Annotated in this window: 44 protein-coding genes and 13 pseudogenes; 44 read left to right on the forward strand and 13 right to left on the reverse strand. The window is 51.5% G+C overall.

What is annotated here, in order from left to right; genetic code table 11:
* Positions 1–254 precede the first annotated feature (254 nt).
* Both P378_RS16615 and P378_RS22385 read right to left on the reverse strand, forming a co-directional pair.
* Positions 255–1,268 (reverse strand): nucleoside recognition domain-containing protein, encoded by a 1,014-nt coding sequence (locus P378_RS16615; protein ID WP_238473367.1) that lies wholly within the window; start codon positions 1,266–1,268, stop codon positions 255–257.
* Positions 1,269–1,291: 23 nt separating this feature from the next.
* A complete protein-coding gene (locus P378_RS22385; RefSeq protein ID WP_238473368.1) occupies positions 1,292–1,471 on the reverse strand; it encodes a hypothetical protein in 180 nt (59 codons plus the stop codon).
* A gap of 200 nt (positions 1,472–1,671) precedes the next feature.
* Between P378_RS22385 and P378_RS16620 the strand changes: the two genes are divergently transcribed.
* The 19 genes and pseudogenes from P378_RS16620 to P378_RS16710 all read left to right on the forward strand — a co-directional run bounded on the left by P378_RS16620 (position 1,672) and on the right by P378_RS16710 (position 21,456).
* Complete coding sequence (locus P378_RS16620; RefSeq protein WP_099084005.1) at positions 1,672–2,178, forward strand: YceD family protein; 507 nt, start codon at positions 1,672–1,674, stop codon at positions 2,176–2,178.
* A 30-nt stretch (positions 2,179–2,208) separates the two neighbouring features.
* On the forward strand, positions 2,209–2,394 hold the full coding sequence (rpmF, locus tag P378_RS16625; protein ID WP_099084006.1) for a 50S ribosomal protein L32: 186 nt from the start codon (positions 2,209–2,211) through the stop codon (positions 2,392–2,394).
* Positions 2,395–2,534: 140 nt separating this feature from the next.
* Positions 2,535–3,107, forward strand: coding sequence for a transcription factor FapR (gene fapR / locus P378_RS16630; protein WP_099084007.1), 573 nt, complete (start codon positions 2,535–2,537; stop codon positions 3,105–3,107).
* Entirely contained in the window at positions 3,104–4,111 is a 1,008-nt protein-coding gene (gene plsX / locus P378_RS16635; RefSeq protein ID WP_099084008.1) for a phosphate acyltransferase PlsX, read from the forward strand. Before fapR ends, plsX begins: the two co-directional genes overlap by 4 nt.
* Complete coding sequence (locus P378_RS16640; RefSeq protein ID WP_099084009.1) at positions 4,112–5,122, forward strand: beta-ketoacyl-ACP synthase III; 1,011 nt, start codon at positions 4,112–4,114, stop codon at positions 5,120–5,122.
* Positions 5,122–6,069, forward strand: a complete 948-nt coding sequence (gene fabK / locus P378_RS16645) for an enoyl-[acyl-carrier-protein] reductase FabK (RefSeq protein WP_099084010.1) — start codon at positions 5,122–5,124, stop codon at positions 6,067–6,069. Before P378_RS16640 ends, fabK begins: the two co-directional genes overlap by 1 nt.
* 3 nt (positions 6,070–6,072) lie before the next feature.
* Positions 6,073–7,016: pseudogene (gene fabD / locus P378_RS16650) on the forward strand (ACP S-malonyltransferase).
* Position 7,017: 1 nt separating this feature from the next.
* Positions 7,018–7,761 carry a 3-oxoacyl-[acyl-carrier-protein] reductase gene (gene fabG / locus P378_RS16655; RefSeq protein WP_099084011.1) on the forward strand — a complete coding sequence of 248 codons (744 nt, stop codon included), beginning with the start codon at positions 7,018–7,020 and terminating at the stop codon, positions 7,759–7,761.
* Between the two features lie 85 nt (positions 7,762–7,846).
* A complete protein-coding gene (acpP, locus tag P378_RS16660) occupies positions 7,847–8,077 on the forward strand; it encodes an acyl carrier protein (RefSeq protein ID WP_099084012.1) in 231 nt (76 codons plus the stop codon).
* 122 nt (positions 8,078–8,199) lie between these two features.
* The gene (fabF, locus tag P378_RS16665; protein ID WP_099084013.1) at positions 8,200–9,441 is read left to right on the forward strand and encodes a beta-ketoacyl-ACP synthase II; all 1,242 of its coding nucleotides are present in this window, start codon (positions 8,200–8,202) and stop codon (positions 9,439–9,441) included.
* Positions 9,442–9,457: 16 nt separating this feature from the next.
* A complete protein-coding gene (rnc, locus tag P378_RS16670) occupies positions 9,458–10,198 on the forward strand; it encodes a ribonuclease III (RefSeq protein WP_099084014.1) in 741 nt (246 codons plus the stop codon).
* A 29-nt stretch (positions 10,199–10,227) separates the two neighbouring features.
* On the forward strand, positions 10,228–13,779 hold the full coding sequence (gene smc / locus P378_RS16675) for a chromosome segregation protein SMC (RefSeq protein WP_099084015.1): 3,552 nt from the start codon (positions 10,228–10,230) through the stop codon (positions 13,777–13,779).
* A 102-nt stretch (positions 13,780–13,881) separates the two neighbouring features.
* Positions 13,882–14,813, forward strand: a pseudogene (gene ftsY / locus P378_RS16680) (signal recognition particle-docking protein FtsY).
* 214 nt (positions 14,814–15,027) lie between these two features.
* Positions 15,028–15,818: pseudogene (mtnP, locus tag P378_RS16685) on the forward strand (S-methyl-5'-thioadenosine phosphorylase).
* Between the two features lie 7 nt (positions 15,819–15,825).
* A pseudogene (mtnA, locus tag P378_RS16690) lies at positions 15,826–16,863 on the forward strand (S-methyl-5-thioribose-1-phosphate isomerase).
* Positions 16,864–16,873: 10 nt separating this feature from the next.
* Positions 16,874–18,129 (forward strand): annotated as a pseudogene (locus P378_RS16695) (adenosylhomocysteinase).
* 13 nt (positions 18,130–18,142) lie between these two features.
* A pseudogene (locus P378_RS16700) lies at positions 18,143–18,801 on the forward strand (class II aldolase/adducin family protein).
* Positions 18,802–18,838: 37 nt separating this feature from the next.
* Positions 18,839–20,140, forward strand: a complete 1,302-nt coding sequence (locus P378_RS16705) for an amidohydrolase (protein WP_099084016.1) — start codon at positions 18,839–18,841, stop codon at positions 20,138–20,140.
* Positions 20,141–20,280: 140 nt separating this feature from the next.
* Positions 20,281–21,456: a class I SAM-dependent rRNA methyltransferase gene (locus tag P378_RS16710; protein ID WP_099084017.1), complete on the forward strand. Its 1,176-nt coding sequence runs from the start codon at positions 20,281–20,283 to the stop codon at positions 21,454–21,456.
* 32 nt (positions 21,457–21,488) lie between these two features.
* On the opposite strand, the gene P378_RS16715 is transcribed toward P378_RS16710, so the two are convergent.
* The 4 genes from P378_RS16715 to P378_RS16725 all read right to left on the reverse strand — a co-directional run bounded on the left by P378_RS16715 (position 21,489) and on the right by P378_RS16725 (position 24,909).
* Positions 21,489–21,914 carry a transposase gene (locus P378_RS16715; protein WP_099084018.1) on the reverse strand — a complete coding sequence of 142 codons (426 nt, stop codon included), beginning with the start codon at positions 21,912–21,914 and terminating at the stop codon, positions 21,489–21,491.
* A gap of 307 nt (positions 21,915–22,221) precedes the next feature.
* Positions 22,222–22,569: a hypothetical protein gene (locus tag P378_RS22390; protein WP_238473369.1), complete on the reverse strand. Its 348-nt coding sequence runs from the start codon at positions 22,567–22,569 to the stop codon at positions 22,222–22,224.
* A 32-nt stretch (positions 22,570–22,601) separates the two neighbouring features.
* Entirely contained in the window at positions 22,602–23,393 is a 792-nt protein-coding gene (locus P378_RS16720; RefSeq protein ID WP_238473370.1) for an AlbA family DNA-binding domain-containing protein, read from the reverse strand.
* 97 nt (positions 23,394–23,490) lie between these two features.
* Positions 23,491–24,909: an aspartate aminotransferase family protein gene (locus P378_RS16725; RefSeq protein ID WP_099084019.1), complete on the reverse strand. Its 1,419-nt coding sequence runs from the start codon at positions 24,907–24,909 to the stop codon at positions 23,491–23,493.
* A 182-nt stretch (positions 24,910–25,091) separates the two neighbouring features.
* Here P378_RS16725 and ylxM point away from each other — a divergent pair, with 182 nt between their 5' ends.
* From ylxM to P378_RS16840, 23 genes and pseudogenes are all read left to right on the forward strand, one after another.
* Positions 25,092–25,445: a YlxM family DNA-binding protein gene (ylxM, locus tag P378_RS16730; RefSeq protein WP_099084020.1), complete on the forward strand. Its 354-nt coding sequence runs from the start codon at positions 25,092–25,094 to the stop codon at positions 25,443–25,445.
* 56 nt (positions 25,446–25,501) lie between these two features.
* Positions 25,502–26,842 (forward strand): signal recognition particle protein, encoded by a 1,341-nt coding sequence (ffh, locus tag P378_RS16735; RefSeq protein ID WP_099084021.1) that lies wholly within the window; start codon positions 25,502–25,504, stop codon positions 26,840–26,842.
* A gap of 38 nt (positions 26,843–26,880) precedes the next feature.
* A complete protein-coding gene (rpsP, locus tag P378_RS16740) occupies positions 26,881–27,150 on the forward strand; it encodes a 30S ribosomal protein S16 (protein WP_011878378.1) in 270 nt (89 codons plus the stop codon).
* A gap of 24 nt (positions 27,151–27,174) precedes the next feature.
* Positions 27,175–27,402: a KH domain-containing protein gene (locus P378_RS16745; protein WP_073239573.1), complete on the forward strand. Its 228-nt coding sequence runs from the start codon at positions 27,175–27,177 to the stop codon at positions 27,400–27,402.
* Between the two features lie 72 nt (positions 27,403–27,474).
* Positions 27,475–27,876 carry a YlqD family protein gene (locus P378_RS16750; RefSeq protein ID WP_099084022.1) on the forward strand — a complete coding sequence of 134 codons (402 nt, stop codon included), beginning with the start codon at positions 27,475–27,477 and terminating at the stop codon, positions 27,874–27,876.
* A 15-nt stretch (positions 27,877–27,891) separates the two neighbouring features.
* Positions 27,892–28,401 carry a ribosome maturation factor RimM gene (rimM, locus tag P378_RS16755; RefSeq protein WP_099084023.1) on the forward strand — a complete coding sequence of 170 codons (510 nt, stop codon included), beginning with the start codon at positions 27,892–27,894 and terminating at the stop codon, positions 28,399–28,401.
* Positions 28,402–28,417: 16 nt separating this feature from the next.
* A pseudogene (trmD, locus tag P378_RS16760) lies at positions 28,418–29,172 on the forward strand (tRNA (guanosine(37)-N1)-methyltransferase TrmD).
* Positions 29,173–29,295: 123 nt separating this feature from the next.
* Entirely contained in the window at positions 29,296–29,643 is a 348-nt protein-coding gene (gene rplS, locus P378_RS16765; RefSeq protein ID WP_099084024.1) for a 50S ribosomal protein L19, read from the forward strand.
* Positions 29,644–29,696: 53 nt separating this feature from the next.
* A pseudogene (lepB, locus tag P378_RS16770) lies at positions 29,697–30,253 on the forward strand (signal peptidase I).
* Positions 30,254–30,327: 74 nt separating this feature from the next.
* Positions 30,328–31,187: pseudogene (ylqF, locus tag P378_RS16775) on the forward strand (ribosome biogenesis GTPase YlqF).
* A 107-nt stretch (positions 31,188–31,294) separates the two neighbouring features.
* Entirely contained in the window at positions 31,295–31,945 is a 651-nt protein-coding gene (locus P378_RS16780; RefSeq protein WP_099084026.1) for a ribonuclease HII, read from the forward strand.
* Positions 31,946–32,532: 587 nt separating this feature from the next.
* Positions 32,533–32,856, forward strand: a complete 324-nt coding sequence (locus P378_RS16785; RefSeq protein WP_099084043.1) for an NADH-quinone oxidoreductase subunit A — start codon at positions 32,533–32,535, stop codon at positions 32,854–32,856.
* Positions 32,847–33,428, forward strand: coding sequence for an NADH-quinone oxidoreductase subunit B (locus tag P378_RS16790; protein WP_099084027.1), 582 nt, complete (start codon positions 32,847–32,849; stop codon positions 33,426–33,428). Before P378_RS16785 ends, P378_RS16790 begins: the two co-directional genes overlap by 10 nt.
* Positions 33,425–33,868 carry an NADH-quinone oxidoreductase subunit C gene (locus P378_RS16795; RefSeq protein ID WP_099084028.1) on the forward strand — a complete coding sequence of 148 codons (444 nt, stop codon included), beginning with the start codon at positions 33,425–33,427 and terminating at the stop codon, positions 33,866–33,868. Before P378_RS16790 ends, P378_RS16795 begins: the two co-directional genes overlap by 4 nt.
* 24 nt (positions 33,869–33,892) lie before the next feature.
* A complete protein-coding gene (locus tag P378_RS16800; RefSeq protein WP_099084029.1) occupies positions 33,893–34,993 on the forward strand; it encodes an NADH-quinone oxidoreductase subunit D in 1,101 nt (366 codons plus the stop codon).
* A 20-nt stretch (positions 34,994–35,013) separates the two neighbouring features.
* A complete protein-coding gene (nuoH, locus tag P378_RS16805; RefSeq protein ID WP_099084030.1) occupies positions 35,014–36,063 on the forward strand; it encodes an NADH-quinone oxidoreductase subunit NuoH in 1,050 nt (349 codons plus the stop codon).
* Positions 36,064–36,071: 8 nt separating this feature from the next.
* Complete coding sequence (locus tag P378_RS16810) at positions 36,072–36,566, forward strand: NuoI/complex I 23 kDa subunit family protein (RefSeq protein WP_099084031.1); 495 nt, start codon at positions 36,072–36,074, stop codon at positions 36,564–36,566.
* 1 nt (position 36,567) lies between these two features.
* Positions 36,568–37,086, forward strand: coding sequence for an NADH-quinone oxidoreductase subunit J family protein (locus P378_RS16815; protein WP_099084032.1), 519 nt, complete (start codon positions 36,568–36,570; stop codon positions 37,084–37,086).
* Positions 37,070–37,387 (forward strand): NADH-quinone oxidoreductase subunit NuoK, encoded by a 318-nt coding sequence (nuoK, locus tag P378_RS16820; RefSeq protein WP_099084033.1) that lies wholly within the window; start codon positions 37,070–37,072, stop codon positions 37,385–37,387. Before P378_RS16815 ends, nuoK begins: the two co-directional genes overlap by 17 nt.
* Positions 37,388–37,411: 24 nt before the next feature.
* Positions 37,412–39,344: pseudogene (gene nuoL / locus P378_RS16825) on the forward strand (NADH-quinone oxidoreductase subunit L).
* Positions 39,345–40,858, forward strand: a pseudogene (locus P378_RS16830) (complex I subunit 4 family protein).
* Complete coding sequence (locus P378_RS16835) at positions 40,859–42,289, forward strand: NADH-quinone oxidoreductase subunit N (RefSeq protein WP_099084034.1); 1,431 nt, start codon at positions 40,859–40,861, stop codon at positions 42,287–42,289.
* 184 nt (positions 42,290–42,473) lie between these two features.
* Positions 42,474–42,842, forward strand: coding sequence for a YraN family protein (locus tag P378_RS16840; RefSeq protein ID WP_099084035.1), 369 nt, complete (start codon positions 42,474–42,476; stop codon positions 42,840–42,842).
* A gap of 8 nt (positions 42,843–42,850) precedes the next feature.
* On the opposite strand, the gene P378_RS16845 is transcribed toward P378_RS16840, so the two are convergent.
* The 6 genes and pseudogenes from P378_RS16845 to P378_RS23230 all read right to left on the reverse strand — a co-directional run.
* Complete coding sequence (locus P378_RS16845) at positions 42,851–43,105, reverse strand: hypothetical protein (protein WP_099084036.1); 255 nt, start codon at positions 43,103–43,105, stop codon at positions 42,851–42,853.
* A 302-nt stretch (positions 43,106–43,407) separates the two neighbouring features.
* Positions 43,408–44,295, reverse strand: a complete 888-nt coding sequence (locus P378_RS16850; protein ID WP_099084037.1) for an MBL fold metallo-hydrolase — start codon at positions 44,293–44,295, stop codon at positions 43,408–43,410.
* 61 nt (positions 44,296–44,356) lie between these two features.
* A complete protein-coding gene (locus P378_RS16855) occupies positions 44,357–44,746 on the reverse strand; it encodes an SIR2 family NAD-dependent protein deacylase (RefSeq protein WP_238473371.1) in 390 nt (129 codons plus the stop codon).
* 40 nt (positions 44,747–44,786) lie between these two features.
* A pseudogene (locus P378_RS16860) lies at positions 44,787–45,692 on the reverse strand (IS200/IS605 family accessory protein TnpB-related protein); the annotation flags it as partial.
* A complete protein-coding gene (locus P378_RS16865; protein WP_099084039.1) occupies positions 45,661–46,320 on the reverse strand; it encodes an IS607 family transposase in 660 nt (219 codons plus the stop codon). The pseudogene P378_RS16860 and the gene P378_RS16865, both read right to left, overlap by 32 nt.
* Positions 46,321–46,628: 308 nt before the next feature.
* A pseudogene (locus tag P378_RS23230) lies at positions 46,629–46,742 on the reverse strand (cupin domain-containing protein); the annotation flags it as partial.
* Between the two features lie 127 nt (positions 46,743–46,869).
* On the opposite strand from P378_RS23230, the gene P378_RS16875 reads away from it, so the two are divergent.
* Both P378_RS16875 and P378_RS16880 read left to right on the forward strand, forming a co-directional pair.
* Complete coding sequence (locus tag P378_RS16875; RefSeq protein WP_099084040.1) at positions 46,870–47,157, forward strand: hypothetical protein; 288 nt, start codon at positions 46,870–46,872, stop codon at positions 47,155–47,157.
* Positions 47,158–47,214: 57 nt separating this feature from the next.
* Positions 47,215–47,490 carry a hypothetical protein gene (locus P378_RS16880; RefSeq protein ID WP_099084041.1) on the forward strand — a complete coding sequence of 92 codons (276 nt, stop codon included), beginning with the start codon at positions 47,215–47,217 and terminating at the stop codon, positions 47,488–47,490.
* Positions 47,491–47,653: 163 nt separating this feature from the next.
* Here the strand turns inward: P378_RS16880 and P378_RS16885 are convergent, their stop codons facing one another.
* On the reverse strand, positions 47,654–47,980 hold the full coding sequence (locus P378_RS16885; protein WP_099084042.1) for a stalk domain-containing protein: 327 nt from the start codon (positions 47,978–47,980) through the stop codon (positions 47,654–47,656).
* Between the last annotated feature and the right edge of the window lie 197 nt (positions 47,981–48,177).

Below are 48,177 nucleotides of genomic sequence, written 5' to 3' on the forward strand. Positions count from 1 at the left end.
AGAGCCATTACCTGCGATTATAGGATAAGTGCGCCCAATTGCATGACAAATACTGGAAAATGGGAGGTAATATACTCAAAAATATTAGTTTTCGTCTTAAAATCTAAAAAAAGTGGGTCACTACTGTTAATTAATGTAAATTTTATTTTTTGAAAGAAGTAAAATTAGGGTTTTAAAGGGGTTTTTTCAACACCCTCCTAGTTTCTTCCACAGGAAAGCCCCTAATACCTTTTTTGTCAGGGAAAATTAATAAACTAACGGTAAAATATTTTGCCAATCCGCCAGGCAAAATGCAGGGTGAAGCCAAGCAGGACGAACAAAAGTAAAGAGATGGCCATGGTGATGAAGGAAAGGGTTATGACCGAGACGGGAGAGTAGGAAAAAAGATTAAGCACCGGTGCCAGTACCGGCAGTAGCGTTGGGTCCGACCCGTCAGGTCTGTAAAATACAAGGGTAAAAAAGGTGGCCAGGGCTGCATGGGCGATGCGGGTGGCCACAAATAACCCCATGCGGATATCGGTCCTGGCTATCATGCTGGCCACCTGGGCGTGGATAGAAAGCCCGCTCCAACCCAGGATCATGGCCACCGCCATCAGTCGCTGTGCTTCCGGAGCGGCGGCTTCGGATGCCAGTTTGGTGCCGATGGTCATTTCAAAGAACCCGCTGGCCAGGGCCGTTAAAATTTCCGGTGACAAACCCAAAGGGAGTAACACCAGGCCCAGCAAGGAAGCCAGCAAATCAATGACCCCGGCATGCTTGAGCAGCCTGATAATCACCGCAAATAAAATGATAAAGCCACCGATATTCAGCAGCTTGGTCACCGAGGACGCCACCGCCTCGCCCAGCAGCTGGCCCAGGGGCTGCCTTTCCTGAGGATTTTGCTGCAGCAATGCCCTGAAAGCCTGCCGCAGGGACCAGGCCGTAGGAGAGGGGTTGTTTGATTGGGGCTCATGGCGGCCGTAAAAGCGCAGTAAAAAACCCAGCAGGAGATTGGCCAGGTAATGGGAGCCGGCGATCACCACACCCAGGTCGGGCCGTCCGAACATGCCCACGGCCACAGCGGTCAGCATGAACAGCGGGCTGGAATTGTTGGTGAAACTCATTAAACGCTCGGCCTCCAGCCGGGTACAGAGACCCTGCTGCCTGAGTTTGGCGGTCACCATGCTGCCGATGGGAAAGCCGCTGGTAAAACCAATGACCATGACAAAGGCCCCGGCCCCCGGCACATTAAAAAGCGGTCGCATGACGGGTTCCAGCAGTAGGCCCATAAAACGCACCAGACCAAGTTTCATCAATATTTCAGAAGCAATAAAAAAGGCAGCAGGGAGGGAAAGACAATATTCCACCAGGCCTTCAGCCCATTGACGGAACCGTCGTACACAATCTTCGGCTGCACCGCCATTCCCAGCACAAAACACACCGCCAGGGCGATCCAGACAAGAGAAAAAGCCTCTTGTTTGCGCAGTCCCATGGTAAGCCGGATTTTTTCGGCAGCAAAGCAATCACCCCGTGCATAAGATTAGACAAGGCCCCTAACACTATATATAAATGGAAAACCTTTACTTTAGACCAGGTCAGAGGAGTTTACCCCATATACAGGATTTTTCCTTGACAAATAAGAACCCGCTTTATATAATGAATTTTGTTAAATATTGAGGTGACTGTGAACCCGTGAAAATTAATATTCTCCGCATCAGGAACGCACCCGGTGAAAAGCTTTCTTTCAATCTTAGCAAGAAACTGGAAGCCGTCGAAGTAAACGGCCAGGTTTTTACCTTTGTTACGCCCGTAGAAGCCGCCGGAGAGGTGGTGAACCGGAATCATCTCTTTCAGGTCAAGGGGATGACCCGGGCAACCGTTTCCACCATCTGCGCCAACTGCCTGGAGCCCTTCGAGTTGAAACTGCAGGGTTCCCTGGAAGAGGTTTATACCAGGGTGGAGGATGATTTCACCAACCATCCTGATTCTGATTTGATCGGATTCGGCGGGGATACCCTTGATATTGAATCAGAAGTCATTAAATCACTTTTGATTGAAATCCCCATGCGTTTGGTTTGTTCACCGGACTGCCGGGGCCTGTGCCAGCAGTGCGGCGCTAACTTGAATGTTCAACCGTGTAATTGCCAAATGGATGACAGTGACCCAAGGTTGGCAGTACTTAAAAAATTTCAACCATAAGTTTTCACTTTTTGAAGGGGGTGTAAGAAAATGGGTGTACCGAAGAGGAAACTTGCGAAGCACCGGGGAAGACAGCGCCGGGCTATGAATATGAAGTTGGAAGCCCCCAGCCTGGTAGCCTGCCCGCAGTGCCGTGCCTTGATCCAACCGCATCATCTGTGCCCTGAGTGTGGTTATTACAAAAACCGCAAAGTTGTTGCGGCAGCCGATAAGTAGTGATAAATATGAACCCTTTCTCAATTGACGAGAAAGGGTTTTTACTTTTTTGGAAGAATAATAGAAAAAAGTTTGCATTACAAGCAGTATTTGGGTTATAATTAGTACCAGGTACTAAATTATTCATGGTGGTAACATAAATGGCCAGAGGTGGAAAAGCCAAAAACCTGAGACAAAGTGAGCTCGCCCGATACCTTGCCAATAACCCCCTGCTGACAGATGAGGAACTGGCAGGTATGTTCGGGGTCAGCATTCAGACCATTCGTTTGGACCGTTCCGAACTGCAGATCCCGGAACTTCGAGAGCGCATGAAAACAGCCCTGCAGGCCAGTCGCCCGGTGCGTTCCCTGGGCAGTGATGAACTGGTGGGGGAACTGCTGGATATCCAGGTGGGTCATTATGGCGTTTCTATGTTAAAGATTGGTCCGGAAATGAGCTTTCGCAAAAATTTAGTCGCCAGGGGCCACCACCTGTTTGCCCAGGCAAATTCCTTGGCCGTGGCCGTCATTGACGCTGAAGTTGCCTTGACGGGTGCAGCAAGGGTGCTGTTTAAGCTCCCGGTCAGGGCCGGCGACCAGGTGATGGCCAGGGCAGAGGTAAGCAGCCAAAGGGGCAATAAAACCATGGTTAAGGTGATTTCCAGGGTACAGGAAGCGATTGTGTTTGAAGGAATCTTCACGGTATTTGCCTTGCATGAGGAGGGTAACCAATGACCAGAATTGCTTTAGATGCGATGGGGGGCGATCACGCGCCAATGGAAATTGTCCGTGGCGCCAGGGATGCCGCCCATGAATTAGGTGTTCATATAATTTTAGTCGGTGATCAGGAAAAGATACAACGGGAATTGGACGGGGATGCTGCCGGGGGCCTGATATCCATTGTGCACGCCCCGGAAGTGGTGGAAATGGATGAACATCCGGTCAACGCCATCCGTAAGAAGAAGAATTCTTCCATTGTTGTGGCCACTCAATTGGTCAAGGAAGGGACTGCGGACGCGGTGGTTTCTGCAGGAAGTACCGGAGCGCAGATGGCTTCTTCCTTGTTCATTTTAGGTCGCATTGCAGGTGTTGACCGACCGGCCATCAGTACCCTGCTGCCCACAGCCAGGGGGGTGGTGGCCCTGTTGGACGTAGGAGCCAATGTGGACTGCCGGCCCCAGCACCTGAAACAGTTTGCGGTAATGGGATCCCTGTACGCCGAAAAGGTGCTGGGACTTCCCAATCCCAGAGTGGGGCTGCTGAACATCGGCGCTGAGGAAACCAAGGGCAACGAATTGACCCTGGCGGCCTATCAGTTGCTGAAGGAAGCGGAGATTAACTTTGTCGGCAATGTGGAAGGAAGAGATCTTTTCCTGGGCACCAGCGATGTTGCCATCTGTGATGGATTTGTGGGAAACGTGGTTTTAAAGTCGGCGGAAGGCCTCGCCATGTCCATTCTGGGGATGTTTCAGCAGGAATTGGGAAGACTGGAAGATATCCTTGGCCGGGAAAGAATTATGCACATTATGAGTGGTTTTAAACGCCGTATGGACTATGCTGAATATGGCGGGGCGCCGCTTTTGGGGGTAGACGGGGTATCCGTCATCAGCCATGGCAGTTCCCGGGCTAGGGCCATCAAAAATGCCGTCCGGGTAGCCAAGGAGACGGTTGAACAAAGGCTGGTGCCGGCCATTAAAGCAAGCTTAGAGAAAGAGATTGGCAAGGGGGTAGACAATTAAATGCCCAACCACCTGATTCAGGCGGGCATCCTGGGTGTGGGGAGTTATGTGCCTGAACGGATACTCACCAATAAAGAGATAGAAAAAATGGTAGATACCAGCGACGAGTGGATTAGAACGCGGACCGGCATCCGGGAGCGGAGAATCGCCGACCCGGCCCTGTCCACAGCGGACCTGGCTGCCCGGGCGTCCCGCAATGCGCTGGAAGACGCCGGCGTAAAGCCGGAAGAACTGGACCTAATCATTCTCACCACTTGTTCCAAAGATATGATTATTCCCGCCGGCGCCTGTCTGGTGCAAATGGAACTGGGGGCGTCCAACGCAGGGGCCTTTGATTTGGAAGCAGGCTGCAGCGGGTTTGTTTACGGGCTCACCGTTGCCTCCCAGTTTATTGCCACCGGGGCCATGAAACGAATTCTGGTCATTGGGTCGGAAGCTTTATCAAAAATCATTAACTGGGAAGACCGCAACACCTGTGTCTTGTTTGGCGACGGGGCCGGCGCTGTGGTTGTTGGCCCGGTGGCTCCCGGGGAAGGCATCCTGGCCAGCAAATTAAGCGCCGAGGGATCCGGTTGGGAACACCTTTATATTCCTGCCGGCGGCTCAAAAATACCCGCCGACCCGGTGACCGTCGAGCAAAAACTTCATTACGTTCATATGAACGGCAAAGAAGTGTTCCGTTATGCCACCAGGGTCATGGAGGAAGAGTCCATCAACCTGATCAAAGCTGCCAACCTTGAACTGTCGGATATCGACCTGCTCATACCGCACCAGGCCAATATACGCATCATCGAACACGCGGCCAAGAAGCTGAAGCTTCCCATGGAAAAAGTAATGGTCAATTTAGACCGCTACGGGAACACTTCCTCGGCTTCCATTCCATTGGCCCTGGATGAGGCAGTTAAGTCCGGGCGGGTGAAGGCCGGAGATAACATCGTCATGGTGGCTTTTGGAGCGGGATTGACCTCCGGTGGCGTTGTTCTAAAGTGGAGTAAAGGGGAGGGAGAGTAATGAAACTGAGAACCAGATTGTGCGATTTACTGGGAATCGAATACCCGATTTTACAAGGCGGTATGGCCTGGGTTTCCACCGCAGAGCTAGCCGCGGCAGTCTCCGAGGCCGGTGGTTTGGGCATTATTGGTTCGGGGCATGCTCCCACGGAATGGTTGGAGGAACAAATTAAAAAAGCCAAAGGCCTTACCAACAAACCCTTTGGGGTAAACGTCATGCTGATGTCTCCCTTTGTAGAACAAAACATGCAGTTAATCATTCGTGAAAGAGTACCGGTGGTGACCACCGGCGCCGGCAATCCCGGGAAATTCATTCCCGGGCTGAAGGAAGTCGGCAGCAAGGTCATTCCCGTCATCCCCTCTGTGGCGCTGGCCCAACGGATGGCCAAGGCCGGTGTGGATGCGGTGATTGCCGAAGGCGGCGAGTCCGGCGGACACATTGGTGAACTAAGCACCATGCCCCTGGTACCCCAGGTGGTGGATGCGGTGGATATCCCGGTCATTGCCGCAGGCGGTTTCTTTGACGGCAGGGGTCTGGTGGCAGCTCTGGCCCTGGGGGCCCAGGGCATCCAGATGGGAACCCGCTTTATGTGCGCCACAGAATGTGTCATTCATGATAATGTTAAACAGCTGCTGGTTAAGGCCAAGGACCGTGAGACCGTGGTAACCGGCCGCACCACCGGGCATCCTGTACGCATTATTCGTAATAAATTAGCCAAACAGTTTGAAGAAAAAGAACGTCAGGGAGCTTCGGTGGAAGAACTGGAAAAAATGGGCGTTGGCCGCCTGCGTATGGCCATGGTGGAAGGCGACGTTCAGGAAGGCTCCGTGATGGCCGGGCAAATCTGCGGCATGATTAAACGGATCGAACCGGCAGCGGAGATCATTAAAGACATTGTAACCGGCGCTGAACAGGTCATCGGCCGGCTGAGCAAAGGGGAGTTTTAGACATTGTCAAAAATCGCTTTCATTTTCCCGGGCCAGGGTTCCCAGTATGTGGGAATGGGCCGGGAACTGTACAGCAATTTTAAGGTCTGTCGCGATACCCTGGAAGAGGCGGATGACTTTTTAGGGTTTGGGCTGACCAAATTATGTTTTGAGGGTCCGGCGGAGGAACTGAACAGTACCGTCAATACCCAACCGGCCATCCTGGCTGTCAGTATTGCAGTCCACAGGGTGCTGCAGCAGGAGTGCGGGTTAAAGGCGGCAGTGGTGGCGGGGCACAGCCTGGGGGAATATGCCGCCCTGGTGGCGGCAGGCGCTCTCAAGTTCCCGGATGCCGTCAAGGCGGTTCGCCAGAGGGGTAAGTTTATGCAGGAGCTGCGCCTGTCGGGTCGGGCGGTATGGCAGCCATCCTGGGCCTGGACCGGCAGAAGGTGATTGCCTGCTGCCAGGAGGCAGCCAGCCGCAGTGTGGTTGAACCGGTAAACTTTAACTGTCCGGGCCAGGTGGTGATTGCCGGCCAATTGGATGCGCTGCAGCAAGCCATGGAGCTCTGCCGCCAGGCAGGGGCAAAAAGAGCCATCGAACTGGCGGTCAGCGGTCCCTTCCATTCCAGCCTGATGCGCCCGGCCGGCGAAAGGCTGGCGGAGGTCCTGGCACAGATCGAAATTCAAGACCCGCACATCCCGGTGGTGGCCAACATCAGCGCCGCCTACATACGGAAAGCTCCCGAAATACGAGATGCCCTGGTAAAGCAGGTCTCCGGGGCGGTGCTTTGGGAAGACAGCATCCAGAGAATGGCGGAAGAGGGCATCACCACCATGGTGGAATTAGGGCCGGGAAAGGTTTTATGCGGCCTGGTGAAGAAAATAAACAAGGAAATAAACACCTTTAACGTAGAAGATTTGGCAAGCTTGGAAAAAGTCCTTGCACAGTTCAAGGAGGTTGGCTAAAATGTTTCTGAACGGCAAAGTCGCCCTTGTCACCGGCGCCTCCCGGGGCATCGGCAAAGCCATTGCTCTGGCCATGGCCGGGGCACAGGCCGATATTGTTGTAAACTATGCCGGCAGAGCCGGTGCGGCGGAAGAAACCGCCGGGGCCATTCGCCAGCTGGGTCGCCGGGCGCTGGTCTATAAAGCCGACGTTTCTGATACCCTGCAGGTTCAACAGATGGTGGATGCCGCCATTGCAGAATTCGGCAAAGTGGATATTTTGGTGAATAATGCCGGGATTACCCGGGACAATTTAATCCTGAGAATGAAAGAGGAAGACTGGGATACGGTCATGGCTGTAAACCTTAAATCCGCCTTCAATACCATTAAAGCGGTGGCCCGCCCCATGGTGAAGGCCCGTTACGGCCGGATCATCAACGTTTCTTCGGTAGTTGGCCTCTATGGCAACCCGGGGCAGGCCAACTATGCCGCTGCCAAAGCCGGTCTCATCGGACTTACCAAGACCATGGCCAAGGAACTGGGGCCCAGAAATATTACCGTCAATGCAGTGGCCCCGGGTTTCATTATGACCGATATGACCGAACACCTGAGTGCCGAGGCCAAGGAGAAACTCACTTCCTCCATTGCCTTGAACCGCCTGGGAACTCCGGAAGACGTGGCCAGCCTGGTAGCCTTTCTGGCCAGTGATTTCTGCGGTTACATCACCGGGCAGGTCATTGGTGTAGACGGCGGAATTGTCATGTAAGGTTCGGGGTACCAAACTTGCTTTGACTCCGAAATGAACCATTGCATTCATAGAATTGATGATATCCCGAAAGGGGGTGAATGATATGGCAACCTTTGATAAGATTAAAGCAATTATTGTAGATCAACTGGGCGTTGATGAAGCCGATGTAACCGCAGATGCTTCCTTTGTGGACGATCTGGGCGCTGATTCTCTTGATATTGTTGAACTGGTAATGGCTTTAGAAGAAGAGTTCGGTCTGGAAATTCCCGATGAAGAGGCTGAAAAAATTCGCACCGTTGGCGATGCCGTTAAATTTATCCAGGACCGCCAGTAATCATGGTAAAAGTCCCGGCATTTATAATCCGGGACTTTTCCACTATTATAAATTTATCAGAAATAAAGTAGTATACGAAAGGTTGAAGCCAGGCCTTTCTAGAATGTAAGGAGGAAACGACTTTGTCAAAACGGGTTGTTATAACCGGTATGGGAGTGATTTCTCCCGTTGGTACCGGGCTGGACAATTTTTGGACTGCCCTCACAACGGGGGTCTCCGGAATTGTCAGAATAACCAGGTTCGACCCGTCCGAATACAGCACGCAAATTGCGGGTGAGGTTAAGGATTTCAACTTTTCCGGTTATATTGATAAAAAGGAAGGCCGCCGCATGGATAAGTTTTCCCAGTATGCGGTGGTTGCAGCGGCCATGGCCCTTGAGGATGCAGGCATGGACATGGAGTCCCTTGATAAGGAGCGCACCGGTGTCATTGTCGGTTCGGGGATCGGCGGCATGGAAACCTTTGAGGAACAGTGCCGTGTGCTGGTAAACCGTGGACCCAACCGGATCAGTCCCTTCTTGATTCCCATGATGATTGCGAACATGGCTGCGGGCCAGATCGCCATCAAATTTGGACTCCGCGGCCCCAACATCACCACCGTCACTGCTTGCTCTTCCAGCGGCAATGCCATTGGTGATGCCTTTAAATTAATCCAGCGGGGCAATGCCGAAGTGGCGATCACCGGAGGTACCGAGGCACCCATTACACCGCTGGCGGTTGCCGGTTTTTGTGCAGCAAAGGCCATGACCACAAACAATGATGAACCGGAGCGTGCCAGCAGGCCCTTTGATGCCAACCGGGACGGTTTTGTTATGGGTGAAGGCGCTGCCATGATGATTCTTGAAACATTGGAACATGCCCGGAAACGAGGAGCCCGGATTTATGCTGAAATCGTAGGTTATGGAAGCACCTGCGATGCCTACCACATTACTGCTCCTCACCCGGAAGGCCACGGCGCTGCCTCCGCCATGAATATGGCCCTGGCAGACGCAGGACTGAAGCCTGAGGATGTGCAGTACATTAATGCCCATGGCACTTCCACCCCTGTGGGAGATGTTGCCGAAGTGGGTGCCATTAAAAAAGTGTTTGGCGATCATGCTTACAAACTGGTGGTCAGTTCAACCAAATCCATGACCGGGCACATGCTGGGGGCCGCCGGAGCCGTTGAAGGGATTGCCTCGGTGCTGGCCATTCGAGACGATGTTGTCCCTCCCACCATCAATTTGGAAAACCCCGACCCGGCTTGTGACTTGGATTTTGTACCCAACCAGGCACGTAAAATGACGGTAGATGTGGCCCTTTCCAATTCCTTTGGATTTGGCGGGCATAACGTTACACTGGCATTTAAAAAGTTCAAACCTTAGATCCGGGTGATACGATTTGTCTAAACAAGACGAGCAAATAAATCGCCTTAAAAACAGGCTTGGCATTAAATGGCAGAACTCGTCCTTGCTGCTTCAGGCTTTGACACACAGTTCCTGCGTACATGAAAGCAGGGGACACGGGTTGTGTCACAATCAGAGGTTGGAGTTTCTTGGCGATGCTGTTTTAGAGCTAATCATCAGTGAACATTTGTATAAAATCTTTCCGGACCGCACTGAAGGTGAACTGACAAAAATGCGGGCAGCTTCGGTTTGTGAGCCTTCCCTGGCCAAAGTTGCCCGGGGATTGGACCTGGGCCGTTGCCTGCGCATGGGGCGTGGTGAGGAACGTTCCGGCGGCAGGGAGCGGCCATCCATCCTGGCAGATGCCTTTGAGGCATTGTTGGGCGCTGTTTATTTGGACCAGGGTTTGGAAGTGTCCAGGGATTTTGTATTAAGCTGTCTGAACCCCATCATTGAAGATGTTGTGGCGGGCAGACTGGACAGGGATTACAAAACCGAGCTACAGGAAACCCTGCAGCAGACTTCACCGGAGCCCTTGATCTACAGGATTATGGATGAATCCGGACCCGACCATGACAAAACCTTCACCGCCGGGGTCATCTACCGGGGCTGCGTTATCGGCCGGGGCAGCGGGCATTCCAAGAAAGAAGCCGAACAGCAGGCAGCCAAGGATGCCTTTAAACATCTGGACTGGCTGAAAACATCCGGTCCCAAACCAACCGGGGCCGGCAAATAACCACTGTGGACAACAGGGGGCAGGAAGCATTGTGTCTTAAAAGAATCGATATTCAGGGATTTAAGTCCTTTGGCGACCGCATCAAGTTAGAGCTGCATCCTGGTTTATCTGTCATTGTAGGTCCCAATGGCAGCGGCAAAAGCAACATCTCCGACGCCATCAGCTGGTGCCTGGGAGAACAACGGGCTTCCCTTCTCAGGGGTTCTCGCATGGAGGATGTGATCTTTGTCGGCAGCGACAAGCGAAAGCCGGTTGGTATGGCGGAAGTGACTTTAACGTTGGACAACGGCGCCAAGTTGTTCTCCCTGCCCTATGAGGAAATTTCTATCACCAGGCGTTTTTACCGTTCCGGAGAAAGCGAGTTTTTGATCAACAAGGTGCCCTGCAGGCTGAAGGATATCCAGGCCCTCTTTATGGATACCGGATTAGGCCGCGGGGCTTACTCTCTTATCGGGCAAGGCAAAGTGGATGAGATTTTAAGCAGCAGGCCGGAAGAAAGACGGACGGTCATTGAAGAGGCGGCGGGGATTGTTAAATTCCGCCACAGGAAAGAAGAATCACTGCGGAAACTGTCTGCCGCACAGCAGGATTTAAACAGGATTACCGATATTGTTGACGAGTTGGCCGGACGCATCGAACCGCTGGCCCAGCAGGCCGCAAGGGCCCGGCAATACAAAAAACTGGAAGATGAAGCCTGGCGATTGGAACTGGCATTGTTTAAGCGGGACTGGCAGGACCTGACCGCCAAAGCCAGGGAAATTTCCCGGCAGTTGGAGCAAGTTAAAAGGGAGTTTCAAGACGAGAGACCCGTTATCGAAGAAAAATTGGAGCATGCCAGAGCAAGGCTTCTTACCATAGAAGAAAGCGTCCGTGAGGCCAGGGAACAGGCCTTTGTGATTGATTCAAACATTGAAAGAATCCGGAACAAAATGACGCTGGTTGACGAACAAATTTCCCACCAAAGGAGCGAGGGTCAAAGGGTAGAAAATGAGCTGCAGGAAGCCCGGGATGCGCTGCAAAAACTTGCTTTTGAATTAAATCAGGAAAAAGGCAAATTAGTTAAATTAAAGCAGGATACGGCAAAACAAATATCCTTCGCCAGTGATAAGGTTCTGCAGCGGCTGGAACAGGAGGTTGAGGAAAAACAGGAGCTGTTCCAAAACCTCAACACGGATTTAATTGATCAACTGAACCAGGTGGCCAGCCAGCGGGGTCTCCGCAATCAGGCGGCGGACCGCAAAGAACAGCTGGGTCAGCGTTTGCATCACATGCGCAGGCTCGCCGGGGAAGCCCTGGAGAAGGAGAGAACCCTTGGCACCTCCATTGATGTCGCCGGGGACAGGGTGGAGGAACTGGACCGGCAGAAACAGGCGCTGACCCTTGCCAACCGGCAGGCGGAAGAAGACCTGAAACAGCTGAACCAGGAACTGTCGCAAATCCAATCCCAGCTTTTCTCCATGAAGGAGGAAATGGTGGCCAGGCATTCCCGCTTAAAGGTGCTGGAAGAGAATCTGAGTTCCCACAGTGGTTTTATGAAGCCGGTGAGGGAACTGTTAAAGGCTTCCCGGGCAGGTCCCTCAGGGATTTGCGGTGCGGTGGCAGACCTGATCAGGGTGCCCAAAGGATTTGAGACAGCCATCGAAGCGGCTCTGGGCGGCGCCCTGCAAAATCTGGTCACTGAAACCTCCTCCCAGGCCAAAGCAGCCATCGAATTTTTAAAGAAACAAAACATGGGCCGGGCCACCTTTCTTCCCTTGGATTTACTGCGGCCAACCCCTGCCGGCGAATGGGAGAAAAAATCCCTCGGCTTCACCGGCGTCATCGGCCTGGCGGCCCACCTGATCGAGACAGAAGCCAAATACCGTCCGGTTGTGGAACTGCTATTGGGCCGCCTGGTGGTGGTGGACAGCCTGGACAATGCCATTCAAGTGGCCAGGCAGATGCAGCAGCGGTTGAGGATTGTTACCCTCACCGGCGAGCTGTTCCATCCCGGCGGTTCGCTGTCCGGCGGCGGCCCTGTGCGCAATGCCGGCGGCATGCTGCACACCCGCCGGGAGCGGGACGAGTTGGCCCGGAACGTGCAGGAGCTTCACTTGCAGGTCCATGAACTGACAGCAAAATTAACAGAGAGACAGCTGCGGCAGCGGGAACTGACCGGTCGGCTTCAGGCTTACCAGCAGGAACTGGTTGCCCTGGGATTGGAACTTCAAGCGGCTGAAATGGAGTTAAGCAAGGCCAACGATGAATTCAGCAGGGCCAGCCGGCGCAGCCAGGAGAGTCAGTGGGAGATTGCCAATATCGAGCAGGAAATAAAACACTGGGCGAAAATCGAAACAGAGGCAGCGGAGAAGCTGGCGGTCCTGGAACAGGAATTGGAACAATTACAAGTTAAGCTGGCGGTTACCCAGGAAGAGCTGGCAGCCGCCAGGGACAAAAAGGCCCAATTGGAAGGCACGGTACACCAGGAAAAAGTGCGGCAGGCGGAACTGCGCCAGGAGCTGTTAGGGCTGCAAAAGATTACCGACCGGCTGGAGAAGGAATACGAGGACAAAAAGATGTCCGTTGCTTCAGCCGAATCATTGCTGCTGCACCTGAACAACAGGACCCGGGAGTTGGCAGAACAGCGGTCTCAATTAGAACTGGATTTACAAAGGTTGGAGCAGGAGCAAACACTGGCCCAGTCAAACCTGAAAGCAAAGCAAACCCAACATGAGGCTGAGGCGGCGGCATTAAAGCAGTTGGAGAACCGCTGGCAAAGGCTCCAGGAGCAGTGGCAGAGGACCCGGGAGCAAATTCATTCCCTGGAACTGCAGCAGGCCCGCAACCAAACAGAACTGGAACTGTTAATCAACAGGTTGGCGGAATACGGCATTGATGACCCGATGCAAATTCATGTAGAACCCGCTGCCAGCAAGCGGCAGGCCAAAGCGGATTTGCAGGAGATGAAGGGCCAAATGGCAACCCTGGGGCCGGTAAATGCCGGTGCCGAGGCGGAATATCAAGAAGTGATGGAACGGTACCGGTTTCTTTTGGGTCAAAAACAGGACCTGGAAGAAAGCAGGATGTCACTGGAACAGCTGATTGAGGAATTAAACCGTTTGATGTCCGGTCAATTTGAAAATGCCTTTACCGTTATTAACCGGAACTTCAATACGGTGTTTCAACAGCTGTTTGGCGGCGGCGGCGCCTCCATGTCCCTCACCGGCGGAGATGCCCTCACCTGTGGCATTGAGATCACCGCCCGGCCCCCGGGCAAGAAGAATCAAAGTCTGTCTCTACTCTCCGGGGGAGAAAGGGCGTTAACGGCCATTGCCCTGTTGTTTGCCATTTTAAAATATAAGCCCAGCCCCTTTTGTGTACTGGATGAAATCGAAGCTTCGTTGGATGAAGCCAATGTAAAACGGTTTGCCGACTATTTGTCCCGTACTTCCGCTGAAGTACAGTTTATTGTCGTCAGCCACCGCAAGGGCACCATGGAACGGGCGGATGCCCTTTACGGCGTGACCATGGACGAAGCGGGGGTTACCCGGCTGCTGTCCATGTCTCTGGAGGATTTGAAGGGAAACAAACGGTTAGCGTAATCTATACCATCCCATTGCCATGATTGACAGGGCCTTTTATTTGGCATTATAGTATGGACAGGCTCTGCCAAATACAAGTATTTGTACTGGAGGTATTATAACGTGGGCTTTTTCAGCCGTCTGAAAGAGAGCTTGACCAAAACCCGCCAGACCTTTATCGAGAAAATCGACGAAGTGGTGACCGGGCGGAAGGGGATTGATGAAGATTTATACGAGGAACTGGAAGAAGTGTTAATCCAGGCCGATGTGGGTGTAAGCACCGCCATGCAACTGGTGGAAAGGGTGCGCAAAGCGTTAAGGCCAGAAATGTGCAGGAGGCTGCCAGGCTGAAAGACATCTTCCAGGAAGAATTGGAATACCTGATGGGTGAGAAAGTGGTGCCCATTACCATGAACCCCGAAGGACCCACGGTGATTATGGTGGTGGGCGTCAACGGGGTCGGGAAGACCACCACCATCGGAAAGATGGCCCATAATTATAAGGAACAGGGCAAAAAGGTCCTGCTGGCAGCCGGGGATACCTTCCGGGCCGCCGCCATTGACCAGCTGGAAATTTGGGCTGAACGGGTGGGAGTGGAGCTCATTAAACACCAGGAAGGCTCCGATCCGGGCGCCGTGGCCTTTGATGCCGTTCATGCCGCCCGCTCCCGCAGGGCCGATGTGCTGCTGATCGATACCGCGGGCCGGCTGCACAACAAAAGCAACTTAATGGACGAGCTGAGAAAGGTGCACAAAATTATCGCCCGGGAAATGCCCGGCGCTCCCCACGAGGTGCTGCTGGTCCTGGATGCCACCACTGGTCAAAACGCCCTCAGCCAGGCAAAGATTTTCAGTGAAGCTGTCAACGTTACCGGCATTGCGCTGACCAAATTGGACGGTACCGCCAAGGGCGGCGTGGTGACGGCCATTGTCACCGAAATGGCCATCCCGGTGAAGTTAATCGGCATTGGGGAAAGAACGGACGACCTGAGGCAGTTCAACCCCAAGGACTTTATTGATGCCCTGTATGGCAAAAGAAAAGACGAAGAAGAATGAAATGAATAACCAAGAAGAACTCCCTGGCACCACCCGAGGGTTCTTCTTTTTTTATAGGTATCAACATTAATAACTTAGGTACCTGATACCTAAGTTATTATCCTGATGTAAAAATTCATTTATTTTAGAGGAAATCAAACCCAGCGAGGAGAATATTTCAGGTTTGTATAACCCATGCTATCTTTAGAATTTTGTGGGAAGAAGGAGAATCGTTATGACGGTACGCATCGCCATTATTGGGGGGACCGGCGTCTATGACCCCAATATATTAACCAATATTCGGGACGAAAAAGTAAACACCCCCTATGGAGAAGTGGGCTTGAAAATCGGTGACTATCAAGGGAAATCCGTAGCCTTTTTAAACCGCCACGGCGCCGGGCATTCGGTGCCGCCCCACCTGGTGAATTACCGGGCCAATATCGCTGCCCTGAAGGAACTGGGAGTTAAGAGCATCTTTGCCACAGCCGCCGTGGGTTCATTGAACATGAACATGGCGCCCGGGCATTTTGTCTTTGCGGATCAATTTCTGGATTTTACCAAAGTTCGCAAGCATACTTTCTATGAGGGCGGTGATCAGGGAGTGGTCCATATCGACATGACCGACCCCTATTGTCCCGAACTGCGCCAGGTGTTAGCCGGCGCTGCGGCAGAACTGGGTTTAACCTATCACAGGTACGGCACCTATGTAACCACCGAAGGACCTCGCTTTGAAACACCGGCGGAAATTAAAATGTACAAACTGCTGGGTGGCGATCTGGTGGGCATGACCAGTGTGCCGGAGGTTGTGCTGGCCCGGGAGAAGGAAATGTGCTACACCAATATTTCCATGGTGACCAACTATGCAGCGGGCATTTCCCCCACCAAATTAACCCACCAAGAAGTGCTGGATGTGATGGCTGCCAATGCCGAAAACCTGAGAAAACTGGCCATGAAGCCATCAGCCTGATTGACCCGGAAAGGGGCTGCCTGTGCCAGGACGCCATGGAGAAGCTGAACAAGGAGTGAACCTTTAATGGATGCAATCATCTGGGAAAATGACAGTCTCCGCCTGTTGGATCAGACCAAGCTGCCCCGCAGCATTGAGTATATCGAATGCAATGACTATCGCACGGTGGCGGAGGCCATCAAAAGGCTTTCTGTCCGCGGCGCGCCGGCTATTGGGGCTGCCGCTGCCTACGGTCTGGTGGTGGGAGCCAAACAAATCGACGCTGCCGACCGCAAAACCTTTTTAGAGAAACTGGAGGCCATTGCCGGTGAACTGGGGGCCACCCGGCCCACCGCGGTCAACCTGCGCTGGGCCCTGGAACGTATGATGATGCGAGTTACCACCGCCTTGGAACAAGATGTTGATGAGCTGCGTAAGATAATGCTGGAAGAAGCCCACACCATCTATAGCGAAGACGTGCAGAGCAACCGTAAAATGGGTGAATTTGGCCAGGAACTGCTGCCGGACGGGGCAAGGGTGTTAACCCACTGCAATGCCGGGGCACTGGCCACCGCCGGGTATGGCACCGCCCTTGGCGTTATCCGTGCGGCCCATGAGAAGGGCAAGCAGATCAGTGTTTATGCCGGTGAAACCAGGCCCCTGCTGCAGGCGCCCGGCTGACCTCATGGGAAATGGTGCAGGAAGGCATCACGGTAACATTAATTACCGATAACATGGCGGGTTATCTGATGGCCAAGAAAAAAATTGACTGCGTCATTGTCGGTGCCGACAGGATCACTGCCAACGGGGACGTGGCCAACAAAATCGGCACTTACGGAGTGGCGGTACTGGCCAAACATCACAATCTGCCTTCTACGTGGCGGCTCCCCTGTCTACCATTGATATGTGCCTTTCCTCCGGTGAAGAGATTCCCATTGAAGAGAGAGACCCCCGGGAAGTCACCCATCATGCCGGGCAGCCCATGGCACCGGACGGGGTGCAGGTATGGAACCCGGCCTTTGATGTCACCCCCAACGAATTGGTAACAGCCATCATTACAGAAATGGGAATTGTTTACCCTCCTACATCGAAAACTTGGCGAAAATCTGCGGGAATAAGAAATAGGAGGAGAAAGATGCCTGATTATATCGTTAGGGACATTAACCTGGCTCCCTCAGGCCGGTTGAAAATTGACTGGGTGCGCCAGCACATGCCGGTTTTAAACGTTATTCGGGAGCAGTTTGAAAAGGAACAGCCCTTTAAGGGATACCGGGTGGCGGTATGCATCCACCTGGAAGCGAAAACCGCCTATTTGGCGGAGGTATTAAAGGCCGGCGGCGCGGAGGTATCCATTGCCGGTTCCAACCCTTTGTCCACCCAGGACGATGTGGCCGCCGCCCTGGCTGTGGCAGGCATTAATGTTTACTCCTGGTACAATGCGACCGACGAAGAATACAAAGACCACCTTTTACATTTAATTGATGACCAGGCGGATATCGTCATCGACGACGGCGGTGACGTGGTACAACTGCTGCATACCGAAAGAACTGAAATTGCGGCCAGGGTTCTGGGAGGCTGTGAAGAGACCACCACCGGAGTCTTGCGCCTGCGTTCCCTGGAAAAGCAGGGAGCCTTGAAGTTCCCTATGATCGCCGTTAACGATGCCTACTGCAAGTATCTGTTTGACAACCGTTATGGCACCGGGGAGTCGGTGTGGTCCGGCATCATGCGCACCACCAACCTGATTACCGCCGGTAAAACCGTTGTGGTGGCCGGCTACGGCTGGTGCGGCAAAGGAATCGCCATGCGGGCCAAGGGGCTGGGAGCCAAGGTCATTGTCACCGAGGTGGATCCTGTGAAGGCCATCGAAGCTACATGGACGGTTTCCATCCCATGAACAGCCTGGAAGCTGCTAAACTGGGGGATGTTTTTATCACCGTCACCGGCTGTAAGGATGTCTTTGCAGCTCAGCACTACCAGGTTATGAAGGACGGGGCCATTCTCTGCAACGCAGGTCATTTTGATGTAGAGGTCAATAAGCCGGATTTGGCCGCCATGGCTGCTTCCCGGAGAATTGTTCGCAAGGATATCGAAGAATTTACGCTGATGGACGGTCGTAAACTCTATCTGCTGGCAGAAGGACGCCTGGTGAACCTGGCTGCCGGGGACGGTCATCCCGCTGAAATCATGGATATGTCCTTTGCCCTGCAGGCCTTAAGCGCCCGCTATGTGCTGGAGAATGCGAAGGGTCTAGAAAATAAGGTTTATGTAGTTCCCAAAGAAATAGATGACAGGGTGGCCAACCTGAAACTGCAGTCTCTGGGAATTCATATCGACCGGCTGACTCCTGAGCAGGAAGCCTATATCAATGAGTGGAACCATGCCACCTAGGTGGGAGCCGCAGATGAGCGCAGCGGTTGAGATAGCAAAGGAAAAGGTGGCTGAACTAGGGAAAAAGATGCTGACTTCCGGACTGGTGGCAGGGACCTGGGGCAACATCTCTGCCATAGTCCGGGAAGCAGGGGTGGTGGTGATTACTCCCAGCGGCATGGATTACACCTATCTCAAGTCATCGGACATGGTGGTGCTGGACTTATCCGGTCGGATTATCGATGGAAATCGCAGACCGTCCAGCGAAGCGCCACTGCATTTGGCCATTTATCGTGCCAGGGAAGACGTTGCGGGCGTGGTTCATACCCACAGTGAAGTGGCCTCGGCCTTTGCGGTGGTCCGGCAGCCCATCCAACCGGTGGTGGAAGATGCGGCCATGCTGGTGGGGGGACCGGTGGAAGTGGCTCAATATGCCTGCCGGGTACGGAGGAACTGGCCCACAACGTCGTTGCCGCCCTCGGACAGCGGTTTGCCGTATTAATGGCCAATCACGGCTTGGTGGGTGTAGGACGCAGCGTTGATGAGGCTTTTACGGTTTGCCAGGTGGTTGAAAAGTGCGCCAGAATTTATGCCTGGTCCAAAACAATAGGACAACCGGTGGTGATACCGGAACAGGATGTGCTGCATCTAGGCAGGGCCTATCGCAGCACGTACGGACAGTCTTCAAAATAGAGAGTACCCTTTCGGGGGAGTGTAGGAGAGATGAATTTTGAATAAGCTACTGATCCGCGGGGCGACAATTTTAACCATGGAAGGCCCGGACGCCATTATCGACATCGGTGAAATTTTAATAGAAGATGGGTGGATTACCCACGTGGGGCTTCCAGGTTCGGCATCCGGATCCTTTGATATGGACGAGGTTATTGAGGCTGACGGGCAGGTGGCCATGCCGGGCTTTATCAACTGTCACACCCATGCGGCTATGACCTTGCTCCGGGGTTATGCAGATGATTTGCCTTTAATGGAATGGCTGTCGGAAAAAATTTGGCCCTTTGAGGGGAAAATGACCGGTGAGGACATTTACTGGGGTACTATGCTGGCCTGTTTGGAAATGATCAAGTCCGGCACCACCTGTTTTGGCGATATGTATGATCACATGCACCATGTGGCCCGGGCGGCTGAAAAAGCAGGTATGCGGGCGATACTATCCCGGGGCATGATCGGTGTGCTTCCTACTGGCGAGAAGGCCCTGGCTGACGCTGAAGAACTGGCAAAGGACTGGAACGGCAAAGCCGACGGGCGCATCACCGTGATGCTGGGTCCCCATGCCCCCTATACCTGCCCGCCGGAATATCTGGAAAAAGTGATGAATTTGGCGGCCAAGCTGAAGTTGGGCATTAACATCCATGTGGCGGAAACCCTGGCAGAAGTAGAGGAGATTAAAAAGCAATACGGCAAAACGCCGGTACAGCACCTGGACAGTGTAGGATTATTTAAATTCCCCGTTTTGGCTGCCCATTGTGTCCACCTGGATGAGCTGGACATGGAAATTCTGGCTCAAAAGGCCATGGGCATTGCCTACAACCCCCAGAGCAACATGAAGCTGGCCAGCGGGATCGCGCCGGTGGCACGGTTACTGGAACTGGGGGCCACGGTAGGGATCGGCACAGACGGCACAGCCAGCAACAACAACCTGGACATGCTGGAAGAATTGAGAACCGGCTCCTATTTGCAGAAGGTCAGCACCATGAATCCGGAAGTGATTCCGGCCTACAGGGCACTGCAGATGGCCACCATTGACGGAGCCTTGTGCATGGGCCTGGGAGATAGGGTTGGTTTAATTAAAGAAGGCATGCGGGCGGACATTATTTTAATTGATACCACCGAACCCCGCATGTGCCCCCAGCACAACCTGGTGGCTAACATTGCCTACGCAGCCAATTCTTCGGATGTCCGCACCGTCATCATTGACGGTAAAGTGGTGATGTTGGACCGGGTGGTCTTAACCATTGACGAAGAAAGGGTTATGTACGAAGTTCGGGAACGGGCTGAACGACTGGCAGGCAAGTGAGATGTGAGAAGTTGGAAGTGAGAATTTAGAAGTAAGAAGTTGGAAGTGAGAAGTCGGTTACTCTCACTTCTTGTTTTATGTTACTGTACTTTCTCTTATGGTGATACTATAAGTGACTTAGATAAATCGGGGGTTTTTATATGGCAAAAGTAATCTTGCACCAGGGGAAGCAAAAACGCATCGCCGGCGGGCATCCCTGGGTTTACCGGACCGAGATCAAAGAAATCACCGGGGATTTTACGCCGGGGGACATTGTCGATGTGTATGACTTTCGCGACAGGTTTGTGGGTAGGGGCTACATCAATCCGGCCTCCCAAATTACCATTCGGATTATGACCCGCAATCCCGAAGAAGAAATCAATGAAGAATTCTTCCGCCGCAAGATCCAGGCCGCCTGGGAATACCGCCAGAAAGTGGTGCGGGACAGCAATGCTTGCCGGGTGATTTTTGGCGAGGCAGACTTTCTGCCTGCCCTGATCGTCGATAAATTCGGTGATTACCTGTCCGTGCAAACCCTGGCCCTCGGCATCGATGTCCATAAAGAAACCATCTTTAAATTGTTGAAAGAAATCATCCAACCCAAGGGGATGTACGAAAGAAATGATGTGTCCGTCCGCAAATTGGAGGGACTGCCTCTCATCACAGGCTTTGTCGGGGAACCCTTTGACCCTAAAGTGGTGATTCAGGAAAACGGCATCCGATTTGTAGTGGATTTAGAAGGGGGACAGAAGACCGGCTATTTCCTTGACCAACGGGAAAACCGCATGGCTCTGCAAGGGCTGGTGAAGGGAGGCCGGGTGTTGGACTGCTTCTGCCACACCGGCACCTTCTCCATGTACGCCGCTAAATACGGGGCCAAAGAGGTGGTGGGCCTGGACATTGCCGCCCCAGCCCTTGAAGTGGCCCGGGTCAATGCCCGGTTAAACGGTTACGGGGACATTTGCTCCTTTAAGGAAACCAACAGTTTTGATGAACTAAGGGCCATGGAAAAGGCCGGAGACAAATTTGACGTAGTCATCCTAGACCCGCCTGCCTTTACCAAGTCCCGCCAGGCCATAGAAGGAGCCGTCCGCGGCTATAAAGAAATCAACCTCCGGGGCATGAAACTGCTGCCGCCAGGAGGTTACTTAATCACCTGCTCCTGTTCCTACCACATGCACGAAGACAAGTTCCTGGAAGTAATCCTTGATGCTGGAAGGGACGCCGGCCGCCAACTAAAGCTGGTAGAACTCCGCCGCCAGGCGAAAGACCACCCGATGCTGCTGGCCTATCCCGAGAGTCATTATCTAAAGTGTGTGGTGCTGCAGGTGTGGTAGAATTTAGCTTTCAGCCGTCAGCTATCATGTAGCTAATCACCTAATTTGACGGCGCATGGGATCCAGTGAGCGGACCAGGTGACGTACCAGGGTGGATTTTCCACTGCCCACTCTCCGGTTAAGACGCCAAAATAGATGAACCCAGAAAGAATGGCAAAGAAGGGGTCAGAGCGCAATGTATCAATCCAGGCAGGGATGCTGGTCACTCCCTTAAAAGCCATCAAAAGGAGAGAGTGTAGCATAGCAACCGCATCTTTGGGAGGTGCCCCTTGAGTGGAAGAAGAGTAGTAATTCCGGATAAGGGGGACGATGGCAGTAAGGTCAGCATGCCAGAGCTTAGCGATATAAGGGAAGTTGGTAAATAAGGTAATCTGTTGATGGGTGTCAAGATAGAACTTTGACAATAAAGAATGTACAAAGTTCTGATATTGAGTATGAGAGTATTTAAGAGACAGCAAAAAGATATCACCCCTTTGTTTGTAATAAGTAGGTAAAACCACTCATCGCGATTTTGGGGGTGATTTTGAAAAGTCAAGTACTTTTTATGACCTTTATGGTTAACTACGTTTATTATACTAACGATATATAGCTATATCTATATATATCGCTTAGTAATAAAGCAAGAAGACTCTTGAGGTGAAATAAAAAAATCGCCATTGCTGGCGATATTGAAAAATGAAGCCCTTTGAGTTTTCGAATACGCTACGAACAAGGCTGGAGGGGATCTCCCTATCCAGCCGTCTTGCTTGTACTCAGTAATCGTACCTACCTCGCCAATTCGGCCCTGGCGATGGAGTGGGTGTCCAGCGCCTCAAAGCCGAAGCAGCGGTAGATATAGCGCAGCAGGATATCCGCTACCTGGCGAGGGTTTTCCATGGTTTTCGCCTCTATGGGACTAAAGCCGTAGGGAAGGATAATGTCGGAGTAGCTGCTCTGGGGCCTGGGGTTATTTTTGTAGAAATCAAAGAATTTGGGGTCATCCAGCCCTTTGCCCTGGATGTTTTCCAGGGCCACCTTGGGTACAAACAGACCCATGTAGCCTGTAAAGCGGTACACTTCCCGGGCCAGTTTAATGGTGCGCAGCAGGGCCACCTGCAGGGCCCGGTAGTCCAAAAATTCCAGTGTAAAGGGTTCACTTTGCCGCTCTATTTTTTCACATAGGTGGGTATGGTGCAGAAGTAACAGACAACCCCGGAACGAAGGATTTCCAACCGGTGGTTTTCCGCATCAAAGGCAAAGCCCTCCGGTTCGAAACGAATATGATGGGGCAGGGTGTCTTTCCAGATGCTGCGGGCCATTTTTTTCAGACGGGAGATGCGTTCGGGCACAAAGAACGGGTCGATTAATTTTAAATTTAAGGGCACCGGGCAGCACATGACCTTGAACATCATTTCGTCCTGGTCGCCTTTTTGCAACTTCCGGTTAATAAAGGCTTTTACCTCGGTTTTATTGTGCTTGCTTTTTTCAAACAGCCGGTCCAGGATGTGCCGGTCTGTTTCGGGAACCGGGTCGGAACCTTCCATATTACGGCGGTAAATGCGGCCGTCATTGGTGATATGGGGCGGGTAGGTGCTTTCGGGAATCTTCACCACCAGCACACCCCGTTTGGTATCCTTTGTTTTTATGATCAGTTTGGAGGAAAATAAAGGCACGGGGGTAATGTTTCCCTGGCAGATATTGCGAAAACGGTCCTTGGGGTCATTGGAAATGTCGATGCCCGGAAAGGATGTGGGCACATTCCTGGGATTGCGTGCATCTGCTCCGATGATGATCCAACCGCCAAAGGTATTGGTGAAGCTGGCTACAATTTTGGCCAAGTGTCTTGGGAAATCTTCCTTGTATTCCACATAAAGTCCTTCCGGGGTTTCTTCCTCAATTAGCTTATGAAGGTCTTCCTCTTCCAACTGCTCGATGGGTTTTCCGAAGGGGTTAATCATATGGTTTCCTCCGCGCAGGCTTTTGTCATTATTCTACCATATTTTACAGAATTCTTATAGAAAAGCCGTCATCCCGGGGTGACGGCTTTTTTTAACATCACTTTCTCATCTTTAGGAGGACATTTTTGGCGCCGGAACCAACCATGCTTAAAAAACCGGTGTGATTGGTCAGCACGTCTTCCAAAGCATTTAATACTCGGTCTATCTGTTCCCTGGTGACAATCAGGGGCGGTTCCAGCCGGATAACATTGGGATTGTTCAGGGTATAAGCCGTGATAATCCGGTGTTTGTTGAACAGTTCCCCGGCCACCAAACTGCCCATGTATTCCTGGGCCAGTTTGTTGACCACGTTCATGGTAAACTTGAAGGAATATTTTTTGCCGCCGGATTCAGGCTGCTGGAATTCCAGGCCAATCATGAGTCCGCGGCCCCGCACATCCTTCAGCAAGGGGTATTTTTCCTTTAATTTTCTTAGTTGAGCCATGAAGTAGTCGCCCTTTTCCTTTGCCTGCCGGCATAAATCATCCTTTAAAATGACTTCGATGGTTTTCAAAGCCGCGGCACAGGCCGCCGTATTTCCGCCGAAGGTTGAGGTGTGGAGGAGGGCTTTCTCCATGGTTCCATAGGCCTTACGCCATATATCATCACCGGTCATGTAAGCTCCTATGGGCATTACACCGCCGCCCAGGGACTTGGCCAAACAGAGAATGTCCGGCACCAGGTCTTCCGCCTCACAGGCAAAAAATGTCCCGGTGCGGCCAAAACCGGTTTGTACTTCGTCGGCGATCAGCAGGGTGCCATACTGGGCACAAAGTTTCTTGGCCCTGGTTAAGTAGCCCGCCGGAGGTTCGAGAATGCCCCCTTCCCCCTGAATGGGCTCCAGGATAAAGGCGGCGGCCTCCCTGGAGGAAAGCTGCTGCTGCAAAGCCGCTAAATCACCGAAGGGAATCCCTACGCATTCATTGACCAGGGGCTTAAAGGGGGCTTGATACTTGTCACGTCCGGTGACCGAGAGGGCACCGAAGGTTTTGCCGTGGAAAGAATTATGACAATAAATAAACTTTTGCCTGCCGGTGGCGATTCTAGCCAGTTTCAGGGCGCCTTCCACCGCCTCCGCCCCGCTGTTGCAGAAAAAACTCCGCTGCAGGTTACCCGGGGCCAGGTGAGCCAGGTTATGGGCTAGGGTTGCGGCGAGGCCGTTCATCGAGGCCTGCAGCAAATTGGGCAGGGATTGAACCCTTTGTAACGCCGTTAAAAGTTCCGGGTGGTTATGTCCTAAATTGAGGGCACCGTAAGCGCCTAAAAAATCCAGGTACTCGTTGCCCTGGGCATCGTAAACCGACACACCGGAGGCCTCGACAAATTGAGTGTCAAAGTTGATCAGGCTGAACAGCGTGACCAGACTGGCGTTCAGGTACCGGCTGTGCAGGTCCTTCACCTGGTTTTGCTGCAGTTCCAGGGCTTGCTCCAGATGAATGAGGTCACTGCAGCCACAGGTACAGTCATGATGGGACAAGCGTATACACCTCCCAAAATATTCTCTTACCAATAAAGTATGTGGACTGGCCAGTTTTTATAAACGGCGTGAAGCACCTGTATGAATCTTTTGCCTTGACAGGGAACGGGGTGTTCAGTAAAATAGAACTATCTGTAAAGTGAAAGTCCTTTATACTTTGGAGAAAAAAGGAGGACTGCGCTTTGAAAGAGTTTCATAAAATAAATCTTCTCTATGATTTTTACGGCAGCCTGCTGACCGAAAGGCAGCAGAATTTTATCGAGCTATACTACGGAGATGATTTATCCCTGGGTGAAATTGCGGAACAGTTTGACGTGACCCGGCAGGCTGTGCACGATACCTTAAAAAGGGCGGAACAGACTCTGGGAACGTATGAAGAAAAGCTGGGTTTGGTTGACAAATTCAGCAAAGAATACAGGTCCATTGAAGAGGCCCTACATCTGATCCAGCGTTACCAAACAGGTCTGGAACCCGATGGGTTGGAGAAAACCAAAGAAATATTGGAATCGATCTTAAAGAACCGGCAGGAGTTTTAATAGGGTTTGAATTTTTCCGGAACCTTTAAATAGATTGGTGGAAGGAGGCGTCTGGTATGTTTAAAGGCTTGGGTGAGCGCCTGGATGAAATTTTCAAATCGTTAAAGGGCAAAGGACGCCTTACAGAAGATGATGTAAACCAGGCCATGCGGGAAGTAAGGATGGCCCTCCTTGAAGCGGATGTCAACTTCAAGGTTGTAAAGGATTTTGTTGCCCAGGTGAAGGAACGGGCCGTGGGTCAGGATGTTTTGGGAAGCCTCAGCCCGGCCCAGCAGGTTATCAAGATTGTTAAGGATGAATTAACAGAGCTTTTGGGGGGTACCCAGGCGAAAATTAATTTATCCCCGAAACCACCCACCGTCATTATGCTGGTGGGTTTACAGGGGGCCGGTAAAACTACCACCGCCGGTAAACTGGCCAAGCTTTTAAGCAAGCAGGGCCGCCGCCCACTGCTGGTGGCAGCGGATATTTACCGCCCTGCGGCCATTAAGCAGTTGCAGGTGCTGGGCGAACAACTGAAAATTCCGGTCTTCAGCATGGGACAGGAAAACCCGGTAAAAATTGCCCAGGCTGCGGTGGAAAACGCCAACAGCACCGGCAAAGACTTAGTGATCATTGATACTGCCGGCCGTCTGCACATTAATGAGGAATTAATGGGTGAACTGGCCGACATCAAAGCAACCGTAAAACCCCACGAGATCCTGCTGGTGGTGGATGCCATGACCGGTCAGGAAGCGGTCAACGTGGCGGATACCTTTAACCAAAAGCTTGGCCTTGACGGCATCATCATGACCAAGCTGGACGGCGACGCCAGGGGCGGGGCCGCCCTGTCAGTCCGCAAGGTAACCGGCACACCCATTAAATTTGCCGGTATGGGTGAAAAGCTGGATGCCCTGGAACCTTTCCACCCTGACAGAATGGCAGACCGTATTCTGGGTATGGGCGATGTGTTAACCCTCATCGAGAAGGCCCAGGCCAACTTTGACGCGGAACAGGCCGCCAAGCTAAACAAGAAAATCCGCCAGGCGGATTTCAACCTGGAAGATTTTTTGGATCAAATGCAGCAGGTTAAGAAACTGGGTCCCCTGGAGCAGGTTCTGGGCATGATTCCCGGTATGGGTAAATTAACCAAACAGCTGAAGGACCAGCAGTTGGACGGCAAGGAAATGGGCCAGGTGGAGGCCATCATTTATTCTATGACACCCTGGGAACGCCAGCACCCGGAGAAAATTGACGGCAGCCGCAAAAAACGGATTGCCCGGGGCAGCGGTACCCGCGTGCAGGATGTTAACCAGCTGCTGAAGCAGTTTGAACAAACCCGCAAAATGATGAAACAGCTTTCCAATATGACTAAAGGTGGCAAGAAGAGCAAAATAAAATTGCCTTTCTTTCAATAATAGCTTGTTAAACCTGTCTAAGGAGGTGAAGTGCAAAGATGGCTGTTAAAATCCGTCTGAGACGTATGGGGGCCAAGAAAAACCCCTTTTACCGTATAGTGGTGGCCGATTCCCGTTCCCCGCGTGACGGCCGTTTCATTGAGGAAATTGGGTATTATGATCCCATCAAGAAACCCGCTGAGGTAAAAATCGACGAGGCAAAAGCCCAGGACTGGTTAAAGAAAGGCGCTCAGCTTTCCGATACTGCCAAGTCCCTGTTTGTAAAAGCCGGCATTATCCCAGGCCGGGCCAAAACCAATGAGGCCTAAGGTTCACGGGGGAGGTCCAGAGCTGTGAAAGAACTTGTAGAAATTCTGGCCAAAGCCCTGGTAGACCAACCGGACAAAGTGGAAGTAACCATGGTGGAAAAGGAAAGATCCGTGGTTATTGAGCTCAGGGTAGCCCCTGAGGACATGGGAAAAGTGATTGGCAAACAAGGGCGCATCGCCCGGGCCATCCGTTCGGTGGTTAAGGCTGCGGCAACCAAGCAGCGTAAGAAAGTGGTTGTAGAAATTATTTAAACCGGCATAAGAATCCGGTCAGGCAAAGGGGGCTTACAGCCTCCTTTGGCTATCCTGTAGGGGGTCAGTGATTTGCTAACCATTACGCGTCCCGTTCTGGTGAAAGTCCGTGTGACAGACAGCTACAAGAAAAGCCTGGCCATGGAGCTGCAGCAAACCGCTGCCAGGCTGGAACTTGAACTGCAGCAAATCGAGTTGCAAACTCGCAAACTACAGGAATTCGCCAAGAAAAATCCCGGTGGAGCAGAGGCCGCCCTGGCGCAGCTGGAACAGGAGAGACAAAAGCGCCTGGATACCAGGCTGAAGCTGCTGGATAAAATAAAAGAAGTGGGTAAACTGGAAAACGGTTCCGAGGTGCTGCAGGGCAAGGTGGAGAGCTTTGTGCAAGTGCAGGTGGGCGATGATTGGAACCGGTTGATGAATGCAGAAATCGTCATTGAAGACGGCAAGGTGGCAGAAATCAGAGGCGCGTAAGCCGGAGGGGTAACCGTGACGGAACAATATATTACAGTGGGGGAAATTGTCAACACCCAGGGGGTCCGGGGTGAAGTGAGGGTGCTGCCCGCCACGGATTTTCCCGAGCGTTTTGTGCAAGATAAAAAGATAACACTTTTCCTCAAAGGTCAACGCAGTGATTATACTATAGAAAAGGTTTGGCCGCATAAGCAGTTTATCATTATCAAATTCGCCGAGACCCCGGACATGACCGCCGCAGAGAAACTAAAAGGCGGCCTGCTGCAGGTAACACCGGAGGAATTAATGCCTTTGCCCGAGGGCAATTACTATATTTTCCAGATTGTGGGCTTAAGGGTGATGGATGAGAAGGGTCAGGAACTGGGCAAGATCGTCCAAGTGATCCAGACCGGCGCCAACGATGTTTATGTGGTAAAACGAGAGGAAGGCAAAGATATCTTAATTCCCGCCATCAAATCTGTGGTGAAGAAAATCGATGTCCCCGGCGGCAAAATGGAAGTGGAACTGCCCGAGGGGTTACTCTGACGATAAAGGTGAAACCATGAAAATTGATATCCTTACCCTTTTTCCGGAAATGTTTGAGAGTCCCTTCAGTCACAGTATTCTCAAGCGAGCCCGGGAAAAAATCTCCTCCAGATCAATACGCTCAACATTCGTGATTTCTCCCGCAACAAACACCATACGGTGGACGACACCCCCTACGGCGGCGGGGCGGGCATGGTCATGGGGCCGGAACCCCTGTTTGAGTGTTTCGATCACCTGGAATGCATCCACGGCGGCAAACCGGGGCGGGTGATCATGATGTGCCCCCAGGGGGAGCCCTTCAGTCAAGGTTATGCCAAGGAACTGTCCCGGGAGGAGCATCTGGTGATTGTGTGCGGTCATTACGAGGGGATTGACGAAAGGGTCCGGGAAGCCCTGGTTACCGATGAAATCTCCATTGGGGATTATGTCCTGACCGGCGGTGAACTGCCGGCCATGGTGGTGGTGGATGCCGTGGCCAGGATGATACCCGGGGTCCTGGGTGAAGCAGCCAGCGCCGAGGAAGATTCCTTTTATCACGGCGTACTGGAACACCCCCACTATACCAAGCCAAGGGTATACCGGGGTTACGAGGTGCCGGAGATTCTGCTGTCCGGCCACCATGAAAACATCCGCAAGTGGCGCAGGCGCCAATCTCTCTTACGCACCCTGGAGCGCCGGCCCGAACTGCTGCAGGATGTGGAACTGGGCAAAGAGGACAAAAAAGTTTTATTGGAGTTATTGGACCTTTTGCAGTCATTGAAATTATCTTAGATTGATTAGAAATTCTTGCCTGGCAGGGAAGGATATGATATAATTTTTTATGTGTGTATTACGGGTGGTCCGCTGCCTTCGGGAAAAGGTACGAACGCCTAGGCGAGGAAGGGGGTACAGCAAATGAACCTCATCCAATCTTTGGAACAAGAGCAGATCAAGAAGGACATCCCTTCATTCAGACCCGGCGACACCGTCAAAGTGAACTACAAGGTTATTGAAGGTAACCGTGAACGTATTCAGGTGTTTGAAGGAATTGTCATCCGCCGTCGTGGCGGTGGCTTAAGCGAAACCTTCACCGTCCGCCGTGTGTCCTATGGTGTCGGTGTAGAGAGAACTTTCCCCCTACACGCTCCCAAGATTGACAGTATTCAAGTGGTTCGTCGCGGTAAAGTGCGGAGAGCCAGACTTTACTACCTGCGTGCTCTGCGTGGTAAGAAAGCTCGTATTAAAGAACTTACCACTCGCTAAACTGGAGGGGACTGGCCAACAGTCCCCTTTTTGGCTTTTGGGGAGGAATATCTATGGAGCAGTTGGATTCTCAGCAGGAAATGCAAGCGGAAACCAAACCTAAAAAATCGGCCTTCGAGAAATGCTGGAATCGGTTGTCATAGCAGTTTTGCTGGCGGCTGTCATCCGGCTCTTGATTTTGGAACCCTTTTATATTCCATCTGGCTCCATGGAGCCTACACTGCTGATTGGTGATAGGATTATTGTCAGTAAAGTTACGTATCACCTGCGAGACCCCCGGCCGGGTGATATCGTGGTATTTAAGTTTCCGCTGGATCCCAGCCGGAATTTTGTCAAAAGGCTGATCGCCGAGGGCGGAGATACCGTAGAAATCAAAGACAGCATTCTCTATATCAACAACAAGCCCGTGGCCGAGGATTACTTGCCGGCGGGGTTGACCTTTCAGGATTACGGACCGAAAACCGTTCCCCCTGGTCACTACTTTATGATGGGTGACAACAGGAACAACAGCGACGACAGCAGGGTTTGGGGCTTCCTGGATGAGGAATTAATCGTGGGTAAGGCGGAAGTCATTTACTGGCCCCTGAACCGGATCGGTTTAGCAAAATAATCTTTTACCGGAGCTTTCGTAGAGGCCGTTTCTGGGTAAACTCTTACGGAAGCTTTTTTCACGGAGGTACCGCAGTGAATATTCAAATACAATGGTTTCCCGGGCATATGGCAAAGGCCAAGCGCCAGGTGCAAGAGGCTTTAAAACTGGTTGACGTGGCCATTGAACTGTTGGATGCCCGTATCCCGGTCAGCAGTGGCAACCCCATGATCGATCAAATCCTGGGAAAAAACCAAGGTTGATGATCTTAAATAAGAGTGATTTGGCAGACCCGGCCCTGACCAAACAATGGTTAAAGGTTTTGGAACGCCCCCGGGTAAAGGCCGTTGCCGTGGATACCCTTAAAGGGGAAGGCCTGAAAGAAGTTCCCAAAGCAGCAACCGGGCTGGTGGCGGAGCAGATGGCCAAACTGGCAGCCAAGGGCAGGCGCCCCAGGGCCATCCGCTGTATGGTGCTGGGCATTCCCAATGTGGGGAAGTCTTCCTTTATCAACCGCCTGGTAGGACGGAAGGCCACCAAAACCGGGGACTTGCCGGGTGTCACCAAGGGCCAGCAGTGGATCAGGACCGAGGGGTCCCTGGAATTGCTGGATACGCCGGGCATTCTCTGGCCCAAATTTGAAGATCCCGAGGTGGGCTACAAACTGGCTGTTACCGGGGCCATCAAGGAGCAGGTCTTTGATGTTTACGAAGTGGCCCTGAAGCTTCTTTGCTGGCTGGCAGAAACCAACCCGGCCAGAGTAAAGGAAAGATATAAGCTGCCTGAGCTTTCACAGGACATCCCCCGGTTGTTGGCCGACATAGGAGCCCGCCGGGGCATGCTGGTGTCCGGCGGGGTGGTGGACGAACTAAAGGCCGCTCACCTGATTTTAAAGGAATTCAGGGAGGGAACCCTGGGCAGGTATACCCTGGATATGCCCTCAGCCAATAAATAAAAGAAATTCAAAAAGAAGGTAATTATTCCCCTGGAATCGAATCATTCTAAGGGGATTTTTTATACCCCTTTGGCGTTGCTGTATCATGGAATGAAAGGTAGAGTTTGATGGTTTCATTGGAATTGGAGCAAAGGTTGTGGGACAGGGGAATTCCCCTGGTTGCCTTTTGTGATGAAGTGGGCAGGGGACCGCTGCTGGGCAGTGTTGTGGCTGCAGCGGTGATTTTGCCCGTGGGCCTGTACATAGAAGGTGTGGATGATTCAAAAAAGCTCACAACCAAAAAGAGAGAGACCCTGCATGACATCATTTATGAACATGCGCTGGCGGTAGGAATCGGAGAAGTGGACAACCGGCACATCGATAAAATGAATATCCTGCAGGCCAGCCGGTTGGCCATGCAAAAAGCGGTATTGAATCTGAAGAACAAAGAGGGGGTGTCCGTTACCCCGGATTACCTGTTAATTGACGGCAGGGAAACCATCGACCTGGATATTCCCCAGGAAGGCATTATCCACGGGGATGCCATCTCTCACGGCATTGCCGCCGCCTCGATCCTGGCCAAGGTCTTCCGGGACCGCAGATGTTTGGAATGGCACTGCCGGTACCCCGAGTATGGCATTGCTGATCATAAAGGATACTGCACCAGGGCCCACCTGGACGCCCTGTTAAAACTGGGCCCCACCTCCATTCACCGGATAACCTTTTTAAAAAAGATTATCGCAAAGGCCACTGTTGAGCAGCAGGTTCTGTTTAAATAAATATACGAAATGTACAGGTGTGGTAAGAATCCCACCTGTTTTCTTTTTGCAGGTGTGATTTAAATCACACCCTTTTTGTAACCACCATCACTTACAGTCAAATCTTACTTTTGTAATGTAAGTCTAGGATTAAGTTAGTTAAGATAGTTAAAAAATTAAGTTAAGTTAATGCTTAAGATACTAAAAATACAAAAAAATCAGAATTAATAGAATTTTAAAGTCAGGCGGGCGACAGAACATATGAAAGTTAATGCTTTACCATCGTTAATAGTTATGTAAACGGACCGGTGTTCTATAATGGAACAGATAAAAGACCGCCTGTTTTTGTAACCTGTTACAACTTGGAACGACCAGATTTTTTGGAATAAATCTTGGGTATCTTATCCTATAGGTAAAATCCAAAAAAATTCGTAAGAGTGATGTTGGCGAAGTAATTGCATCTTAAGTTAAAAGTTATCATCTTGTCATTTCTTTTCGATACAATTACTCATCATAGAAGTATTTTTCTGATTATTTTTATTATTCATCATTTTAATAAACACGAAAGGAGAGGATACTTTGTCAGAGTGGGTAGCGTTGCCCTGTTTATGGCGGTGGGTATTGTTTTTGGCGCAGGAGGAATTCTAACCAGCTTTTTGATTCACCCCCGGAGTAAAAACAGGTTTAAGTTAGAAACTTACGAGTGCGGTTTGCCAACGCAAGGAGCCTCCTGGGTGCAGTTTAAGACTCAATATTTTACCTATGCCTTAATGTTTGTCATCTTCGACGTGGAAGTGATTTACCTGTATCCTTGGGCAGTGAGTTTTGAGAACCTGGGATTTGCCGGTCTTATTAAAATGTTTATCTTTATTTTTATCCTGGTTTTAGGCCTCTGGTACGCCTGGAAGGAAGGTGCCCTTGAATGGAGATAAAGGATCAAGACAAAGCAGCAGAGGTTCCTGTGAAGGATGAGATGTACGAAGAAACGGTCAGCCGGTTGAAGAAATTAGGCGCGGAACCGGCCGTCATCGGGGAGGTTACCAAAGCCGTTTCCGTGGGACCGTTGGAAAAACTGCTCAACCTGGCCCGGGCCAACTCCCTCTGGCCCATGGGTTTCGGTTTGGCCTGCTGCGCCATTGAAGGTTTGATGGCCGCCAACATGGCCAGGTTCGATTTGGCCAGGTTCGGCTATGAGGTGATGCGGGCATCACCGCGGCAGGCCGATGTCATGCTGGTGTGCGGTACCGTAACCAAAAAGGCCGCCCCCTTTGTGGTCCGTTTGTACGAGCAGATGGCCGAGCCCAAGTATGTCATTGCCATGGGCAGCTGCGCCATTTCCGGCGGCCCCTTTGTGGATTCCTACAACGTGGTGCCCGGTGTGGATAAACTGATCCCGGTGGATGTCTATCTGCCCGGCTGCCCGCCCAGACCGGATGCGGTCATTCATGCCTTTATAAAACTGAAAGAGAAAATTATTAATCCTGAGGTGGTGAATCGCAAATGACCCGGAAACCACTTTCAGATGTGATTGAGGAACTCAAATCAAAATATCCGGAGATAGAGGTTTCAGAACAGGGTTACCTGACAGTACCGGTGGACACTCTGGTGCAGTTGATGCGGGACCTGAAAGAAAACTATGGTTTTAACTTTCTCAGCAATGTGACCGCAGCGGACTACCTGGACTATTTTGAGACGGTTTATGACGTCAGCGTTGTGGGCGAACCGGACACGATCCATATTAAGACAAGGGTGGACCGGCATAACCCCGTGGTTCCTTCCATGGTTCCCATCTGGGGCGGGGCCATCTGGCAGGAACGGGAGGTATACGACCTGATGGGCATTACCTTTAAGGATCACCCTGATCTGAGAAGAATTCTGCTGGATGATGACTGGCAGGATCACCCCCTGCGCAAGGATTACCAGTATGAAGGCGGCAGGGAGTAAGCCGTGGGAGAGAGGTGACGGGCGTTGACCATTAAGACCGAAGAATTTCTGTTAAACCTGGGTCCCCAGCACCCCAGTACCCACGGGGTGTTCAGGATTGTTTTAACCCTGGACGGCGAAACCGTGGTAAAGGCGGTGCCGGTGCCGGGCTATTTGCACAGGGGCATTGAAAAGCTCGCCGAGTCCCGGACCTATACCCAGGTGATTCCTTACACCGACCGTCTGGATTACCTGACCGGCATGCTGATGAACTGGGGTTATGTTTATGCAGTGGAAAAGTTAATGGACGTGGAAGTGCCGGAGCGGGCTGAATATATCCGGGTTATCGTCGGGGAACTGGCCAGGATTGCCAGCCACCTGGTGGCCACCGGCGCCTACGCCGCCGATATCGGAGGACTGACCGGCTTTATTTACACCTTCCGGGACCGGGAAGAAATCATGGACCTGCTTGAAATGATCAGCGGTGCCCGGTTGACCCCCAGCTACATGCGCATCGGCGGTGTGGCCGACGACATTCCGGAGGGTTTTATCGAGAAGTGTCGCAAGTTTATTGATTACCTGCCCGAAGCCATTGAAGAATATAACGGGTTAATCACCGGCAACGAGATCTTTCAGGCCAGAACTAAGAATGTGGCTGTTTTATCAGCAGAGAAGGCCATTGACATGAGTCTGTCCGGCCCGGTCCTCAGGGCTTCAGGGGTGAATTACGACCTCCGCAAGGCCAGACCCTACGGCGTATATGAGCGCTTTGAGTTTGAAGTGCCCCTGGGCACCAAAGGAGACTGTTTCGACCGTTATTATGTTCGCCTTTTGGAGATGGAGCAGTCGGCCAAAATAATTCGTCAAGCCCTGGACCAACTGCCCGAGGGTCCCATTAAAGGAAAGGTCCCCAAGGTGATTAAACCGCCGGTGGGTGAGGCCTACGCCGAAATTGAAAGTTCCAAGGGGATCATGGGAACCTATGTGGTCAGTGACGGCAGCACCAAACCCTACCGGGTGCATTTCCGCCGCCCGTCCTTTGTGAATTTAGGCTACCTGGATGAAATGCTGCGGGGCTGGAAAATTGCCGATGTGATTGCCATTCTGGGCAGCATTGACATCGTTTTGGGTGAAGTAGACGCGTAGAAAGTGGGGAGTGAGGCAGAGTGGAGAACCTCTTTGTAAATATGGCCAGCGGGATGCGCTCCCTGCTGGCATCCGCCGGCCTACCCGATGCGGCAACGGATTTTGTCCTGATGTTCCTGAAGTTAGGCGCCATTCTGGTTTACATTTTAATCAGCGCCCTCTGGCTGGTGTACATGGAAAGAAAGGTATCCGCGTACATGCAGTGCCGCATCGGTCCCAACCGGGTGGGCCCGCTGGGATTGCTGCAGACCACCGCGGATATAGGCAAATTGATCAGTAAGGAGATTATTATACCCCGCTGTGCGGATAAAAAACTGTTTTTACTGGGACCCATTTTAATTTTTATGCCGCCCCTGGCGGTCTTTGCGGTAGCCCCCTTCGGCAAAGACATGGTGGCCATCGATATGAATATCGGTGTCTACTATTTCCTGGCGGTGGCCTCCCTGTCCACCGTTATCGTCTGGATGTCCGGCTGGGCCTCCAACAATAAATACTCCCTCATCGGCAGTATGCGGGTGGTGGCCCAGATGGTCAGCTATGAAATGCCTTTGATCCTGTCCATCGTGGGGGTCATCATCCTCACCGGCACCCTGAACATGAGTGAGATTATCGTAGCCCAGGAAAACGTTTGGTTTATCTTTTTACAACCCCTGGGGTTTTTGGTTTATTTGATTGCCGGCGTAGCAGAAACCAACCGGGCTCCCTTTGACCTGGTGGAAGGGGAGTCGGAGATCATTTGCGGCCCCTTTACCGAGTACAGCGGGATGGGGTTTGCCATGTTTTTCCTGGCGGAATATGCCAATGTGGTTCTGGTATCCGTCATGGCCACCACGCTGTTTTTAGGCGGCTGGCACGCGCCCTTTAGTCTTACTTTTATTCCCTCCTGGATCTGGTTCCTGCTCAAGGTCTATGGCATGATTTTCCTCTTCATGTGGTTCCGCTGGACCTATCCCCGTATCCGGGTGGACCAGTTGATGGAATTTGGCTGGAAGGTGCTGGTGCCTCTTTCCATTGCCAATATTTTCGTAACCGGCATCGGTAAATACCTGTACCAGACCATAAGGTGGTGATCTAGCGCATGGCAAAAGGACTTATAAAAGGATTGGGGATTACGTTAAATCGTTTTTTTAAACCCAAGGTTACGGTGCAGTACCCCGAGGAGCGCCTGCCCCTGCCGGACCGTTTTTACGGCAGGCCGGAATTTTATTACGACAAGTGCATTGCCTGCAACCAGTGTGTGCATGCCTGCCCCAACCGGGTGATTAAGCTGGAAACCGAGACGGTGGATAAGAAAAAAGTGGTCATAAAATACGATTTTGACCAGCAGTACTGCCTGTTCTGCGGCCTGTGTCAGGAAGCCTGCCCCAAAGACGCCATCAAATTTACCAAGGACTTTGAACTGACCCAGTATAACCGCCCGGACATTAAAATTGAGTTTGTGAAGCCGGAACAGGTGGAGAGAAAGAAAGCGGAAATCAAAAAAGCCGCCGCTGAAAAGGCGGCTGCCGAGGCGGCCAAAGTAAAGGAACAAGAGGAGCAAAACCCGGCGGCAGCGGGCAAGGAGGGGAGTTAAGGTGGAAAATATCTATAGTTTTATTGCCTTTATCCTGCTCAGCGGCATGGTCCTGGGTTCCGCCCTGCTGGTGGTCACGTTGAAGAACCTGGTTCACAGCGTGCTCTGGCTGATTGTCACCTTCATTGGGGTGGCAGGGATCTTTCTCCTGCTGAACGCGGACTTTGTGGCGGCGGTTCAGGTGCTGGTTTATGCCGGTGCGGTATGCATTATGATCGCCTTTGGCGTCATGCTGGTGCAGAGAATTGACATGGCCAACTCCAACCCGGTCAACTGGCGTTTTAAAATTGCCGCACCTTTGGTAGGCGGACTGTTCATCGTCATCGGGCTGCTGACCGCCAGGGCCCAGTGGGTGGTGGCCGGCCAGGAGGTGCCGGAGAAAACGGTGCAGAACCTGGCCCCCATTTTAATGCAGGATTTTGTCATTCCCTTCGAAGTGGCGGCCATTTTGCTGACCGTGGCCTTAACAGGCTCCCTGGTGCTGGTGAAGGAGGTGAAGGCAAATGGCGACAGGTCTTAATCCTTCTTATTTTATCGCCCTGAGTGCGGCCCTCTTTGCCATCGGGTTGTACGGCGCCATTTCCAGAAAAAATGCCATTGCAGTGCTCATCTCCATTGAATTGATGTTAACAGCGGTGAATATTAACCTGGTGGCTTTTAACAAATTTCTGACCCCGGAAGCTTTTATCGGCCAGATTTTTGCCATCTTCGTCATTACCGTGGCAGCGGCGGAAGTGGGTTTGGGATTGGCCATTGTCATTGCCATTTACCGCAATCGCAAATCGGTTGACCTTGATGATTTTGATTGGATGAAGTGGTAGGGGTGGAAGGTAGGTGTTAACGGAATGGTTGAGTTTGCTTTACGTCATGCCTGGTTGGTGCCCCTGTTGCCGGCCCTGGCCTTTGCGATGATCGTCTTTCTGACCAGACCCTGGCCAAAACTGAGTTCGGCGGTCTCTATCGCGGCAATCTTCTCGTCCTTTGTTTTGTCATCGGCCATTGCTACGGGGTGTTCACCAATCCGGCATTTATCGAAAAACCGCTGGTTTATTTCCTGCGCTGGTTTGGCATGGAAGGGTTTACAGTGCATGTGGGGGTCATGCTGGACCCCACCTCCACCATGATGTTGTTTATGGTATCCCTGGTGGCCACCTTGATTCAAATTTACTCCACCGGTTACATGGAGGATGATCCGCAGTACTCGGTATTTTTCTCTTACCTCTCCCTGTTTGCCGCCTCCATGCTGGGACTGGTGATCTCCAGCAACCTGCTGCAGATGTTTGTGATGTGGGAACTGGTGGGGCTGTGTTCATTTCTCTTAATCGGCTTTTACACCTTTAAAATATCCGCCCGGGAAGCGGCGAAAAAAGCTTTTATGACCACCCGCATCGGTGACTTTGGGATGCTGCTGGGTCTGCTGTTTTTGCAAATTGTTTTTGGTACACTGGATTTAACGGAGCTGACCCAAAGGGTGCCGGCCTACGAGCAGTTCGGCATTTCCCTGGGGCTGCTGACCCTCATTGCCATCCTGGTGTTTATCGGTCCCATCGGTAAGTCTGGTCAGTTTCCGCTGCACGTCTGGCTGCCCGACGCCATGGAAGGCCCTACCCCGGTATCTGCTTTGATCCACGCCGCCACCATGGTGGTGGCAGGTGTTTACCTGGTGGGCAGAACCCTGTTCCTGTTTGCTGAAGTCCCCGGCGCTATGGAAGTCGTGGCCTTTACCGGCGCCTTCACGGCGTTGTTTGCGGCCACCATTGCCATTACCCAGAGGGAAATTAAGCGTATTTTGGCCTACTCCACGGTATCCCAACTGGGCTATATGATGCTGGCCCTGGGGGTGGGCAGCCTGTCCGCCAGTATGTTCCACCTCTGGACCCACGCCTTCTTCAAAGCGCTGATGTTCCTGGGGGCCGGTTCGGTACTGCATGCCCTGCATCACAAGGCAGACGTCTGGGATATGGGCGGCCTGATTAAAAAGATGCCCATCACCGGCTGGACCTTTGTTGTCGGGGGGCTGGCCATTGCAGGGATTCCGCCCTTTGCCGGGTTTTGGTCAAAGGACGAAATATTAGCGGTAACGATGCAGTATGCCACACATGGCCACATCCTGGGCTACCTTCTGTTCTTTATGGCAGCCTTCACGGCCTTTCTGACGGCCTTCTATATGTGGCGGATGATTTTCCTGGCCTTCTTTGGTAAGGAGAAACCGGAAAACCATCCCCATGAATCTCCCTGGAACATGGCTTTTCCCCTGATCGTTTTAGCGGTTTTATCCACCGTGGGCGGTTTAATCGGCACTCCCTGGGCCAACTACTGGGGTGAGTGGATCCATTTCGGTCAGCCTCACCACGGGGAACCCGCCATTGGTTTAATGCTGCTGTCGGTATTTCTGGGCGTGGCCGGCATTGGCCTGGCTTACATTTTTTACTATAAGGACGAAGAAAAGCAAAGGGTTAAACAGCTGGCTGAGCGTTATCAAACCCTCTACAGGATTTCCTATAACAAGTACTATGTGGACGAATTGTACCAGTGGTTTACCCGGTCCGTGGTGGATGCCGGCGCAGGGTGCTGTACTGGTTTGACATCCACGTGGTGGATGGCATTGTGGACGGCCTGGCCGGAATTACCCGGACTTCCGGCAAGGGTCTCCGTTACTTGCAGACAGGGAAACTGCAGACCTATGCCCTGGTGTTCTTCCTGGCCGTACTGGTTATCACGGTGGTGCTGGCCTTTGGCAATCCCACTTCGGCCGGTATCCTGGGAGGTGGTAAATAGATGAATATCCCGGTATTAACGTTGACCTTGCTGGCCCCTATTATCGCTGCTCTGATCATTGTCTTTATTCCCAAAGAAGAAGAGAAGCTCTGCAAGTGGGTGGCGGCCCTGGGAACAGGGGTTGCCCTGGCCCTTAGTCTTTATGTGTATTTTGGCTATGACCAGTCTGTGGGCGGCTTGCAGTGGGTTGATTTCGGCAGGCCCGTTCCCTGGATTCGTGATTTGGGTGTTTCCTACTACATGGCGGTGGACGGCTTAAGTTTACCCATGTTGCTGCTGACCAACTTGATTGGTTTTGCCGCGGTCTTTGCCTCCTGGAATGTCAGCCACCGGGCCAAGGAACTCATGATTTACCTGCTGGTTCTCATTGCGGGCGTCATGGGGACCTTTATCGCCCAGGATTTATTTATCTTCCTGTTATTCTACGAGGTTGTGGTGATCCCCATTTACATTATGGTGATTATCTGGGGGAGCTCCAAGCGGGTCACCAAGGAATACGCCGGCATGAAGCTGACCATCTACCTGCTGATCGGGTCGGCCTTCCTGCTGGTGGGTGTCATCGCTACCTTTGTTGAGTCGGTAGCCATCACAGGTACGCCCAATATGAGTTTTGAGGGGCTGGCCCGGGTGGCCTTTCCGGAAGAGTTTCAGATCTATATGTTTGGCTTGATGCTGCTGGGCTTTGGTTCGCTGCTCTCCATGTGGCCTTTCCACTCCTGGTCACCGGACGGCTATGCCGGCGCTCCCACCGCCGTATCCATGATCCACGCCGGCGTGCTGAAAAAGATCGGGGGCTACGGCTTAATCCGGGTGGCAATTTTCGTCTTGCCCCTGGGCGCCAAGTTCTGGGCTCCCTGGATTGCGGTGCTGGGGGTCATCGGGGTGGCCTATGCCGCCATGGGCGCGCTGGCCCAGAAGGACCTCAAATATCTTGTGGGTTACTCGTCAGTCTCCCACATGGGCTATGTTTTACTGGGTGTCGCTTCCCTGGGGGTGATCGGGGTCAACGGGGCGGTGGCCAATATGTTTGCCCACGGGGTGATGGCGGCACTGTTCTTCTCCATGATCGGGTTCATTTACGAGAAAACCCACACCCGCTGGATTCCGGACCTGGGCGGCTTGTCCCACCAGGCGCCCCGCTGTCGGTGGGATTCATGATGGCGGCCATGGCTTCCCTGGGATTGCCCGGTTTAATCAGCTTTATCCCGGAGTTTACCATTTTCGTGGAGTCCTTCAGGGTCTTTGGCTGGCTGGCGGTGCTGGCCATTGCCGGTATCATTATCACGGCGCTGTATGTGCTGCGGGCAGGAGCCAATACCTTGTTTGGTCCGGCCCGAGAGGAATACAACCACGTTAGGGATATCAGGGGCCCGGAACTGGTACCGCTGGTGGTGCTTGGCGGTGTCCTGGTGCTCGGCGGGATTCTTCCCTCGCTTCTCTTTGATATGGTGAACAGCGGGGTGGCGCCCATTATGGCACATATTCAGGAAGCCCTGCAGATAGGGGGGAGATAAATGAACTTTGACTTTTCCCTTTTAACAACCGAACTGGCCATGTTTGTACTCGGGTTAACCACCTTTGTGCTGGGTCTGGTGGCTCCCTCCGCCTCCCGCAGGGGGTTGGGCAGCTTCGCTGTGCTGGGTCTCCTGCTGGTGCTGGTAATTACCGTCGTCAACTGGTCCAACCAGGGAGAACTGCTGAACGGCATGTACCTGGTGGACGGTTACGCCAATTTCTTCAAGATGATATTCTTAACGGCAGCCATCCTGGTGATTTTCGGTTCTTTCCGGTATATCGACCAAAACGTCGGCAATCACTTCGAATATTATTCCACCGTCATCTTTGCCACCCTGGGCATGGTCGTCATGGTCTCCGCAGGGGACTTTATCACCCTGTACCTGGGCATGGAACTGATGACCATCTCCTTCATTATCCTGGTGGCCTTCCGTTTCATTGAGGCGAAATCCCTGGAGGCCGGCATGAAATACCTGCTGCTGGCCGCCATGTCCTCGGCGGTTACCCTTTACGGTTTAAGCTTGGTATACGGGGCAACCGGAACCATCATCATCGGGCAGGTTGCTCAGGCCGTTGCCAGGGGGGGAGCAGACCCGCTCCTGATCGTGGGGCTGGTGATGCTGGTGGCGGGTCTTGGCTTTAAAGTAGCGGCTGTACCTTTTCATATGTGGTCCCCGGACGTTTACGAAGGCGCGCCGACACCGGTGACCTCCTTCCTGGCGGTGGGTTCCAAGGCAGCTTCCTTTGCGATTTTACTCCGGTTATTTTTAGGAGGTTTCGCAGGGGTGCATGACCGGTGGGCTCTGCCGGTGGCCGTCCTGGCTGCCTTGAGCATGCTGATCGGCAACCTGGTGGCCATTCCCCAAACCAATATCAAAAGAATGCTTGCTTACTCCAGCATTGCCCAGGCCGGCTATATCCTGGTTGGCTTGGTGGCTGCCACGGAAGCGGGCATCAAGGGCGTCATGTTTTATGCTTTCCTTTATGTCTTTGCCACCGTGGGAGCCTTTACGGTGGTGGCGGCGGTCTATAATAAGATTCAGAGCGACGAAATTGCCGACTATGCCGGTTTGGCTCAAAGGGCGCCGCTGGCGGCTACCGTCATGCTGGTTTGCCTGCTTTCCATGGCCGGCATACCGCCCCTGGCGGGTTTTGTGGGCAAATTCTACCTGTTTCAAACCGTGGTGGAAGGGTATATGTGGCTGGTTTACCTGGGCTTGATCATGAGCATGGTGTCGGTATACTACTACCTGCGGGTGGTGCTGGTCATGTTCCGGGATGATCCCAAGGACCCGTCTCCCATCGAAATGGGCAGCGCTGCGACCCTAACTCTTTTTATCACCCTGGTGACCACCATCGTACTTGGCATCTACCCCGGCCCCCTGGCGGAAATGGCCAACATGGCGGCCCAGTCCTTCTTCCTGCATTAGGCAAATCAATTTAGGTACAAGAAAATCTCCCGCATGCTGTGGTCGGTGGGAGATTTTTCTGTTTTTCGGAGCCGGGTTAAATTGCCTAATAATAAACTATTATCGTTAATCTTGAATTTAAAGGGAAAACCATGCATTGTCCAGAAAGAGATAATAGATTCTTTCCGGGAAAGAGGTAACAAAGGTGAAATTAAACAGAAAAGAATTGGGAAACAGGGGAGAAGAGGAGGCCGGCAAATTCCTTTGCGGGATGGGCTGGCAGGTCCTTGAAAAAAACTATCGCTGCCGAATTGGTGAACTGGATATCGTGGCCAGGGATACCACCGGTGCGCTGGTATTTGTGGAGGTGCGCTCCCGCAGCGGTGTAAGTCACGGTTTACCGGAAGAGAGTGTGGATTACAGAAAGCAAAACAAGCTCAGGATGCTGGCCCAACAATACCTGCTGGCCCGCCCAAAGCTTGCCAATAGTTCCTGCCGCTTTGACGTGGTGGCAGTTTATTTCGATGAAGATGGAAAGAAAAAATTCATCAGACATATTCCCAATGCCTTGTAGACAGCTAACTAACTACCCTGGGCGTATCTGCAGAACTTCTTGCACTCCGGTTTGAAAAAGGGCGAGATGCAGTCTTCAGGGTAACCCGGCAGGCTTTCATAACACGCCGGAATGTTCTTCGGCCGGGAATAGGCACAGGCAACACAGGCCGGCGTGCAGCCATATCGTAAACAGGCCGTTCCACGGGTCCCGAAACCAAACTCCTGGTAGCAGCTTGGGGGACAATCACATCGATGATAGTTTAGATTTGGTCCGCCACCCATTCAAGGTCCTCCTTATGATAAAAATTTATTTCCCCGGTCTTTTAAATTGAATGGTTCCCAGGACAAAAAAGGCGATACCCAGGAGACCAAACTCAACTTTCTGATCCACAAAGAAACTTATAATAATAAATATTATTCCGGTGGTCCGTAATGATTTCGAAATGCTTGGGCGTTCCCGCTGCACGATCGATCACCTCTGGTACTAATTTTAGCCTATGTTAACACGTACAGGTGAAAAAGAAAAGGGTTGGGCTGAAACAAAACCCCAACCAATTACTATACCCTATTGGTATTCCGGTCTTTTATTTGTGCCACAATAACCGGTTATCCTGAATCGTTGTTTTAGCGCATCCCTGTTCATATAAATAACTTAGAAATGCCATAACGGCAGTACGGTACAGAAAAAATAACCCGGGGTTGGCTGCCGTAACACCCAGGTGAGAGCATAATTGAGCCACCAGTTCCTCCGCTTCCCAAGGCTCGGAAAGCCAGCTCTCGATTCGTTCGATCAGCTTTACCACTTTGCTGCGATTGTATTCGATATCGGAAGTAATATTCTGAGACGGTTCCCCGTGCGAGGGGACATACCATTGACAGGTTAAAGATGCTAACCTTTCCAGGCTTTCCAGGTATTCCTGGATATCCACATTGTAAGGAATGCCGTGTTTTTCCAGTAGATTACCGCTTATGTAAGCATCTCCCGCAAACAAAACCCCGTTATACAGCACCCCGATTTGATCCACGCTATGCCCGGGCAGGGCAATAATCTCCAGGGGCAGCCCGCAGACAGCGGCAGGGCCGGCCTGTAGTATTTCGCCCACTGTACTGGGCTTGGCCAGCAGAAACTTGTTGCGCATCTCCTTCCAGGGGTAGGCGCCTCCCGTCAACATGCAGGGTTCATACAGCGGGTTTTCGATAAAAGGAGTTTCCAGCGGTGAGGCATGGATCACTGCGCCGGTGCGAGCGGCTATAAAAGGGTTTCCCCCGATATGATCCGCATGGGAATGGGTATTAATAATCGCTTTTATGTGAAAACCTTCGTTTTCCACTTCTCGCATGAGTTTTCTGGCTACGGATTCGTCAATGCCTGTATCAATGACTACGGCATCCCCGGCGTCCGAAGTGATGACGCCTATATTGGTCGGTGCTTTAAAGACATAAACTAAATCCTTTATTTTTGTCAGTGCCAACGTGAGTCCTCCTTGAGATTCGAATCTTTCCAATTCCACCATTTCAGTAATTCTCTCATAATTATTTGCCCTGGAAATAAGGCCCCTGCAGGTCCTTCAGTGCCCTTGCAAGATCACCCAGCACCTGGCTGGCCGGTTCACGAAAAACCAGTTCTGCAGTTTCATCCCGGGGAGTGGGTTCCCGGTTGATAATGACCACCTGCCGGGACAGGTCAGGCAGGCTTGCCACCGGCTGAACCTGCAAACTGCTGCCGATAATCAGAAGCAGCTGGCAGCCGGACATCACCTTTTGAGCGGTATAATAGTCACGGGGCATGGGGTCGTCGAACAGCACCACACGGGGACGCAGCAGCCCGTCACAACGGTCACAGAAAAAATCCCGGTAAAGCCGCGTTATTTCGTACTCTGTGCAGCAGGACAGACAATAACAGCTTCTTAAATTGCCGTGCACTTCCCAAACCCGGGTTGACCCGGCGGCCTGGTGCAGCCCGTTCTCCCTGTCTTAACCACTGGCTGCCCCGGTACTGCCCCAGGCAGTCTGTCAGAGCCACCCCTAAGCCGTCAGGGTTGGTATCTACCCCAACAGCGCCATGGGCATGATAGGGAACCGGAACATCTTCTTCGATGGTGACATGGATATAGTACCTGCCGTCCTTACGGATTATTTCTACCTGGTAGGCGGCACCTGTTTTGAGGTAATCCAAAACCATCTGCCGGTAGTTTCGACCATTGATTTTACCTGTCTTTTTGGAAGGTTTATGGGCCAGGTAAACCGGAACGGTGATACGCTTGTATCGGCCTGTGCCGGTTGGCTCGGCGGCTATATCCAGGTAGATTTGTCCGTTCATCTCGTACAGGCGTGTGTTCAGGTTGCCGCCCTTGGTCTTGTCTCCCCGGGACAGGTAACGGTTACTTCTGGCTTCCTGCCACTCTTCCCCRSTGATATTGCCTTTACATCTTKCCWGAAAMAGTTTYYTKCCRCCGAAAACAACTGCCGGAAAGGTCTTGCCCTCCAGGTGTTTTTGCCAATAAGACAGCTTTCTTTGTTCTTTCTCCAGCCGTTTTTGCAGGTTGGCTTTTTTCTTGGGTGATTTGGCTTTGGCTATTCGCTTTTGGGTAAATTCTACTTTGGCCCGGGCATTTTCGTAGTGTAACTTGACCAATTCATGCTGGCTTTTGATGGTGCTTTGGGCATCATACACCGCATCGTTGGCCTGGCGGGAGTTGAAGTTAAACTTGACCTGTATGCTTTGACGGACATCCTGGACTCCTTTGCCTTCCAGTAATCTTTTAAAGCTCCACCTGACTGCTGCACAGTAACGGGCCATGAGGTTATCGAGGTAGGTTTGTTGGGTTTCGGTAAGTTCAAGGATTACTCCCATTGCCGTCGTTTTCACCGGCAGCCACCTCGCTTTCAATGACCTGCACCAGCTTTTTTGCCACTCTACCGCCGCGTTTTCCGTAAAGTCTGGCTGAAAAACTGGTTACTATGGCTATCATGTCTTCTACCAGTTCTTCTTGCGGTTCTTTATTGGGCCGGTCATCTACTTCTTCGATAACCACGTTAAATTGTCGGCAAAATTCTTTGAGATACTTGTAACCAAAACGGGCTATACGGTCACGGTATTCTATGAGAACAATATCTACTTGACCACCGGCGATAATTTTTAATAGTTTGCTGAGTTCTTTACGGTTTTCGTTTAACCCGGAGGCAACTTCCTGATACTCTGCAACTACAACATATTTCCTGCGCTTGGCGATTCCTTGCAATCGCTCCAATTGTCGGATTAAGTTCCCGTTGTCAGCCTGTTTTTTAGTAGAAACTCTGGCATATATAGCACAACGATTTCCTTTAATTTCTACAGTTTTACCCATAACAGCAAGCAGTTCGCTTTCGTCATACCGACGATGACCGCCAGCAGTTTTTATCGGATGTATAATCCCTTCTCTTGACCATCTGTGAAGGGTACTGATGTGCAAATTGTATAATTTTTTAACCTCTTTTGCTGTTAAATATTTTCTCATTATTAACCACCTCTGTTACCATTGTAACATATTTTGGTTAATAATGGCTATGATTAACTATCTTTGCATAAGTATTTTGGAAGCTGTTTTAACCTCCTTTTATGAAATACTTAACTAAAAATAGACGATTTGTTCAGGCTATAAAAACATTCACCGTTGGATCAAAAATAAAGGACGACTATTTCTGTGTCGCCGCTTAAAGTCTACAAAATATTAAATTACACATCGCCTTCCACAGGCACAATGCAAATAAAAGAAAACTCCTGTTCACCTTTGTTCATAAATTGATGCTCCGCCCCACCGGGAACCTAAGCGATGGAACCTGGTTCCAGGGAATGTTCTTCTCCTGCCAAAAACAAGGTACCTTTGCTGCTGACTACATAGTTAATGTGCGGCCAGGTATGAGAGTGGCGAGGATATGACTGTTGGTTGTAAGAGAATTAATGAAAATGTAATATTTGTAATGCAATAGAATTACTGTTAACTTTTGGGCATAACTTCCGATAACCAATCTCAAAGGGGCAAGTAAAAAGTAGGGGGGGAGTGCTGATGAAAAAACAAGTCTTTGGTTTGTTCGTTGTCTTTCTTATGCTAATCGGATGTTCAGCCCAAACAAGTGATAATCCCGACAAAACAACTGCTCAAAAAGCCAATGAACAAAGCCAGGAGGCTAAGCATCCTGAACTGCCACCTGTGAAGGTAAAACCAGAACAGCCTGAGATTGTTGGGGACGACCTTGCCCAGGGTGCTGCTCCCAAGAAACCGAGTGCTGGAAATCTATTCGACCCCCTAAAAATTAAGGCAGGGGATACAATTGGCGGGATTCTGTTCAGGTAGGCAGTATCCCGGGTATTAAGGATCACCCGGCCACTTGTCATATTTTCTGGAGAAGCAATGTTAAGCGGGAAATATATCTGTCATGACAACGATGGGTTTCTGGGATCGTCAATTGTTTTCGAGGTGGACAATAAATCGAAAAACTTTCTGCCCAAGTTGGTTTACGACAACAGATTTATCTGGTTTGTTTTCAGCAATTATGAGGAAGCGGTGAAGGCTTTTGGAAAGCCTGGCTCCAGGGGTGAGGCGACGATCGTGATTGATGATTATACCATTCGTTATAAACATACGGATACTTATAACGAGGCAAAACTCGTAAGGGTAATTCAATAAATTTCTAATCAGTAAGATTTGTTAATGTATGGAGGAATGATAAGGTTAATCAATTTTAATAAGATAGACCCACCGGATACTGGTCCGGTAGGCCTACTTTGGGAGAATTTATTAGAGATGTTCAAGTATTATTATTAGATTTATAAGGAACTGCAGATGATCGTTAAGTAGTGCCGGGTGTTCTTATTAGGATAGCTTTGCTTTGCTCGTCCCACTTTACTTCATAACCAAATGCTTCTGCTATCCAGCGAGCCGGCAGATAGGTACGACCATTCTTCATGATGGGCGCTACATCCAGGTCTACTACAAGATCACCCTTGATCGCTTGGTCAATACCCACTTGCATCTGGAGTATAGTATCACCTAATTTCAGTGTTACTATTTCAAGAGCATTGTCCCATTTAATATCTTGATCTGTTACGCCACATGCATATGCAAGGTAACGAATGGGTACATAGGTACGATTGTTTTCAATATGGTGGCTAAAGATGTCAAGACATTTTTTTGAACTTGTTTAAGGTGGTTTTTCTCCCTCCTTTGTGTATTTTATAAGAAAAATATTACCATTAAAACCATTTATTAACTGGTAATTAAGTAAATTTTTCCCATGCAATACTACTGCAAAAGAAAGTTGACCATAAATGTTGATAACTTTTCCTTCCACACTAATGTACCGATATTTCACGC

Source organism: Desulforamulus profundi (genome assembly GCF_002607855.1).

What these genes read in the sequence shown, in the direction of transcription:
- fabK (WP_099084010.1), top strand. Translation starts at nt 5,122, where the DNA reads ATGAAACTGAGAACCAGATTGTGCGATTTACTGGGAATCGAATACCCG.
- P378_RS16795 (WP_099084028.1), top strand. Translation starts at nt 33,425, where the DNA reads ATGACCCGGAAACCACTTTCAGATGTGATTGAGGAACTCAAATCAAAA.
- rpsP (WP_011878378.1), top strand. Translation starts at nt 26,881, where the DNA reads ATGGCTGTTAAAATCCGTCTGAGACGTATGGGGGCCAAGAAAAACCCC.
- plsX (WP_099084008.1), top strand. Translation starts at nt 3,104, where the DNA reads ATGACCAGAATTGCTTTAGATGCGATGGGGGGCGATCACGCGCCAATG.
- P378_RS22385 (WP_238473368.1), bottom strand. Translation starts at nt 1,471, where the DNA reads ATGGGACTGCGCAAACAAGAGGCTTTTTCTCTTGTCTGGATCGCCCTG.
- rplS (WP_099084024.1), top strand. Translation starts at nt 29,296, where the DNA reads ATGAACCTCATCCAATCTTTGGAACAAGAGCAGATCAAGAAGGACATC.
- P378_RS16835 (WP_099084034.1), top strand. Translation starts at nt 40,859, where the DNA reads ATGAACTTTGACTTTTCCCTTTTAACAACCGAACTGGCCATGTTTGTA.
- P378_RS16880 (WP_099084041.1), top strand. Translation starts at nt 47,215, where the DNA reads ATGTTAAGCGGGAAATATATCTGTCATGACAACGATGGGTTTCTGGGA.
- P378_RS16810 (WP_099084031.1), top strand. Translation starts at nt 36,072, where the DNA reads ATGGCAAAAGGACTTATAAAAGGATTGGGGATTACGTTAAATCGTTTT.
- P378_RS16875 (WP_099084040.1), top strand. Translation starts at nt 46,870, where the DNA reads ATGAAAAAACAAGTCTTTGGTTTGTTCGTTGTCTTTCTTATGCTAATC.
- P378_RS16845 (WP_099084036.1), bottom strand. Translation starts at nt 43,105, where the DNA reads ATGGGTGGCGGACCAAATCTAAACTATCATCGATGTGATTGTCCCCCA.
- P378_RS16720 (WP_238473370.1), bottom strand. Translation starts at nt 23,393, where the DNA reads ATGATTAACCCCTTCGGAAAACCCATCGAGCAGTTGGAAGAGGAAGAC.
- fabG (WP_099084011.1), top strand. Translation starts at nt 7,018, where the DNA reads ATGTTTCTGAACGGCAAAGTCGCCCTTGTCACCGGCGCCTCCCGGGGC.
- ffh (WP_099084021.1), top strand. Translation starts at nt 25,502, where the DNA reads ATGTTTAAAGGCTTGGGTGAGCGCCTGGATGAAATTTTCAAATCGTTA.
- P378_RS16710 (WP_099084017.1), top strand. Translation starts at nt 20,281, where the DNA reads ATGGCAAAAGTAATCTTGCACCAGGGGAAGCAAAAACGCATCGCCGGC.
- P378_RS16785 (WP_099084043.1), top strand. Translation starts at nt 32,533, where the DNA reads ATGGCGGTGGGTATTGTTTTTGGCGCAGGAGGAATTCTAACCAGCTTT.
- P378_RS16865 (WP_099084039.1), bottom strand. Translation starts at nt 46,320, where the DNA reads ATGAGAAAATATTTAACAGCAAAAGAGGTTAAAAAATTATACAATTTG.
- rpmF (WP_099084006.1), top strand. Translation starts at nt 2,209, where the DNA reads ATGGGTGTACCGAAGAGGAAACTTGCGAAGCACCGGGGAAGACAGCGC.
- P378_RS16790 (WP_099084027.1), top strand. Translation starts at nt 32,847, where the DNA reads ATGGAGATAAAGGATCAAGACAAAGCAGCAGAGGTTCCTGTGAAGGAT.
- acpP (WP_099084012.1), top strand. Translation starts at nt 7,847, where the DNA reads ATGGCAACCTTTGATAAGATTAAAGCAATTATTGTAGATCAACTGGGC.
- fapR (WP_099084007.1), top strand. Translation starts at nt 2,535, where the DNA reads ATGGCCAGAGGTGGAAAAGCCAAAAACCTGAGACAAAGTGAGCTCGCC.
- nuoK (WP_099084033.1), top strand. Translation starts at nt 37,070, where the DNA reads ATGGCGACAGGTCTTAATCCTTCTTATTTTATCGCCCTGAGTGCGGCC.
- P378_RS16780 (WP_099084026.1), top strand. Translation starts at nt 31,295, where the DNA reads ATGGTTTCATTGGAATTGGAGCAAAGGTTGTGGGACAGGGGAATTCCC.
- P378_RS16640 (WP_099084009.1), top strand. Translation starts at nt 4,112, where the DNA reads ATGCCCAACCACCTGATTCAGGCGGGCATCCTGGGTGTGGGGAGTTAT.
- P378_RS16615 (WP_238473367.1), bottom strand. Translation starts at nt 1,268, where the DNA reads ATGGGCCTACTGCTGGAACCCGTCATGCGACCGCTTTTTAATGTGCCG.